This is a genomic window from Elusimicrobiota bacterium (assembly GCA_026388095.1).
Lineage (GTDB): Bacteria > Elusimicrobiota > Elusimicrobia > UBA1565 > UBA9628 > UBA9628.
Map to the genome: position 1 here is coordinate 57,672 of JAPLKL010000046.1, position 54,488 is coordinate 112,159.

Genomic DNA, 54,488 nt, shown 5'->3' on the forward strand with positions numbered 1-54,488 from the left:
ACTGCGCCGCCAGGTCGTTGAGTGAGAGGAGCGCTCGTTCCCGAAGCAGATAGAGCGCTAAGGTCTTGGTCGGGGACCGCAGGCCGCTGATCCGTCCGTTCGGTCCACTCAAATGTCGTTCGATCGCGGTGCGTATGAGTCGCGGGTCCGCTCTATCCATGAAGTCCTTGCGCGCGGGGTGTTCAGGGGTCGCGAGGACGAGGGGTTTGGCGCGTGCGCGCATCGTCTCGATGAATTCGGGACTGCCCAAGAACGCCTGCCCGTAGGCATTGGCAAAGAGATCATCCTCCCTCTTGTTTTCGAGGAACGCGGCGTATGCTGCCTGTCTTTCAGCGCAGTCTCCAGGAAAGAGCTCCAGGGTCCTTTGAGTCTCAAGCCATGAGGGAGGTTCTCTCAATCCGAGGAAGTCGCGGCAGCTGCTCCATTCGTAATCGGAGGCCTCCTGCGACAGGCCCGAGCGGACAGGATTCTGGTGGATGTAGCGATGGACAGCCAAGAAGTAGCTGTCATGGTCAATCAGGAGGGATTTGAACCGTCCTTGAAACAGATGCCCTACGCGGTCATGGCGTCGATTGAATCCCTGACTATAGAGTCCGTTGAGCCGCCGAATCCCAGCGGATAGCTCTGGCCTGAGCGTTTCGACCAACACATGGTAGTGGTTCGGCATGAGACAATAGGCGTGGATGAGCAATCCATGGCGTTGAGCACTTTCGCCGAGGATGGCGAAGAATCGTCGCCGGTCTTGATCGTCTAGGAAGATGTCCTGGCGGGCGTTGCCTCTTGCCAGGACATGGTAGTACGCGCCGGACAATTGAAGGCGGAGGGGGCGGGCCACACTATATATACGAATGAACCGCGGATTTGTTCCATCACCGGGCGCCCGTCCCAATGTCCAATGTCAAGACCTGACCCCCTAAAGGACCCGGCACCAGAGGGCTTTGAGGTATTCGCCTTCCGGGTGGTCCGCGGCCACGGGATGGTCCGGTCCGGCGCCGGTCTTGCGGAAGACCTCGACGCGCTTGCGCGCCGAGCCGGCGGCGGTGCGCAGGCAGGCCTGGAACTCGTCCCAGGAGAGCATCCCGCTGCAGGAGCAGGTCACCAGGATGCCTCCCTCGGACATCACGGAGAGCGCCAAGCGGTTGAGATCGACGTATTTCTGCCGGCCCAGCTTGTAGCCTTCCCGCGAGGCGATCATCTTGTAAGGGTCGAGGATGACCAGGTCGTAGGTCTGGGCGTTGGCGCTCATCTGGCGCAGGTAGGGGAAGGCGTCCACGCAGACCGTCTCCAGCTCGACGCCGTTGATGCGGGCGTTCTTGTCGATCAGCCGGCAGGACTCGGGGTCGAGCTCGACGCAGGTGACGGCCTGGGCGCCGCCCAGCTTGGCCGCGTAGAGCCCGAAGCCGCCCGTGTAGGAGCAGACGTCGAGGACCTTGCGGCCCCCGGCCAGCTGGGAGACGGCCAGGCGGTTGTCGCGCTGATCGCAGAAAAAGCCCGTCTTGTGCCCGCCGGAGAGGTCGACCTCGAAGATGACCCCGTGCTCCTTGACGCGGGTCACGGTGCGGCCTTGGGGGGGGAGCTGGAACCCTTCCATGCTCTGGGTATGGTCGCTGGCCCGGCGGACGAACTTCGCGCCGGGATAGTGCTCGGCCAGCAGGCGCTCCAGGCGCTCGGCCTGCCGGAACATGGCCAAGGAGTAGAGCTCCAGCACGATGTAGTCCCCGTAGCGGTCCACCACCAGGCCGGGCAGACCGTCGCCCAGGTCGTAGACGACCCGGTAGGCGTCGGTCGCCGCGTCGAGCCTGAGCAGCGCGCGGCGCAGCTCCACGGCCCGGGCCAGGCGTTTGGCGAAGAAGACCTCAGGGTCGAAGCCGGAGAGCTCCCGGGTCAGCAGGCGCAAGGTGATGAGGCTCTTGGGGTTGTAGAGGGCGACCCCGTAGGGGGCGCCGGCCTTGTCGTAGACCGCGACGAGGTCTCCGGGCCGGGCCTTGGGGTCGGCCTCCCCGATCATGCGCTTGAAGAGGTTGGCGGTGGCCGAGGCGGCGCGCAGCTTCACCCACGGCAAGGGTCCCGAGTGGGCGGCCGGAGGCTGCGCGGGCGAGTCCATGCAGGGATTCTAGCTAATCAGGGGGCCGGCCGTAAGGAAATCCGTCCGGCCGGCCCCTGCGCGGGAGTGGCCTAATCCTTATCCTTCTTCTTGGGGTGCGTCAGCGCGTAGCCGAGGAACCCGCAGAGCCCTCCCAGCACAGCCATCGCGAAGATCCCGGCCGGGCCGGCCGCGGCGCCCATGGCCAGCAGGCCGAAGATCCCGCCGGTCATGATTCCGAAGGCCGCCGAGTCACGCTTGCCCTGGTCGTCTAGGTCGATCAGCTTGAACTTCGCCTTCTTGTCCTTGTCGGCTTCCCCGCCGGTGACCAGGCTGGGCACGTTGCCGGTGTTGTCGACGCCCGCGCCCTTCTGGGGATTCCCGCCGGTCCCGAGCTGCTCCCTAGCCGCCGCCGGGGCGTTGTCCAGGTTGGGCAGGTTCGTGCAGATGTTCTTGACCTCGTCCGTGGGCGTGAAGTCCAGGCTCGATTTGGCCTGCTCGATCGGGGCGGCGCCCTCCGCCGCGTCGCCCTGCCCCGCCAGCTTCTTGGCTTGATCCATCGCCTTGGTGGAATTGAGCCACAGCTTGACGCTGGGGTTGTTGCAGAAGTACTTCGCCAACTCGGGGTCTTTGAGCCCGGTCTTCTGCAGGAACGCGGCGTGGTCCTTGGCGCCGAGCTGGGTGCCGACCTCCTTGATGACCTTCTTCTGCCAGTCCTGGAAGAAGGCCTGCCGCTCCGGGTCGGTCTCGGGCTTCTTGAGGGCCGCCTGCAGGGCCTCATCCATGGACTTCCTCTTGGCCTCGTCTTTCTCCGAGTCGATGAGGAATCGGATCACCTTGTATTCGACCGGATCCAGGCCAGCCGGGGTCGGCGTCTCCTCTGCCTTCTGGTCCTCGCCGGGCTCGCCGGGCTTCTTGGTCGGGTTCGGGTTGGGGAACAGCTCCGCGAACTTGGTCTCCGGCTTGAACGACTTCTGCGCCCAGGGCGGCAAGGTCTCATTGACCTTGGTCTTGTCCTTGGCCGCGATGTAGGCCTTCAGGTCGGCGTGCACGAGCGCGCGCAGCTTCTTGACCAGCCGATTCGGGGCGCCTTTGTCGTCCGCCTTGGCTGCGGCGTCGGCTTCCGCGGCGAGGCGCTCAAACTGCTCCCAAAGGGCGGGGTCCACGCGCTTGAGGCGCCATTGGATGTAGGTGGCCTCGAAGGGAGTGAGCCGCTCCATGGTCGCGCCCTTGGCGGCCGGCGGCGTGGTCTTGAGGTACCGCTCCATCTCCGCCTGGGCCGTCTTGCGCCATTTGGCGACGAGTTCCGGCGCCTTGGCCGCGTCTTGGTCCGCGGCCGCCCCGTCCTTCTTGAACTCGGCCAGGGGCTGCGCCGAGGTGATGACGTAGGTGAGGACCGCGTGTTCTTGGTCCGTGAACCGCTTCACGAAGGACTCGGGAGTGCTGCCATCCGCGCCCGCCTTGGGGCCGGGCTTCTCCGGCATCTTCATGCCGGCTTTGTCGTAGATGGGCTTGAGCTTGGCGGCGTCGGCGCTCAGAAGGGTCTTGAGCAGCTCGGCCACGTAGGAGAACTGCGCGCCGGGGTCGACCGCGCCGTGGGGCGGAGATGAGACGTAGCGCTGCATCTCGGAGCGCAGGACCGCGCGGGAGTCGCTGATGCGCTGCTTGAGCAGGAAGTGCTCCTCCGGGCTGCGCGGCACGGTCACCTCGATCCACTCGCGCCGGAACTGGTTGTAGTCGGCGTCCGAGGTCCACTTGAAGTAGCTGACCAGGAGGTCTGCCTCGAAGTCGCTGAGCTTCTCCGGCTCGCCCTTGCCGCCCGCGGTCGCAGACAGGTAGGAGGAGGCGATGTCCTTGAAGGCGCCCTTGCGCTGCCGGGAGGCGAAGCCTTCGGGGAGCCTGGCGTTGCCGGGCGCTTTCCGGAACTCGGCCATCGTGGCCTGGTAGTCCTTGAAGGTCGCGTCGGCTTTCTGGCGGCGGTCCGGGAAATAGCCGGTTTTGGCCTTGGCGGGGAGGCTCTTCTGGCGCATGAACTCGTCCCCGACCTCGTCGTTGTAGATGCGCATGAGCATGTCGAACATCCCGGTCTCCAGCAAAGTCATGTGGCGGTTGAAGGCCTGGGCCGGGTTGGGCTTGTCCGTCCCGTAGAGGAAGCTGTTGTCGCGCGGGCCCGACGGGGTGATCGGGGCGCCGGGCTTTTTGGACTCATCCACCATTTGCATCGCCGAGACGATGACGTCCAGGTTGCTCGGCGGCTGGCCGCCCGCGAGGTAGCCGTAGAGGTTGCTGTCGCTGTCCTCGGGAGTCCCGTCGTAGCGGGGCTTCTCCGTGCTCAGCTCCTTGAGCCGGCCCGCGATGCGCTGGATGGCCGGCGCGCCTTTCGATGTGAGGTAGCTGAAGTTCTCCTTCTGGGCCGAGTCGTCCTTCATGCGCTGCAGGACCCGGGCGCTGCGCCAGACGGACTCGTCGCCGGGCGGGAGCTTGGCCGCGACGACCAGCTTCATGACCTCGTCGGAGACTCCCGCGGGCCGGACCTGGGCCGGGACCTGCTTGCCGCCGCCGGGCGCGGACGCGTTCGGGACGAACACGTAGTATTTCCAGTCCTTCTTCAGGAGCTTGTAGCCGGCCAGCGGCTTGACGCCTTTGGCGTCCAGCAAGGTCTTGGCGCCTGCTCCATCGAGAGCGAAGAGCTCGCAATAGTCCCTTTCCACGCTCTTGGAGTCCCGGCTGGGAGCCCAGGTGGCGACGTCAGTGAAGATCCGGGAATACTTCGGGTCGCGCTGGCGCAGGAAATTCAGGAAGTACTCGGGGACGTAGTACTGCTTGCCGTCGGCCGTGACCTGCAGGTAGATGGACTGGCTGCCCTGGTCGAGCGGGGCTTTCGGCGCGGGGTAACGCGCTCCGGTCGCCCCTCCCCCTGCGGACAAGCCGGCGGGAACCGCGGACGATAATATTAGGAATGTGGCGGTGACAAACGCCATTCGGGATTTAGGGGTCATGGCATTCTCCGTACGGTCGCGGGATAGGCGACACGTCGTCAAAAATAGCAACTTAAGGATACCCCCAATACCGGTTTGCGTCAAGGGGTCTATGGGCCTAAGGGCCTAGAACTTGTTGAAGGCGGACATCTGCGCCAGGCTGCGCCGCGGCCGGGGCCCGGGAGCCTCGGCGGGGTAGCCCACGCTCAGGAGCATCTCCACCCGGTGGCCGCGCGGGACTCCCAAGAGGCGAGCCGCGGCCTTGGCGTCGAACCAGCCCAGCCAGCAGGTGCCCAGGCCCAGCTCTTCCGCCTGCAGGACGAAATGCTCGCAGGCGATGCCGATGTCTACCAGGCGGAAGACCGTGCCCTGGACCTGGTTGCCGACCCAGGCCAAGGCGCTGCCGCGCTGGGAGACCACGGCCGCCAGCACCGGGGCGGTCTCGGCGTGCTTGTTCATGGAGTAGGCGCCGGAGAACACCGCGGCGGAGAGGCGTTTCTTGAGGGCCGGGTCGTCGACGACCACGAACTTCCAGGGCTGGGCGTTGCAGGCCGAGGGCGCCAGGCGGGCGGCTTCCAGGCAGCAGTCGAGCTTCTCGCGCTCCACGGGGCGGTCCTGGAAGGCGCGGATGCTGCGCCGCGCCGAGGCGAGCTTTAGGAAGGGGGTTTCACGCATCGCAGGCATGATACATAAATCCGAAAGGCCGAAGGGCATCTGTTGGGGGCCTCGACCGACTGAGGGAAGATGAAGTGACCGCCTCCCTGGTCGCCGGCCTTACGGCTGGGTCGTTGGGGCCGTGGGCTTGGGGAGGGCAGGCGGCTCCGACTTGGCAAACAGATGGCCGAGGGCATGAAAGGGCATCGTTATTGCATCTACTATAAATGCAAAGGGCATTAAAAGTTCCGCCTCCATCGCCGAAAACTGCTGCTGGCCAGATTTGCACTGAGGAATCCCCGGATGCATCTCGCAATTATTACTGCAGCAGTCGTGCCCGTCATAAACATGATGTGTCAGAGGAAGCCAGGTATGCTTAGGATTATCCATATGGACCGTGGAGCATCCATTGCTGAGGAGTAACCAACTCAGCACGACGAGCCAATGCCTGCCGTGCGACTTCCAGACTGGACTCGGCATCAATTCGCTCGGCTATCGGTAGGCTACGGCGCGTTCTTGGCCGGGGGCATCGTCGCCGCGAGGCGCCTATGCTGCATCCGCCCCAACCCCCACCTCGGCCAATCCTCCCGGCCACGATGAGCCGGCGTAGGGCGGTTGCTGCCTAGAGGCGTTTCCAGCGTGTCGCATCGGCGTTATTCCTGGCTCCGTGTGTTGTATTATACCGATTGCCTGCCCCCTCGGGGGCAGGCAATCGGAAGGGAGGGAGGCAGGACGGCCGGGACTAGCAGGCAGAACGGATCGAAGAGGGGTTATTTCTCCTACAACTTGTCCTGTTGTTTGCGATGTAGGAAGAAACATCGCTCCCACTTTGCGAGTTGACGACTGGCGGCGTTCCCGCGCCGCCGGTCGTCAACGGCAATCCAATAGGGGACAAAGAGTCGGCTATGTCGACGGACATAAGGAGAATCCATGAAAAGCCATTTTTGTGTTGTCCTTGTCGCTTTAGTTCCGTGGGGAACCCTTTGGACCGCCGGTTACGCCGCTGATTTGTCAAACCATCCCGACGGACAAAGTGTGTCGCAGCAGTCGCAGAACCAATCAAAATGGGTTCGCCACAGTACGCCAAAGACATCCGATGAGGTCAAGGCCCTCGCGGCGACATTGCATCAATCGGACAAGGATTCCAAAGAAGAGGTGTATCAGGCTTTAGTGAGCGTCTCATCCGATGCGGCACAGCTTGGGCCTGTTTACAGGAAATTGCTCGATGACAAAGACGAAGATGTGCAGAGGGCAGCTATCCAAGTAGCCGGCAAGATGAAGATGAAGGAGGCCGCCCCAAAGATACGCACAATGTTGAGCCGGCGACCCAAGCACAGGATAATCGATGGACATGGCATTTATAAGGTGAGTCCTGGAGATTCGAATTACGCTCAGGAGGCTGTTGGTGCCCTTGTCGAATTGAATGACCTCGACAGCATAGATGAAATCGTTTCGCGAGATGAATTCATGTGCTGCATGGCTGGTGTCCGGCTGGCTCGATTCGGGGCGAAGGCGCTGCCCATGGTCCTTGCCAAGGCCAAGAAAGGCTGGGCACAGAAGCAGGGCGCCGGGAGCATGGTCCAGTTCATGCGAGACGAAGAGGCCGTCCCGACTCTGCTGGAACTTCTTGCTGGGCCTGATCCTGATTTTTCGGCAAGGGCCGCGCAGGCGATATCCGCTATCGCCAATAGCACTCAATCCGATCGAACAAAGAAGACAATAGTTGCTCAGCTTGAATCGCGAACGTCCAACCACGATTGGCGCATCAGGAAAGAGGTGTACGGAGGACTGCTTGCCGCAGACGCCAAATTGTTCGGCCCAACAGTTCTTGCCAAATTCGAGAAAGAAGACGGATTAACTCAACTCGAAGTTCTGTACGCCATATCGCGGAATCGCACGAAAGCTGCGGATGCCTTTTTGGAACAGTTTATTCGGGACGATGAAAAGCGGCATCCTGGCGACGACGACCTTCGGGCTGTAGCTGCGGGCATTCTGTATGAACTCACGGGAAGAAAGGTTCCTTACAAAGGGCTTGAAAGGGAACTGAAGAAATATAAAGACCCATATGTGGAAAGGTAATCAGGGCATACCACTCCGCGGTCTCCTTGCGTCCGCTGCAATATTTCTGACGACGCAAGTCTTGCTACCAATCCTCCCGGCCACGATGAGCCGGCGTAGGACGGTTGCTGCCTAGAGGCGTTCCCAGCGTGTCGCATTGGCGTTATTCCTGGCTCCGTGTGTTGTATTATACCGATTGCCTCCCCCCTCGGGGGCAGGCAATCGGAAGGGGGGGAGGCAGGACGGCCGGGACTAGGAGCCTGTCCGAGTAATCCTCGTCTATAAGCGGTAAAATTCTCTCTGCCCCCGAGGAGAGAATGAGCAAAACTTACCGCCCCTACGATCCTGATCAGATGTTCCTGATGCCGCCGTCCGTGAAAGACTGGCTGCCGACAGGACATCTTGCGCACTTCATCGCCGATCTCGCCGAGAGTCTAGACCTGAGCGCGATCACCTGCGTCTATGAGCGCGAAGAGCGAGGATTCCCACCATACCATCCGGTGATGATGGTGAAGGTGCTGCTCTACGCATACTGCGTGGGCCTTCCGTCGAGCCGAAAGGTTGAACGCGCGCTGGTCGAAGACGTGGCGCTGCGCTACCTGGCGGCCAACAACACACCAGACTTCCGGACGATCTCGGACTTTCGCAAACGGCACCTCGAGGCGCTGCGCGGGCTGTTCCTGCAGGTGCTGAGGCTTTGTCAAAAGGCCGGGATGATCAAGCTGGGGCACGTGGCTTTGGATGGTACGAAGATGAAGGCGAACGCCTCCAAGCACAAAGCGATGAGCTACGGGCGGATGAACAAGGAAGAGGCGCGACTTCAGGCAGAGGTCGACGAGTTGTTGCGCAGGGCCGACGAGATCGACGAGGCGGAAGACGCGGAGTATGGGCGCGACAAGCGCGGCGACGAGTTGCCTGCGGAACTGGCCCATCGCGAAGGTCGACTGAAGAAGATCAAGGAGGCGAAGGAAGCCCTGGAGCGCGAAGCCAAGGCAGAAGCTGAGGCGAAGAAGCGCGAGGCCGAGGACAAACGAGCCAAGAAAGACCCCCGTGGACGCCGACCTGGAGAGCCCGATCCCACGCCGAAGGATAAGGCGCAGAAGAACTTCACCGACCCCGACAGTCGGATCATGCCCCAACCGGGAGACCGGCTGGCATTCATGCAAGCCTACAACTGCCAGGCGGCCGTCGACGGCAAAGAGCAGGTGATCGTAGCAGCGGATGTGACCCGGCAGACCAACGATAGCCGACAGGCGGAGCCGATGCTCAAGCAAGTCGAGTCGAACGTGGGCGCTGTACCATCGAAGGCGAGCATGGACGCGGGGTATTTCAGCGAGGACAACGTCGAGGCGCTTAAGAAGATGGCCGTGGAGGCCTTCATCCCGCCCGAACGGCGCAAGCACGGGGAGGTTGCGCCGCCGGCACCGCGAGGCAGAATCCCGAAGGGGCTTTCAGCCAAAGAGCTGGCTCGACGGAAGCTGTCGACGATTCGAGGCAGAACCATCTACGCCAAGCGCAAGACGATCGTCGAACCGGTCTTCGGCCAGATCAAGCAGGCCAGAGGATTCAGGCAGTTCTTGCTTCGGGGGATCACGAAGGTCAAAGGCGAATGGTCGTTGATCTGCACGACACACAACCTGCTCAAGTTGTGGCGCAGGATGGGTGCCAAAACGGTCTTCCAAGCCGCCTGACCGCGCCAGAGGTCTGACTTCCCGTCTTCGGGATTGCCGTTGCGGCTATCAAGTCGCCGGGCGTCGGCAAAAACGAATTACTCGGACAGGCTCCTAGCAGGCCGAGCGGATCGAAGATGGGTTATTTCTCCTAGTGTGCCAGGCGAAACTTGTAGGTTCGTGCCGGTGAGAATCCGGACCGGGGAAAGATGAGCCATCACCCCGATACTGAACCCTGCATGGCGGGTGGCAACGCGCGCTGTGAAGCGTGGGGGAAGGAGATGCCGGGCCGTAACGCAAGTGAAGGGATAGAGCCCCGTAAAATAACAGTCATGGAGGCCGACCGTTTTAGGACTCGGGAAGGCAGCATGACGACGGTCGCCAAGGCCAGACCGGCGTCGCTCCATCGGGGTCGAAGACCGCGGCACGGCAGCAAAAGCGAGACTACAGGGACCTGGGAGACCCGCAGCCATTCCGGCCGACTATGACCGAAAAAGGGACCAACGACCCGGAGAGGGAAGGAAATCCTGGGCCAGCGGGTGTCGGACCAGCTCATAGTAGAGGCAAAGGCGGGGCAATGCCCGCTGAGTCCGCAAGGGCGCTCGAAGGGGCTGGCGGCAGTACGCAGAGCGAAGGGGAAACAGCGGCCGCGCGCAGAAGCGGAGAACCGCTGCTAACGGAACTGGAGCTCATAGCGAGGCGCGCGTGGCAGGAGCCGCGAAGCAGGTTCACGTCCATAACGCACCTGCTCGACGAGGCCTTCCTGGCGCAGAACTACCGGGAGCTCAAGAAGGATAAAGCTCCTGGGGTGGACGGTGTGAGCGTGGAGGAATACGGGAAGAACCAGGAGGAGAACCTCAAGGCGCTGGTGGGAAGGATGAAGGCCAAGAAGTATTGGCCGCAGCCGGTACGCCGGGTGTACATCCCCAAAGGGGAACACCAAGTCCGGCCGCTGGGAATCCCGGCGGTGGAGGACAAGGTGGTACAGAAGGCGATGGCGAAAATCCTTGAGGCCATCTATGAAGGGCGCTTCCTGGATGTGTCGTACGGGTACAGGCCCAAGCGCGGCTGTCACGAGGCGCTCAAGGCCCTCGACCGAGCCATCATGGACAGGCCGGTCAGCTTTGTGGTGGAGGTGGACATCAAAGGATTCTTTGACCACGTTGACCACAAGTGGCTGATGGAATGTCTGAGGCAGAGGATAAGTGACCCAAGCTTCTTGAGTCTGGTGTGGCGCAACCTCAAGGCTGGAGTCCTGGAGGAAGGCAAGGAGACTGAGACGGAGGCGGGCACGCCGCAGGGCGGCATCATAAGCCCGATCCTGTCGAACATCTACCTGCACTACATCCTGGACCTCTGGTTCGAGAGCAAGCTCAAGAAGGCATTGCGGGGTCATGCGCAGCTCATCCGGTATTGCGACGACTTCGTGGTATGCACGCAGTATCGGAGCGATGCGGAGCAGGTGTTGAGGGAAGTGAGGGTCCGGCTGGCCAAGTTCGGGTTGGAGCTGTCGGCGCAGAAGACTCGGATAATCGAATTCGGAAGGTTTGCCAAAGGCAACGCAGAGAAGCGCGGCGGCAGGCCGGCGACTTTCGATTTCCTGGGCTTCACGCATTACTGCGCGACTTCAATGAGGGGTCGGTTTGTGGTGGGGCGTAAGACCAGCGGCAAGAAGTATCGGGCGAAGCTGCGGGACATGAATGCATGGCTCAAGGCCGTCCGCTGCACCATGCCGTTGGCCCAATGGTGGCGAATCCTCAAGGCGAAGCTGGAAGGGCACTATAGGTACTACGGCGTCAGCGGCAACGGCAGGAGCATCAGCCGCTATCAGCACTGGGCGCGGAGAATGGTCTATAAGTGGGTCAACCGGCGCAGCCAGCGAGGGAGCTACAGTTGGGAGGCGTTCGAGCGCTACCTGGAACGGCACCCCTTGCCGAAGGCCCGTATCGTGCATCGCTTCTATCCCGCACCGGCCGCCTTGTGAGTACTGACGAAGAGCCGGATATGGGAAAACCGTATGTCCGGTTCTGTGAGGGGGTGCGAACGTGATTCAGCATTCTACTCGACCAACTCACTCCATGCCCTCCCGCAGCATCTGCAGATACGGCTCATAAGAAAACACCCGATGCCGTTGCTTCCCGGAGATCTCCTTCACGAAGCCTAGCCGCTGCAGCTTCCCCAGCGTCTTGTTCGCCGTTGGAAACGACACGCCCAACTCCCGGCTCGCGACCGGAACGGACAGGATGCACCGCTTCTGGAAAAGCTCATGCAGCCTCAACGCCGTTCCCCTCGACCTCCCCAGCCCCGCGATGGCGGCAGCGTGTTCCTTGAAGATGCCCACCAGCCTGGACGCCGTGCCGCTCGCCTCAACGGCGACCTCGGCGATCCCGTCCAGATAGAACGCCAGCCAACCCTCCCAATCCCCGTCCGTGCGCACGCGTTGCAGGGCCTCGTAATACTCCGTCCGCCGCGCCTTGAAGTACAGGCTCAGGTAAAGAAGCGGCGAGGAAAGGGCCCCCTCCGCGATCATGATGAGCGGGATCAGCAGCCGCCCCAAGCGGCCGTTCCCGTCCAAGAACGGATGGATGCTCTCGAATTGCGCGTGCGCCAGGCCCGCCTTGATCAAGGTCGGCGTCTGCGACGGCTCCCCATGGATGAATTTCTCCAGCGCGCCCAAGGCCGGCATCACCTCCTGCCATGGCGCCGGCACGAACCTGGCATTGCCCGGACGGCTGCCGCCGATCCAGTTCTGCGAACGCCTGAATTCCCCAGGCTCCTTGCTGCTGCCGCGCCCGCCCTTAAGGAGGATCTCGTGGATCTCTTTGATGAGGCGCAGGCTGACGGGAAGCTCCTTGAGCCTCGCGATCCCATGCTCAAGAGCGGCGACATAATTCGAGACCTCCCGCACATCAGCCATCGGCACGCCGGGGGTCTCCTCGTTCTCGAACAAGAGCAGGTCCGAAAGCGAAGATTGCGTGCCCTCGATCTGGGAGGAAAGCACGGCTTCCTTTCTGATGTAGGTATACAGCAGGAGGTGTGGGTTCGGCAGATGCGCTGTGATGGAATCGAGCCGGCCCAATGCGCTGCTGGCCTTCTCGGTCAGGGCCTGCAGCCCCTCGTCATACTTGATGGGCGGATTCGGCGGCAGGGGGGCTGGAATGAAGCAATAATATGGCTCTGGCCCTGGCTGTTTCTCCCAACGGCCTGATCTGGGGCTTTTTCTAGGCATATTATCTACCATAATGAAATTATAATGCGCTAAAGTTTAATTGTCAATATATTAATTAAACTTTACTATGCTAAAGTATAATTGTGAGTATATTAACTAAATTATACCGGCCGCATCGAAATGGAGCAGGGGCTAGAAGAGCTCCGGCTGCCGGCCCTTGTGCCGCTTGGGCGACGGCGCCTCGCTCTTCGGGATGCGGCGAAGCTCTTCTTCGATGTCCGCCACGAACGGCGAAGGCGGCGACTGCAAGGTCTTGCCGAAGAGGAAGCGCTTGTGCGCGTAGGACAGGAACAGCCTGTCCTTGGCCCGCGTCATGGCCACGTAGAACAGCCGGCGTTCCTCCTCGATGGAGTATCCCTCGGTGCCCTCGCGCCGGTAGGGCAGGACCCCGTCCTCGCAGCCGGTCAAGAATACCACCGGGAACTCCAGGCCCTTGGCCCGGTGCGCGGTCATCAAGGTAATGCGGTCGCCCGCCGCCGCAGCCTCGTGGTCGCGGAAATCCTCCAGGTCCTCGGCCTCCGGCACCTGCCGGCCGTCCTTCTTGGTCTTCTTGCCGTAGGTCACATAAGGGAGGCCGGCGCGCTCCAGCGCCGTCTCGAAGAGGCGGGCCTGGGCGTTGAGACGGTAGAGGATGACGATGTCGGCCAGACTATAGGTCCGTATCCCTTCATCAGTCTGGCCTGCCCAACCGGTGTCCACCGTGAAGCGGCTCGCCCCGCCCAGCAGGCCCTCGATGCGGCGCGCGGTCAGCTCCGCCTCCTGGCGGTCGCTCTGGTGCCCGGAGATGTCGATGGGCAGGCCGCGCTCCAGCCGCGCGCGCAACTGGCGGGGCAGGCGCGGCCGGTTGCGCGCGATGACCTGCTTGGCCGCGTCCAGGATCACGGCCTGCGAACGGTAGTTCTCGGTCAGGGGCAGCACCCGGCAGGCCGGGTGGTCCGCCGCGAACTGCGCGAAGGGGTCGAAGGGGCTGCCCGCGAAGCCGTAGATGGACTGGTCCGGGTCTCCGATGACGCAGAAGTTCCGGCCGGCCAGCGTGCCTGCGAAGCGGTACTGGGCCAGGCTGGTGTCCTGGAACTCGTCCATCAGGACGTAGCGGAACCGGCCGCGCCAGCGCCGCAGAACCTCCGGCCGCTGCTCGAAGAGGCGCAGGGCGAAGAGGAAAAGGTCGTCGAAGTCCAGCAGGCGCCGGCTCTCCAGGCGCTGCGCGTAGAGCCGCGCGGGCGCGCTCTGCGGCCACTCCAGGCGCTGCTTGGCCGCGCGCACCTCGTCGAGCAGGCCCGCGGCCTGGGCGCGCGGGACCACCCCTTCCAGAACGGCCGCCCGCTCCTCCTCGCCCAGGACCGAGGCCTCGGGGAAGGGATAGGCCTCCTCGCGCAGGATGCGCAGGGCCGCGGCATGGCAGGTCTCCGCCCAGAGCGCGCGCAGGTCCACGCCGGGAAGAAGGGCCTGAATGCGCTCGCGCATCTCGCCGGCCGCGCTGCGCGTGAAGGTGACGGCCAGGATCTCGCCGGGATGCACTCGTTGGTCGCGCACCAGGTGGGCGATGCGGTGCGCCAAGACCCGCGTCTTGCCCGTGCCCGGCCCGGCCGCCACCACGACCGGCCCATCCGTGGCGAGCACGGCCGCGCGCTGGCTCGGGTCGAGTTCCGCGTCGTTCAAAGCAGGGCGAGCTGGTCCTGGTGGGAGAAGTCATTCTCCGCCAGCACAGAGATGGTCCCGTATTCCCCGTCGAAGCCGGCCTGCAGCCGGACTTCCCCTCGGCGCATCCGCGCCAAGGCCAGGGCCGGCAGCGGCAGGCCTTCCGCCTCCAGTTCCGCGGCGGGCAGCTCCCGGAGTATGCGGAACTCGCTGCCGAACCGGGCCAGCAGCCTGTGGTAGAGGGCGTCCACCTTGACCGAGCCCGGCCCCACGCGCAAGGCCTGGCCGAGGACCTCCTTCAACGGGATGAGGCTCTCGAAGTCCGGGGCTCCGGCCGGCCGCTTGCCGGTCTTGCGGTCCGCCAGCTTCTCCACGCGGTGCAGGACTCCGACCGTGACCGGCTTGCCGCACTCCGGGCAGAGCCCGCCCCTCCGGATGGTCTCCTCCGGGTCCAGGCGCGCGCCGCACTTGCGGTGGCCGTCCACATGGTACTTGCCTTCCTCGGGGAAGAACTCGAGCGTCTTGAGGAAGCGCTCAGGGTCGCGGCCGCGGATGGCCGAGAAGATGCCCGGGTAGGAGAGCTCGCAGTCGAAGAGGTTGGCCTCGCGGCCCAGCTTCTCCGGGGAATGGGCGTCGGAGTCGGAGATGAGCGCGATGCGGTCCAGCGCGGAGAGCCGCCAGTTCATGGGCGGGTCCGAGGAAAGCCCGGTCTCGACGGCGAAGATCTCGGAGGCGAGGTCGCCGAAGCACTCCGGCAAGGAGTCGAAGCCGGACTCGGAGCCGAACACCGCGAAGTGCGGGGTCCAGGCGTGGGCCGGGACCAGATAGGCCTCGGGATCCGAGCCGCGCACGAGCGCCAGGAGCTCGCGGGAGTCCAGGCCCAGGATGGGCCGTCCGTCGGAGCGGATGTTGCCGATCTCGCCCAGGCGGGCGCTGAGGCGGGCCGCGGCCGCCAAGGAGGGGGCGAAGACCAGGTGGTGGACCTTGCGCACCTTGCCGTCCTTCTTGTAGATGCAGGAGATCTCGCTCTCCAAGAGGAAGCGCACCGGCGCCCGGCAGGACTGCGGGACGTCCTGATCCTGGCGGCGAGCCAGCTCGGGCCTGAGCTGGTAGAGGCCGGCCTCGGCCGGGACGAGTTTTTCCTGGAGCTGGGCGGACCAAGCGGGGTGGGTGAAGTCGCCGGTGCCCAGCACGGTGATGCCCTTGAGCTGGCACCAGCGGTAGAGCGTCTCGGGCTCCAGCGCTTTGCTGCAGGCCCGCGAGAACTTGGAATGGATGTGCAGGTCGGCGATGAAGGGCATGAATCAATGGTATCAAAAAGGGTCCAAGTGTTATAATCCGAATCATGGCACTCATCGAAGACGGCCTCGCCGACGTGGTGGAGCAGCTCTGCGGCCACATCAACAACAAGATCAGCCCGCTGCAGCGCCAGCGCGCGCACCTGCCCCTGCCCAACGGAGAGGAGGTGCGCCGCGTCGTGGAGATGCTGCGCAGCGCGCTGTTCCCGGGCTACTATGGGGCGCCGCCCATCCCGGCCAAGAACATCCGCTACCACATGGGCGCGGCCCTGGACGCCGCGGCCAGGGCCCTGGCCGAACAGGTCGAGCGCGCCTTCTGCTTCTTCTGCGAGAAGACCGGGGATGAATGCTGCGAGGGCTGCCACCAGCGCAGCTTCGCGATCATCGCCGATTTCATGAAGACCTTGCCCGCGGTGCAGCAACTGCTGATGAGCGACGTGCAGGCCGCCTACGAGGGCGACCCGGCGGCGACCTGCCCGGCCGAGACCGTGTTCTGCTACCCGGGCATGATGGCCGTCACCAACCAGCGCATCGCCCACGAGCTCTACCGTCTCAAGGTCCCGCTCATCCCGCGCATCATCACGGAGCTGGCGCACTCGGCCACGGGCATCGACATCCATCCCGGCGCCGTCATCGGCAGGAGCTTCTTCATCGACCACGGCACCGGCGTGGTCATCGGCGAGACCAGCACCATCGGCGCGGGGGTCCGGCTCTACCAGGGCGTGACCTTGGGCGCCAAGAGCTTCCCGTTGGACGAGCACGGCGACCCCATCAAGGGCATCAAGCGCCACCCCGACGTGGAAGACGAAGTGGTGATCTACGCGGGCGCCACCATCCTGGGCCCGGTGCGCATCGGCAAGGGCTCCCAGGTCGGCGGCAACGTCTGGCTCACCCACAGCCTGCCGCCCGGCAGCAAGATCACGCAAGCCGACTCCGACCGCTGAGCGTCCCCTGAGGGGGAAAGAAAAGCCCCGCCCGTATGGGCGGGGCTTTTCCTTAAACGCGTCGCGCGGTCAGACTTCGGAGAGGCGCTTCTCGAAATGCTGCAGGACCTGGGTGTTGATGTTGTCGAGGAGGCCGCCCAGCATGCAGCCGTCGCCGTTGCAGCGCTTGACGCTCATCAGGCAGGAGTTGAGCCTCATGGGGCCTTCCACGGCCTCCAGGATGTCGAGGAGGCGGATCTCGGCGAGGGGCCGGCCCAGAAGATAGCCGCCCTTGGGGCCGCGGACCGCGTGAACGATGCCCGCTTTGGCCAGCCGCTGGAACACCTTGGAGAGGTGCGCGGCGGAGACCTTGAGCTCCTCGGCCGCATCGTTGGTGGTGATGGGCTTTCCGGTGCCCTTGGAGAGCAGCAACGCCGCGTGCATCGCGATCGTCGAGCCTTCCGAGATGTTCAAAATCTTGACCATTATCAACCTCCTTGAGTTTCTGACCGTATAATCGGTCAATGCCGTACTAGTTTCCCATAATAGCCGGGAACTGGTAATCGGGGGTTGCCTTATTTGTTTCTAGGGGATTCCCCTAGGCCTATTTAGAGGCAGGCGGGGGCGCCGCGCGGCCTTCGGAAGCGACCCATTCCACGGCGGCCTGGGCCAGTTGGGGGGAGTTCTTGATGCCCAGCTTGAGCTTCATGTTCTCCCGGTGGGCCTCGATGGTCTTGACGCTGCGGTGGAGCACATCCGCGATCTCGCGGGTGGCATGCCCCTGGCCGATGAGCCGGAAGATCTGCAGCTCCTTGTCGGTGAGGAGCTCCACCGGCGAGAGGCCGGCCGGCTCGCCGCCGATCTGCCGGCGCAGGAGATCCGAGGTGACCTCCTCGCTGAAGAAGAGCCCTCCGGCGAGCACCTTGCGCACCGCGGCCAGCAGGCGCGGCGTGGGCTCTCCCTTCATGACGTAGCCCTGCGCCCCGGCCCGCATGGCTCTCTGCGCGTAGACCGACTCCTGGTGCATGGAGAGGATGAGCACGGGCAGCTGGAGCTTGCGGGCGCGCAGGTCCTTGACCAGGTCCAAGCCGTCGGCCGACTGCAGGGAGATGTCGACGATGGCCATGTCCGGGTTCTCCGCCTTGACGGCGCGCAGCGCGCTGAGGGAATCCTCGGCGAAGGAGCAGATCTCCAGGTCCGGCGTCTGGCCGAGCAGCTGCGCCAAGCCCTGGCGCACGATGGGATGGTCCTCCACGAGAAGGATGCGGGCCCGTGAGCCCGGGGTCCTGCCTGCGCTGCGCTTCTCCGGCTTCATGTTCTCCCTCCGTCGGGCGCGGCGGCGGGCGGGACCCGGCAGATCACCGCGGTCCCTCCGCCGACATGGCTCGATATGGTCAGCGTCCCGTGGATGATGCTGGCGCGGTGGCGCATGATGTCGAGGCCCATGCCCGCGCCCTTCTTGGGGGCCTCCAGCATCCCGGTCCCGTCGTCGGTAATGGTCAATTTCAGCCCGCGGTCGTCCTCGCTGAGGTCGATGGTGATCTCCCGGGGCCGGCCGTGGCGCACGGCGTTATGCACGGCTTCCTGGGCGATCCGGTAGAGGTGGTCGGCTACGCCCGGCTCGCGGACCAGGACGCGCCGGTCCGCCTCCAGGCGGCAGGACACCTTGGCGGTGGAGCGCACGTGGGCGGCCAGGCCGGCGAGGGCTTCCAGCAGGCCTTCGGGCCGGGCCGGGGCCGACTGCAGGCCCCGGGCGAGTTCGCGGACCTGGACGAGGGCGCGGTCCACGTGCCGGAGGAGCTCCGCCATGGCGCCGGCCTCGGGCGAGGACTGGTCCGAGAGCCGCTCCTGCAGGGCCCGCCCCAACAGCGCGATGCCCGTCAGCTGCTGGCCCAGGTCGTCGTGCAGGTCGTGGCCGATGTTGCGCCGCTCCCGGTCGCTGATCCGCAGGATCTTCTCCTCGAGCCGCCGGCGCTCGGTGATGTCCTGGAGCCAGGCGAAGAACCGGGCCGGGCGGCCTTGCTCGTCTTTGCTGGTCTCGCCTTCCACGTGGATGATGCGCTCGGCTCCGTCCGGCCTGCGGATCCGGTATTCCTCGGCCAGCCGTCCGCTGGTCGTGTCGTTGTCTTGCAGGGCTCTGCGCAGACGCTCGCGGTCATCCTCATGCACGTACCTGAGGAAGTTCTCCGGCTGGTCCGGCATCTCGTCCTTGCCTGCGCCGAAGATGCGGTGGACCCCTTGCGAACGGTAGACTTCGCCGGTCCGGAGATCGCGGACCACGCTGCCGATGCCGGCCAGGCGCTCGGCTTCCGCGAGCATGGCTTCGCTGCGGCGCAGAGCCTCCTGCGCCCGCCGGCGCGAGGTGATGTCGCGGCAGATGGTCATGATCAGGGGCTTCTCGCCCATCTGCACCACGGTGGCATTGATCTCGATGGGAGTGACCCTGCCTTCCCGGTCCGCGTAGTCGATCTCCAGGTTCCGGACGAAGCCGTTCTTGAAGCAGTCCGCGACAGCCGCGGCGTTGCGCTCCCGATCGGAAGGGACGGTCCACTCCATGACGCCGCGGCCGCGGATATCATCGAGGCCGCGGTGCCCGGAGAGGCGGACGTATTCGGGGTTGGCGTCGACGACCCGGCCCTCCCCGTCGACGACCACGTAGCCGGTGTTGGTGGTCTCGACCAGGGCCCGGTAAAGGCGCTCGCTCTCGATGAGATGGTCCTCGGCGAGCCGGCGCGCCGTGACGTCGCGGTAGTTGACGACGATGCCCTGGACGTCGGGGTTGGCCAGCTGGTCGTTGGCCACGATCTCGACCGTGCGCAGGGAGCCGTCCTTGTGCCGCAACTGCAGCTCGCGGCGCCCGCCCAGTTCCGGCTTGCCGACCAGCTCCCGGACAGCCTCGGGCCCGCCGCCGGACCCAGCCCCGTGGATGAAATCCCAGATGGGCTTGCCGACTACTTCCTCGGGCTTGTAGCCCAGGATCGGCTCTATGGAGGGCGTGTGATAGAGGACGAGGCCGTCCTGGCCTACGAGCATCACCGCGTCCCAGGAATTCTCGATGAGGGCCTGGAACCTCTTCATGCACTCCAATATTAGCAAGAATCCCGCCGGCGCCGCCGCACTTGATTATCTCTTGACCGCGCCGGGCTATCCTATCGACAGAAGGAGTGTTTCCGGAAAGGAGAGGGAGCCATGTCTAAGAACGCGGTCGTGGAAAAGGCGGCGCAGAAGATCGAGATCAAGAGCTTCGAAGCTCCCGACGAGCGGCGGGCCTTCCCGAAAGGGCGGCTGGAGCTCGTCAAGGTGGGAGGCGCGACGCTGGGCAAGGCGGTCCTGGAGCCGGGCTGGCGCTGGTCCGAGTCCGTGAAGCCCATCGCCAAGACCAAGAGCTGCGAGGCGCCCCATCTGCAGTATCATCTGGCCGGGACCCTGTGCATCCGGATGGACGACGGGACGGTGCGGGAATGCCGGGCCGGGGACGTGTCCGCGGTGCCCACGGGCCATGACGCCTGGGTGGTGGGCGACGAGCCGGTGGTGGTCGTAGATTTTCAGGGCATGGCCGAATACGCGGCTGGCCCCAGCCAGCGCAAGTAGCTGGGCCGGAGACGCGCTTTCATGGCCCTGCAGGAGGCAGCGCTATGGGTGAAACCAAGAGAGTGACGTTGGATTGCAGGCAGCATCCCAAGTCCGGCTGCACGCTGGCCTTGTCCGGCACGGAAGAGGAGGTCCTGGACATCGGGGAGTATCACGCGGTCACGAAGCACGGCTTCGAGAAGTCGCCGGCGCTGCGCGAACAGCTGAAGCAGTTCATCAAGACGGAGGCTTTCAGCGGTTGAGCGCGAAAGGGGTCGGACCTGTAGGGCGGCATCTTCGGATGCCGCCCCGCTTATTGTGGTATCATGGACTCCGCGACCATGAGACAGCCTTGGTCTTTCCTGCTGCTGGCCGGCTTGGCGGGCTTGGCCGCGTGCCGGCAGCCCGAGCCCGGCGGCCCTGACCGCCGCATCGTGCTCTGGGAGATGGAGGACGCCGCGGTCGCGCCCTACATCGACTCGGTCCTGGAGGCCTTCCGCAAGCTTCCCGGCAACGCGGACATCAAGATCGTCCGCACTCACTACCATCCGGAAGACCTGCGCCAGCAATTCCAGACCGCCTCCATCGCGGGCAACCCGCCGGACCTCCTCATCACGCAGTCGGACCCGGCCGGGATCTACTCGGTCTCCGGCTTCATCCTGCCCGTGGACGGCCTCTTCGACATGCGCCGCTACAACAAGACCGCGGTCGAGGCCATCTCCCAGGACGGCAAGGCCTGGGGCGTGCCCATCTCCAACGGCAACCATCTGATGCTGATGTACAACAAGAGCCTCGCCCCCCAGCCGCCGCGGACCACGGCCGAGCTCTTCGACTTCTGCGACCGGCGCGCACCCGGGCTGAAGCTGGACCGCTGCATGGCGTTCTTCTTGGGCGAACCGTATTGGCTGGTGCCCTGGATGGGCGCCTTTGGCGGCTGGCCCATGGACGGGCGCAGACCCACGCTGGATACTCCGGCCACGCGGCGGGCCCTGGAGTTCGTCCTGGAGCTCAAGGGCCGGGGCTATGTGCCGCAGGAATGCGATTACAACTGCGCCGACGCCCTGTTCACCGAGAAGAAGGTGGCCTTCGTCATCGGCGGCGACTGGGCCATATCCCGCTATGAAGCCCAGCTCAAGTCCGATCTGGGCATAGCCCGGATCCCGAAGCTCTCCCAGACCGGCCGCTGGCCCACGCCCATGGTGAGCGGCGCCTACTTCATGCTCAGCTCCAAGCTCCAGGGGGCCAAGCTCGAGCTGGCCAAGCGCCTGGTCGATTTCTATACCGACGAAGAGAACCAGATCGGACAGGCCAAGACCCTGATGCGCCTGCCGGCGCTCTCCCAGGCCAACCGGGCCAAGGTCATCATGGACGACCCCAATATGCGGGCCTCCATGGAGCAGCTTTTGGTCGGCCGGCCCATGCCCATGGCGACCGAGATGCGCGCGGTCTGGGACGCCATGCGGCCGCTCTACGGACGGGTGCTGTCCGGGAAGATGACGGTGGATGAGGCGGTCCCCATGATGCAGCGGGATGCCGAGAGCAAGATCCGGGAGATGAACGAGTGAAGAGGGGCGGGTCTCTTAAAGGAAGTTCCGCGCCGAAGGCGCGGAACTCCGGACCGACGCCCGCCAGGGCGCCGGTCCGCGCCGTAGACCACGGGCAGCCAACGTCGGCGCAGACGCCTGAGGGCGTCTGCGCGATTGCCGGCGCTTCGCGCCGGCAATTCAGGGGGGAGGCGAGCTGATATGATCTCATCCCTCTTGCAGGTGTTGGAATTCGTCGCCCTCCTGGCCGCCGCCGTCGCCGTCCTGGAGCTCTACCTCCATCTCCATTTCACCTATTATGACCGCCCTTGGTTCATCCCCGCGACCGTTTCCGCCGCGCCGGTTGTGGCGGCTGTGTCCGGACACAGTCTCGCAGCTGGACACCTTTTCTCTCTGGCTCTGGCCGCAGCCGGGGTGCAACTGGTCTCAGCCTTGGTCTTCAGGTATGTGGTGCGCGGCAAGCACTCCCTGCCCATCATGCTGCTGGCTCCGGGCTTCATCGGGCTGGGCCTGCTCATCGCCTATCCTCTGTTCTTCGAGGTCTATCTCGCCTTCCACGACCTCAAGCTCACCACCATCATGGCCTGGAGCCGGACCGGGCACATCCCTTTCGTGGGCTTGCGGCATTTCGGCAAGGTCTTCACCTCCTCGCCGCTCTCCTCGGTCACCTTCTGGCAGCTCTTCGGCCGCACGATCTGGTGGACCTTCATCAACGTCTTCTGCCATGTCACGGGCGGCTTCATCCTGGCCTTGCTGCTCAACAGCTGCGGCCGCTTCCGGGGGCTTTACCGGACCTTCCTGGTCATCCCCTGGGCCATGCCCCAGGTGGTGGCCATACTCGCCCTGCGCGGGGAGTTCCAGTCCCAGTACGGGTTCATCAACGTCATGCTGGGCCGCTTCGGCCTGGGGCCGGTGCAATGGCTGACCCAGCATCCCCTGCTGACCTGCACTTTGATCAACGTGTGGCTGGGCATCCCCTTCATGATGGTGATCATCCTGGGCGGGCTGCAGTCCATCTCCAAGCATTACTACGACGCGGCGGCCATAGACGGGGCCTCGGCCTGGCAGCAGCTCCGCCACATCACGGTGCCCCTGCTGCGTCCGGTCCTGGGCCCGGCCATCACCTTGGGCACGGTGTGGACCTTCAACAACATCAACGTCATCTACCTGGTGACGGGCCAGGCCGGGGGCACCGAGGACGCGGATATCCTCGTTTCGGCGCTTTACAAGGCCGCTTTCACTTTTTACCGTTATTCGTATTCCGCCGCTTTGGCCATCGTGATCTTCTTGATTTTGTTCTTCTTTTCTGTGTTGTGGCTGAAGTTCTCCAAGGGCTCGGAGTCGGTCTATGGCTGAGACCCGGGAGGACGTGGCGCGGGCTCTGGCCGCGCACCGCCGCAAGCAGACGGTTCAGGCCGTGCTCATCCACGCCGCTTTGATCGCGGCCTGCCTGATCTGCGTCTATCCTCTGCTGCGCATGGTCTCGGTCTCCCTGCGGCCCGGCGACCGCCTCATCTCCACCGACCTCTCGCTGCTCCCCGCCGGCGCGACCGCCGCTTCCTATCTCAGCGTCTTCAAGCAGACCAATTTCCTGCTCTGGCTCTGGAACTCCTTGGTCATCACCTGCGTGACCTCCTTCATCGGCGTGAGCCTGGCGGCCACCGGCGGCTACGCCTTCTCGCGCTTCAAGTTCCCGGGCGACAAGCTGGGCCTGACGCTCCTGCTGGGGACGCAGATGATACCGGCCGGCATGCTGCTTCTGCCGCTTTTTTTGATGATCATGCGCCTGGGGCTCATCAACACCTACCTGGGGATGATCGTCGCCTATTCCGTGACGTCCTTGCCCTTCAGCATCTGGATCCTCAAGGGCTACTACGACACCATCCCGCGCTCGCTCGAAGAAGCGGCTTTGGTCGACGGCACCAGCCGCTTCGGCGCCTTCTACCGCATCGTGCTGCCCCTCTCCACCCCGGCCCTGTCCATCGCCTTCCTCTTCAATTTCACGCAGGCCTGGAACGAGTACCTGGTGGCGCGGGTGGTGCTCTGCGATGCGCAGCGCTACACCTGGACCTTGGGGCTCTTCGAGCTGCAGGGCCAGTACCTGACGCAGTGGGGGATGTTCGCGGCCGGCTCATTCATGGTGACGGTGCCCGTCCTGCTCATCTTCCTCTATTCGTCGAAGTGGCTCATCTCGGGCCTGACCTTGGGCGGAGTGAAAGGATAAACATGGCATCAGTGACCTTGAGGCGCATCAGCAAGAGATACCAAGAGGCGACGGTCCTGCGCGAGATCAGCCTGGAGATCGCGGACCGCGAGTTCATGATCCTGGTCGGGCCCTCGGGCTGCGGCAAGTCCACGCTGCTGCGCATGGTCGCGGGCCTCGAGGACATCACGGAAGGCGAGATCCTCATCGACGGCAGGATCGTCAACCACCTGGCCCCGCGCGACCGGGAGATCGCCATGGTCTTCCAGGACTACGCCCTCTATCCGCACATGACGGTCGAGGAGAACATGAGCTTCGGCCTGCGCCTGCGCGCCGTGGCCAAGGCCGAGATCGACCGGCGGGTACAGGAGGCGGCGGGCATCCTGCAGATCCAGAGCCTCTTGAAGCGCACGCCGCGCGCCCTCTCCGGGGGGCAGCGCCAGCGCGTGGCCATCGGCCGCGCCATCGTGCGCAAGCCCAAGGCCTTCCTGTTCGACGAGCCGCTGAGCAACCTCGACGCCAAGCTGCGCGAGGAGATGCGCGTGGAGATCGCCAAGCTGCACCAGCGCCTGGGCGCGACCATCATCTACGTCACCCACGACCAGGTGGAGGCCATGACCTTGGGCTCGCGCATGGCCGTGATGAACGGCGGCATCATCCAGCAGGTGGGCACCCCGGCCGAGGCCTTCGCCCGCCCCGCCAACCATTTCGTGGCCGGCTTCATCGGCAGCCCGACCATGAACTTCCTTTCGGGAACGCTGGAGGGGGGGACCTTCAAGAGCCCGGACCTGGGCTTCAAGCTCCCCGGGGCGCGTGCCGCGGGCCCGGTGATCCTGGGAGTGCGGCCCGAGGGCATCTGCGTCGACCGCGCCGACGGCTCTGCGTCGAGCGAGCCCGTGCCGGCCGTCATCGAGGTGGTGGAGCTCTTGGGCTACAAGCGCAACCTGTACCTCAAGGCGGGCGAGAAGCGGCTATTGGCCACGGTGGACGCGTCCTTCGACGGCAAGCCCGGCGACACCGTCTCCATGAGCTTCCAGCTCGCCGGCATACACCTGTTCGACAAAGAGAGCAAGTCCCGCATCGCCTGAAGGCAAGTCCAAAGGGACGTCATAGTTCCTTCGAGTGCGATCCTGAATTACATGCACCTCTCTGTGGAATTCCGCTGACGGTACCATCCCTTTTCCATCCTTACCTCGATTATCGCGGCAAATAGCGAAAAATCATTATTTCGTAATCGTTTTTTTCCCGGGACTGCACGTCTTGCGGAACTTTTTGGCGTCCAACTCGTATATAGTATGTGGACCCAGAGAATTGGTTCGCCTACTGCGCCAAGAGAACCAACGCGGAACTCATAGCAGGCCTTAAGCGCCTCGACGGCAGGGAGTCGCGCTCTCTGGCGGCCATACTCGCGCATCTCTCCGAGCTCGATGACCGCATGGCCGTGCAGGAACTGGCCTTCCCTTCGCTGTTCAACTACTGCACCAGAGAGCTCGGCTACTCGGAAGCCGAAGCCCTGCTTCGCATCCGCACCGCGCGCGCCGCACGGCGCTACCCCAGCATCCTGACCATGATCGCTCAGCGGCGCATCCACGTGACGGCCGTGGCCAAGCTCTACCCGCATCTGACTTCCGCCAACTATCGCAGCTTGCTGGCCAAGGCCAGCCGGCGCTCCCTGGAGGAACTCGACCGTCTGCTCGCCGAGCTTGCGCCCCTCCCGGAAAAGCGGCCGGTGATCCGCATGCTCTCAGTCGGCGATCCCGCTCCGGCCTTGGAGAACGGCGGCCCGCCGAAGGATCCCTGTGGGGGCGCCGCAGCAGAAGACCTGTTCTCAGCGGCAGCCAGCGGCGAGCCGGCTGCGACCCTATCGCAGACGGAAGCGCCAGAGCAACGCGAAGGCCGCGTGCTCTTCAACTTCGTGGCCGGCGAGGAATTGCTGGCCAAATACAAACGGGCCAAGGGCCTGCTCTGGCACAAGTACCCGGCCGGCCGGCCGGAGCACATCTTCGACGATGCGCTCGAAGCCTTGCTGGACCGCAAGGACCCTGACCGGCGCATAGAACGGAAGCGGCGCCGGGCTGCGGCGCGGGAGGCCGTCCGGGCGCGGGCGCCCTGCCGGCGACTTTCTTCGCCGGGCCGGGCTCTTTCTGGCTCGCCTATCGGTTCGGCCACATGATGCTGGTGGAGTCCTACCGGGGTTCTATGCCTTCGTCTACGTCCGGAAAGGCCGCTGAGCCGGAAGACCCGAGCGCCTATGGCTGAGCTTTCGGGGGGGATGCGACTTTTTGACAATCATCCAGCCAACCGGTCAATTCCTTCTTTAGCTCTCTAGCGACCTCGGGTTCCCGCTCGACCAAATTGATCGACTCTTTAGGATCGCTTTTAACGTCATACAACTCGTAACCATATGTATCGGCTTTAGGATCACGAGTTGAAATGAACTTCCATCTAGCGGTCCTGATTGCTATGTCTCCCCTTTGCATAGCGGACGGTGGATGTCTTTTGGTTTCAGAATAAGCGTTCAGATTAAGATCGACATCATGATTCACCAAGGGCATCAGACTTATCCCTTGGATGGTGATTCCCGGATGGATATCCAGGATATCCAAGATGGTAGGCATGATATCGATAGAGCGTACCACCTTATCGATCAATTTATTCTTCGGGATGATTCCAGGTAACCTGACAATAAAAGGGACATGCATTGTTTCATCGTAAAGGTGATTGCCGTGAAACAGCTCGCCGTGCTCTAAGAATTCATCCGCATGGTCGGAAGTCACGATGATCAAAGTATCATCGAGCAAGCGCAGGCCTTTCATTTCATCGAGCAGGACGCCGATCTGATCATCCACGTATTTGATCTCGCCGTCATATTGAGAGATCACATATTCTAAAGCCCTGGGATGCTTCTTAAGGTAAGAGGGAAGGCGAGAGACCGCTTCGTCTACGATTTCTCTGGGGAAATCGTCATGAAAGTAGAACAAGATGTTGCCCGGAAGTTTCTTGAAACGCTCATCGACCCCGCCTCGGGAAAACAGCTTGTCATAAGGACGAGGGGGAGTGTAGGGGTTGTGAGCATCCGTGTAATTCAGATAGAGAAAAAATCGTTTCTTGGAGTTCGTCCTCAGCCAAGCGATGGCCTTCTCATTGATATATGGGGCTGCAAATCCCGCGCCGACCCCCGGTGAATCCGTGTCAAAATCCTGCCCGATCAGCGGCCCCGTAGGGCCTCCAAAGAGTGCGGTCACATAAGCTTCTTTTTTCAATATCTTCGGGAGAGTCGCGAATCTCTTGGGAGACCCGCCGTTGGATTGAAAAACAGGCGGATACAGGGAGGTGAATATCGAATACATGGATAGGGGACCGGCCGGCACTGGGCTGAAAGCCTGAGTGAACAGCGTCCCCTCTTTCGCCAATGCATCGATATGAGGGCTGGTGTCCCGGTGATAGCCGTAGCAGCCAAGATGATCGGCTCTCAAGATGTCGACGACGATCATGACGACATTGAAATCCTTTGCTCTCTTGTTATGGTTGGAAATCAAAAAATAAGAAAGCCAAGGGATCGCCAATATCGCGACAAAGAATAAGAATCTCCTGTTCCTCACCCGATCGATCCCTGGAATCGCTATCCGAATATGAATCTCCCCAGGACCTTCCTGAAGGGGGAAACGAGTCTCAGCAGGAAGTCTCCCCACGGGGATTCATAGATGAAGAACGCTATGGCTTTCTTCAGGGATGTCTCCCTGTAGACGTTGTAGCCGAACCACTGGTTCCGCTGCCTGATGAGCCGGTCCGGGAAATCGGGCATGGCCAGAAGAGGCGAGCGGAAAGTGACATATGAGCGGGGCAGCTCCAGATGCGGCGGAAGATAGCCCATCTTCACGGCCCGGTCATGCAGCGCCGTGCCGGGAAGGGGGAAGTAGATGGTCAGGGTGTACATGTCGGGCTGGATCTTCCTGATGAGGTCCTCCGTGTCATCGAACATCCGCGGGGTCTCTCCAGGCAAGCCGATGATGGTGAAGGCTTCCGTCATGAATCCCAGGGACTTGACGTAGGCGAAGGTCTCCACCGCTTCCTCATTCGAGAAATGCTTGTTGATGACGGTCCTGCGGAACTCCTCATTGCCGGTCTCGATGCCGAAGCCTATCCTGCGCCCGCCCGCATCCTTCAGCCTCGCGAGGAGCCCCTTGTTCTTCATGGGGATATGCCCATAGAAGTCGAAGGGCAGGCGCACCTCGCGGCGGTAGATCCCGCAGAATTCCTCCACGAGAGCCTCATTGGCCATGAATGTGTCATCCATGAAGTTGATTTCCCGCAAGTCGTATCGTTTCCGGCACGCCAGGATCTCGGCGACCACCCTCTGAGCGGAACGGTAGCGGACGTATCTCCCCGCCTGTTTGGAAGAGAGCGCTTTGTTGGAGCAGAACGCGCACCCGAAAGGACAGCCCCGGGTGAGCCTGAAACCGTTCTCGCCGGAGATGGATTTGAAACCGAAACGGCGGGAGGTCGCCCCTTCGGCGAACAGCTCTCGATCGACCGGGGGGAGGGCGTCGAGGTCCGAGAGGAAAGGCCCCGGCTCGCTCCTGACGATGCGGTCGCCATGCTTGACATGAAGCCCCGCCACCCCTTCAGGACGCTCGCCTCTTTCGAGGGACCGCACCACCTCCAGCAGGACCCTCTCTCCTTCCCCGACACAGAGAGCATCGAGCCTCTCGCACTCGAGCAGACAGTCCGGATTCAGCGTGGGATGGGGGCCGCCGCAGATCGTGAAGACCTCCCGGTCTTTCACCAGGGCCAGAAGATCCTTGACGAATCGATACTGATCCCAGCTCACGTAGAAGGCGATCACATGAGGCTTGAAATCCTCCAACTGCCTCTGAAACTGCCGCCCATCGTAATGCGGCGACATGTAGCACAGCCTTATGTCCCGATAGCCATGCTCCTTCAGGTACGCGGACAGGGAAGCCAGGCCGTACTGGAAGCCGTAGCTCCCCAGCTTGACGTTGATCATGGTGTAAACGAAGAGTATTCTCATGCGCATCTCCCGGAGCGCGTCATGCTCATGAGCCTGAAGAAGCCTCTGAGGTAGCTTTTCAGCACGGCCATGTTCCGTATGGATCTCAACGCTCGGATGAGGTATGAGGGCCGCAGGTAGAAGCCCCGCGCCGCCCGCGAGTAAGCAGCCTTCAGGTACTCGGGCGTCAGCCCCTCCTGAAAGAACCAGACCTCGGTCCCACTATATGAAGGATTGTCCCAGACTTCCTGGTTGAGACGGTAGCCGCGGATGATCTTCTCCCGCAACCGGGAGCCGAGCGGGATGGCCAGGTTGAACCCCGCGAAACTCAGATCGAGCGACTGCGCGAAGGAGATGGTCTTCTCAACGGTCTCCACGGTCTCTCCGGGATAGTTCAGGATGAACATCCCGTTGGCGGCTATCCCGGCCTCGTTCGTCCACCTCACGGCATCCCTGGCCTGCCTGGTGGTCGTGCCCTTGTCCATCTTTTTCAAGATCTCATCGTCGCCGGACTCGATCCCGTAGCTGATGCTGCGGCAGCCCGCTCTCTTCATGAGCCCCAGGAGTTCCCGGTCCACCTCATCCACCCTGGCCGAGCATCTCCAGATGATGTCGAGTCTCTTCTCGATGAGCAGGCGGCACAGCCGGACCGCGCGCTCCTTCGAGACGGTCAGAGTGTCATCGTAGAACTTGATCTCTCTCACCCGGTACTTCCGGATCATCTCCTCGATCTCTGCCACGATCCTCTCGGGAGCGCGCAGCCGCACACGGCCCAGCCAGACGGCCTTGTCGTCGCAGAATTCGCAGTGATAGGGGCAGCCGCGGGATGAGAGGATCGGCAGTTGGGGCAGCCTGAGGAACTGCCCGGGGGCCAGGTCCCTGTAGGCGGCGAGGTCGAAGAGATGCCTGGCCGGCGAGGGTATGGAGTCGATATCGTCGATGAGAGGACGCCGGGGCGTCTCCAGGATCTCGTCGCCGCGCCGGAAAGCGACGGACCGGACGCGCTCGAGATCGCCTCCTCTGGCCAGGCAGTCGAGGACCTCGACGACGGTCTGCTCCCCTTCGCCGATGACGGCCAGGGAAAAAGCTGCGCATCTGAGCAGGACATCCTTGCCCCCATAGACCGAGGGGTAGGCGCCTCCGACCATGAGGCAGACTGAGCGGTCCAGACGCCGCGCGGCCTGCGCGAGGTCGCAGGCGCTCCGTATCGAAGCGATGGTCGTGCTGAAGCCGATGACGTCGAGACCGCCCCGCCTTACGCGCTCAAGGAGCTTTTCCCCGGGATTCCTCAGGACCTGGCAATCCATGATCTCGACGTGGTGTCGATCCCTTTCCAGGGCGGCGGCCACATACGCCAAGCCTATGGGGAAGGAGGCGTCGCCGCTGTAGATGAAGCCGGGAACAGGCTTATCGTCGAGGGGCGGCTGCACGAGCAGAACGTTCATCGGCCATCTCGCCTGAGGACCAGATGCCTCATGAAATTCGCTACAGCCTCGGGATTCAGAGAAAGGATCATGGATTCCTCTACCCCGAAATTGCAGTAATGCCTGGCGCAGGGATTCCTGCGGAGTTTGTCAAAGGCGGCCCTGAAGCCCAGCTCGACGCCGTTGGGCAGAGCGGCATCGCCCAGCTGCAGGCCGCAAGCCCCGATATTGCCGCGGCAATCGACCGCGCAGTAGAGATCCCCCGCCTTGCAGTCGAAGGGCCGCTTCTGGAAATCCCCGCTCGCCATGTAGCGCAGGAAAGTCCAGGAGCTCAAGACCGGATAGCCTCCCTTCTTCCTCTCGATCAGCGATTGGAATGCCTTCCGGCAGTCCTCTTCTCCCGGGACCATCTTCTCGAAGTCGGCCCGGGAGATGGAGCGGGGATGGTGGAAGAGCAAAGTGAACAACGAGGAGAAGCCCGTGGCGCGGGCCAGCTCCAGGATGAAGCCGATGTCCTGAAGGTTGAGCCTGGTCAGGACCGTGCTGGTTATGACGGGCTTGCCCAGCTTTCTCATCGCGGCGATGCCTTCCACCGCCCTCCTGAAGGAGCCGGGCATCCGCATCGAATCGTGAACGCCCTCGGAGCCGTCCAGGCTCACGATGACCAGATCGAGTCCTTTCAATCTTGGAGCCATCCCGGCCAGGAGATATCCATTGGTCGCAAGATTGACGATCAAGCCCTTGGCCTTGCCGTAGGCGATGATGTCCTCTATGTCGTCCCTCAGAAGGGGCTCACCCCCGGTCAGCCCGATCCTGCGCGTGCCGAGTCCGTAAAAGTCGTCCATCAGCGAGAACACCTGGGCCGTCGTCATCTCCGGCATGCCGTCCTTGGTCTGGTCGCAGTATCGGCACTTGAAATTGCACCTGTCGGTCAGTTCGACGGAGACGGAAAGGGGGATCCTCCGGCCGAGGATGCAGGCCTTGAACGCGGAATCGAGGAATGAAAGGCACTGCGATAGTCTCATGTTCAGGAAGCCTTTCCTGGAGCCTCAGCGCATTGCGCGCAGAGCCCGCGGGCTGAGGTGTCGGGGTCCGGGGCTCTTGCAGGCCTTCAGTCTGCTGGCGATCTGGGGAAGAGCGATGAGCTTGGCATGGAGGAGTCCCGCGACGTAGGCCCCGCCCTCGGCCGTATAGTGCGCCGTGAACGGAAGGCGGTCCGGGATGAACAGCCCGCGGAGCCTGTAGAGGGGCAGCTTCCACATCTCGGCATCGAGGTCCAGGAATACGATGCCCCGGGAAGGGAGCTGACGAGCCAGGAACCGCCGTAAAGGCTCGTCCTCTTGCGGGTGGGCTACGCGCGGGCTGTTCGGGAGGAGCACCACGACCAGCACGCTGCCTTTGGCCCGGCCGGTCTGCGCGAGCTCTTCCAATATCCGGATCAGACGGGCCTGCGTGGAGGCGCGCTGAGCCTCCGTCCGCGCTTCCGGCCGCGCCTGCGGCCGCGCCTCCGGCCGCGACGTCAGGGCGCTGGCGTTGCTGCGGAACAGCTTGACGATGTGGAGCTCCTGAAAGGGGGCGAGGAAGGACTGCAGTTTGTACCGATACCAGGGATTGTGCACAGGCCGGTTGGCCACTTCGAGGCGGCCCTCGTGGAGGTCCAGCCGGGGCCTGTCGAGGAATCCATCCTTCAGTTGGTCGAGACGGGACACGTCCAACGGGATCAGCGCCACGATATGGACCGCGTGTTCGAGGGGAGCGCCGGCGCGCATATACCAGAGGTACATCTGGTCGATCCCGTAACGGCTCTGCCCCATGTTCACCGTCTCGATGCGAGGGTCGATGGCCGCAAGCTGGTCCGGCCAAGTCTCGCCGTTGCTGACCCCGAGGCCGAAAGTCATGGAGTCCCCCGAGCAGAGGATCCGCAGCCGCCCCTGGGGGGCCGCAGCCGGGAAATCCACGTCGTTGCGGAATCCTTGGGAATTCGTCTGGACCCGGTCGTCGGGGGCGTGGGCGTACCTGACCAGGAGGTTCGGCTGAAGGGTGTGCCCGATGACGGGGTCCTCCCGGCCCATGATGGGGTCTTCCCGGGCCGAGGCGGGCTCTCCCCGGGAGTTTATCCATTTCGGACGGCTCTTCGCGCCGCGGATGACCAGGATGGGGCCACAGAGCCCTTCGATAAGAGCGAGGAAGAGAAGGGCGCACAGCATCCCTGCCCCGGCCAGGGCGAGTTTGTGGGACAGCCGCAAAGACGGGTTCCTTGGTCCGGGGCTCTTTTGCACGCGCGGTCCCTTGACGATGACTTGGCCTATTCTCGGAGCTATAGTAACAAATCGCGAGTCAGTAGCGGAGCTTTCTTGGGGGGGTGAAGACTTTGAGCCTCTGGGAAAACATCCTCGGGGCGTCGAAGGCTTTGACCTTTTCGGAGAACTCCCTGGAACCCTTTGGCGGAAGGCCCGCCTTTTGACGCAACCAGCCAAGGGCAACAGCGGCCAGTTCGTCGCATTTCCCGCCGGGGCAGCGCTGCGAGATCATTTCCAGCCCCGGGATGGCGGTCAGGAACCAGCCTTTGGCCAAGTACATCATGAACACAGGCGTTCCCGTGTTTTTTACGGCCTTATAGTAATCCTTCACGTCATCATAAACCGGGGGCTTCGGTTCCCGAGGCTCCGTCCCATCCCAATAGCCCTTGATGCGCTCGAACCATGATCTGGCCAGGAAACAATAGCCCTCGGGCGACAGATGGATCTCATCGGCGAAATACCTATCCGCCACGACCCGGTGCGGCGATGCCTTTTCAAGCGCAGCATGAAAATCGATGAAATCCGCGCCATTGCGCTCAGCGGCGCTCTGCCATGGTTTCGCCCTTGCATCAACCTCCCGCATGTGTCGGACCATCGGCAGATCTCCATCGGATCTGCCGCCCGGCTTGCCTGTCGCCATAGCCTTGAAAAGGGCGATGAAATCACAAGTGTCCGTCAATCGACACGCAAGCAGTCTCCGATAATCATCCGTCATGGGGATGGATTTCTCCCCGGCATCGATGAGCGAATGGATAGGAGGCTCTATCTGCGAGACGGCGCTTCGGACCGGCGTCGTCACGATCACTTTAGCCCCCGTCTCCGCGGCGATCGTCACGAGCAGGTCGGCCCATCTCGGGAAAGGGTCCAAGGCCCCCGGACCCTGCGCTGGATCCCGAACCTGCGCTGGATTCCGATTCGGGCGCTTTGGGGGCCGGAGGGACCACAAGAACGGGGGGACAAAAACCCTCGCGCACCAGAACAACTGGGACTTTCCCATGAGCCCTCGCCACAATCTGTGGAATCCAGGCCGGCTCACAGGCCAACGCTGCTCGCCGGGCATATTCCCATCATTCATCCCCATATAGAATATGAGGAAATCAGGATCATAGCGGCGCGCATAGAGCAGATAGTAATAGGCGCTGGCGCATATCGAGGCCGTACGCCCCATGTTTATCACCTTGATGGCGCGGTCGGGATAGGCCTTGACCAGCATATCGTATAGCATGGTGGGCGCCGATGCGTTGGCATCCAGCGGGGCGCCCTCGACGCTTGATTCTCCAAAAACGAATATCCGCACCTCTCCGGACGGCTTTCTTTCCGGCAGGCGCAGGCCGCGGGGAAATCTCCGCATGGGCTGTGGGACGACGCCCGTCACAAGAGGCAGAGGATTGAGGTAGATCCCATCCCTCAGCCAGACCGGTCCTTGAGAAGAAACAAAGAGTCTTGCCGCAGACTCAAGAACGGACAAGACGAGCACAAGGCTCGTCAAAAACAACAATGCTCTTTGACCCACTGAAAGCTCCTGGTCTACTTGACGGCCTGGTCTGACAACCGCCGGCTTTTGTCCCGCATCAACCTCCGGGCCAGAGGCGCCAGCGCCTCCGCGATCCAGCGGTGGCCTGCGGCGTTGGGATGTGAGGCATCGGCGTAATAGCTGTCGGGGGCAGGGATGTCCCGCAGCAACTCCCCCAGATCCAAGAAAAGAGCGCCAGTCCGGACCGCGACCCGGCGCATCGCCTCCCGGTATTGCGGCTCGAGCAGCTTCATATGCATGTAAAGCCTACGGAAGGCGGCATCATCCCTTATGCGGCGGGGGTCATGGGGCAGGCAGCTCTCTTCCGTGCAGATCGGCATCGGCGCCAGGAGCACCACATCCGCCTTCTGCAGCTGGGCCATCCGGACCATGTCCGTCAGATTGTCTTCATAGTCCGGCCGGACCGGGACCCGCACCCCATTGTGAGGGCCGTATTCGGGGAAGCGATGGGAGGGCCAGAAGCCGCCGCGCAGATACCGATAGAGGGCGCTGTGGGACAGGAGTCCACGGACTGTCCGCGAGCGGGCACCCGTGACCAGGTCCTTGTCCGGCCGACCAGCGGGGAACCAATCCGCTCCCATGATGGAGATGATGACCAGATCGAACCGATAATCCTTGAGAAGCCTGCGCTCCAACTCCCGCGCCTGGAAAGTGGAATAGCCAGGGACCCCGGCATTGAGAGCTTCCACTGATATCCGCCGCGTTCTGGCCGAGAGGATGTCTTCCAGAACGGAAGGGAAAGTCTCCTCGCCGTTGACCTGCTCTCCCCATACGGGAGAATTCCCCAACGCCAGTATCCAGTAGTGAGCCTTGGTCCTGCGCAGGGGGAACTCATGGCTCCTCAGGCCGAGGGAGTTGGTGCGTACGGTCGTGATCTCCCCTGTCGTCGGTAGCCTCTGTTCAGCGCGGGCATCCGGCTTCGGTTTCCAAAAAAGGAGCGGATCATAGACGTAAAGGCCGTCCTTGCCGCCGCGTCCGCCCCCATACGGCCCTCCCGGAGGATAAGGCTCTCGGGGGAGACTCACCGCTGCCCTGACCAGGAGCTCGGCCGCGGGCAGCACGGCGGCCAGGAGCAGGATCCCCAGGAGCGAAGCTTTCAGCCGCTCATCGCGAGGGATCATCGCTCAGCCATTCTCGATGAGATCTTGGATCTTGAACAAGCGGACCCCATCAGGATACTCTTGAGAAGGCCTCCTCAGCGTCTTTCTCAATTCTCGAAGTATGGCGTCACCGCGTGGATAACCGGCGGCATAACGAGGCTGGACCACGATGAACTCGAAGCCCAGAGCGCGCAACTGCTGCAGTCCGATGCGCATCCGTATCTTGGTGAGCGTGGGAGGCGGCGAAGCGCTCCGCAGGAGCTGGCCGAAAGAGCATAGGGCGTCGGCATAAGCGAGGAAGGGATTGCCATGCAGGAGGCGGAGCTGCGCTTCCGGCCAAAGGATGTCCTTGAAGCCGTACCCCGGGGCATGGAAGATCCTCTTCTCGTGGACGGTCTGGTTGGCCATGAAGTCACATGCCTTATCGAAGGGCAGCTCCACTATCGCGCACTCCTTCTGCCTGCTGAGATAGCGATAGGCCGCCTGCTCCTGGAATGGCGGAATGACATCCATATAGAGGGAATTCGCGCCGTGTTCAGCGCGGGCGTAAGGAAACAGCAAGAGCGTGCAGAGCGCGGCCATGAGGACGGGCCTGCCCCGGGCGGGTATCCTGGCGAATAGATAGTGCGTCAGCGAGGAAAGCAGGACCGCCGCGGAGAGCAAGACCATCGCGAAGCAGTTGATCGGCCACCACAAGCGCGAGAAGAACGGGAGATGGTGGTGGAGGAGGATGAATGGCAGCGGGATGGCGTGCCCATGGATCAGGAGATAGGGCCCCAAAGAAAGAATCATGAAGCATGCCGCGCATAGCGCAAAGAAGAGATTGTCCTTGGAGAAGACCGCCGGCAGCATCGCTGCTGAAGCCAGGATCAGGCATCGCCAGAGAAAGCTGGCGGGCAGGAGGTGGAGGGAGCTGAACCGTGTCATATTGAGAAAGTCCGCCGGCGTCCCGTATCCGACGGGACGGCCCCCCTTTATCAAGACCGGATAGGCGAACAGGAGGAGCATGAGGACCCCATAGAGCAGCAGGACTCGGGCGGAGTCCCATGCCCAAGGGCCGTTCCTCTTCTCCGAGATGAGGCCGTACAGCAGGAACATGGCGAAAAAGATGAGCAGGAATGTGCTGTAGTACCAATAGAGGAGCGAATTCAGGAACAGGGCCAGGGCGGCGAGGATGATATCCCTTCCGCTGCCTGAACCCTTCACCTTGAACAAGCAATAGACGCACAGGGGGATGCCAAAAAGACATGCGGTCTGGATCCTCCCGGACTTGAGGTGGTAAAAGACAAAAGGATTGATCGAGAAGAACAGCCCGCCCAAGAATGATGAAAAGGCGTCCTTGGTCAGATACTCCATGAGCGCGAAGGCGGAAAGGGCGTTGAGAAGGAATATGATGGCCAGAAGGATGTTGTGGCGAGCCGGCAGTTCGAAGAATATCTGCAGGGGGACGGAACAGATCTCCACAAGAGGGAATCCGAGGTCCAGCACCACGTTTTTTCCCGTGGGATAGGCGAGGAGCGTGGAGATGGGGAATGAATGATAGTCAAGAGCCGAGACACACTTCTTGACGGCCCATTGATACCATAAGAATCCATTGAGATCGATAGACCAGCCTCCGGCTAGCAGAGCGCTGTTATTGACACAGGGAAGGAATAGCCAGACGATGACCAGAAGATAGCCGGCTGCGGCGCTCGCGAAAATGGTCCATCCTCTTGGATTCATGGGAGGACGCGCATAAGAGACGGCGCATTATAAACAATATTTCGCAAAAGACGCCACCCGTTCCTTGAGAACAGTTTGCCTAAGATGAATCCCGGGCGCAGATAAAAATCCCTGTACGCCTGCCCTCGGATGCCGCATAACGCTTCGGCCGTGTACTCGGCGGTGGTGAAAAAGGGAGCTGGAGCATCGGTCCTCCCCAAGACGTAATCTCTCCAGTAGTCGCCGGCCAGATCGCCGCACAGAGCGGTGCCGGGGTTGGGGATCGTTATGGTGAAGCTGGCCCAGTCCAGGTCCAACTCCCTGGATAGAGCCAACGTCTGCCGTATGGTCTCCAGAGTCTCTCCCGGGTAGGCGAGCATGAAATATCCCCTGGTCTCGAATCCCAGCCTGCGCGCGGCTTGGAACGCTTTCTTCACCTGCGCGAGAGTGATCCCCTTTCGCATGGCGTCCAGGATCTCCTGGGCGCCGGACTCGACTCCCATGTGCAGTCCGCGGCAGCCGGCCTGGCGCAATGCCGCCAGCATATCCTCATCCACGGTGTCGACCCGCGTCCGGATGTTCCAGCGGAAGCGCAGCCCGCGGGAGCCGATCTCGCGGCAGATGTCCAGCACCCGCTGGCGGTCGACGGTGAACGTCTCATCGAAAACGATGATCTCTCGGGCGGCGTAGCGGCGGACATAGAGCTCCATCTCATCGACCACGTTGCCCGCGCTGCGCATCCGGAAGGGCTGGTCGGAATGGATCTGCGCGCAGAACTTGCAGGCGAACGGACAGCCGCGGCTGGTGACCATGGAGAAGAAGGGATGGTCCACATTCAAGGCCCGGTAGGCGCGGCGCGGCAGAAGGTCGACCGCTGGGAAGGGCGCGGCGTCAAGATCCTGGATCGCGGCCGCGGGGCGCGTGACGATCTTGCCGTCCTTCCTGAAGACCGCGCCCTCGACGCTGCCGAGGTCCTGCTGGGAAGCGATGGCCTGCAGGGCCTGGACCACGGCCGTCTCGCCTTCCCCGCGTATGCCGAAATCGATGTCATCGCAAGCCAGCGATTCTTCCGGATAGGCGCCCAGTTGCGGGCCGCCTGCGCCGACCAGGCATGAAGGATGCGCGGCCTTCACCAGCCGCGCCGCTTTCACGATGTTCGGCCAGACCAAAGTGGCGGCCGTGAACAGGACGACATCGGCCGGGTTGGAGAGCACGAAGGCGTGGAACTGCTCCCAGGACAGCCCGAGGGCGTGGGCATCCAGGACGCGGATATCGCGGAAGCCGGCCTGCCGGAGAGCCGCCGCGATATAGGCCAAGCCCAGCGGGGGATAGATCCCGGTGCTGTTCGTCTCCCGCGCGGGCAGCCCTAGGCGCTCATTGCATCGTATGAGCAGGATGTTCAGCATGCGGCGGCTCCTTGGTCCGTGCGGTCATGGGAACGGTGTAGACGATGATGGCGTCAGCCTGGTAATCGACTGGCTTGCCGCATAGTCGCTCAAGCCATTCCTTATCCCTGAGAAAAGCGCTGTCCCCTCTTGGCGACTGCTCGGGCCCGTAGCGACGGGGGCCGCCCTGCCGGGGCGGCCCGCCGCCGGGGGGGCCAGGCCGAGCCGCCAGCCCCATCGGCCCGACCAGATCCCGGTGGATGATGATGTAGCGGACATCCCACTCGGCCAATCGCGCGATGAAGTCGCGCTTCATGCTCATGCTCTCCGCCGCCGCGGGGAAAGGGACGGCGATATCGCCGCCGCCGTGCGGATTCATCATCTTGCGGCCGCTGATCGTGCTGTAGAAGGAATAGAGTTGGCCGGGCGGCTTCTCCAACGGCAGGTTCAGCAGCGCGCCGCCCGGGGTCTTGCGCAGGTCCGTGAAGAAATGCGGGATGCGCGGCTCACAGACCCTTAATGGGAACAGGCCGGGGAACCGGATGTGCAGCTCCGTCAGGTAGACCGCCAGGAAGCAAAGGATCAGCGCCGCGCGCTTGGCCCTTCCGCGATCCTTGGTCAGTTCGGCGAGGGCTGTCCCCCCGAGTAAAGCCAGGCAGAGCGCGGCGATGGGAAGGGCTCGTACAGGGCCCAGCAATCCTTCTCCATAGGTGGCGGGGGTCAATTCGTACAGGAAATAGTGCGGCAGGATGACCCTGCGGCCCAGGATGTGCACGATGCCAAGGTCGTTGAAAAGATAAGGACCGGAAGCCAGGACGATGAACAAGACCGCGCAGACGAAGAAAAAACGGGTCAACCCCTTGCCCCTCATCGCGGCGAAGGCCGCGGCGATGCAGAGGCTGATGGATAAGCCCATGCTCAGATCGGTCGGCGGGGGGAGATGGAAGCCGAAGGGATGGAGCAGGTCGAATGTCACCGTGCGGATGAGATGCGGCGGAAGGCCGTGGAAGAATCGATAGTCTCCCTGTGGCCCGCTCAATCCCAACATATGGTCGATGCCGATGCTGCATGCCAAAAAGGACCCTATGAGCAATGCCCCCTGACCGGGGAAGGTCCAGGCCGGCTTTTTCTGGACCAGGTCATAGATCATGAGCGCGACGGTGAAGAGCAGGGCGTAATAGGCATAGACCGGATAGTTCAGCATCATCAACTGCAGGAAAAGCAGAGCGAGGAGGAAATCGCCGCGCCCAGCGCCGCGCCTCAGCCGAAGCAGGAAGACGACGTAGAGGGGGAGCCAGAACTGCGTGACCTTCTGCAGGGAGCCGATGGTCGCTTTGACGAGGGTGTAGGAGTTCAGCATGAACAGGATGCCGGAAGCGAACGAGACGGCCCGGGATGCGAAGAACTCCCGAGCCAGGAGATACATCGCGAAGCCGTTGAGCGCCAGGAAGATCATCATCGCGAGGTTGTGCGTCCCGAACGGCGGCGGGGCGAAGCGGAGCAGGGAAGCGAGATAGAGATGCAGGGAGTGGCGTTCGCGGGAGTTGAAGGTCTGGCCGAAAGGGAAACTGGTCCGATCCGTGGTGAACCAGCGGATATAATGGCCGTCGCGCATGCTGGCGGAGATGGTCTCGATGAAGAAGATGTCGGCCTGCAGGTTGGGATGGGCCGGGATCCCGATCGCGCGGTCGCCCAGGTGACGGATCGCCGGGAATGTGATGGCGCACGAAACGAGGAGGAACCCCAGGAGGGGGACGAACGCGCGCGCCCAACCGGCCCGCGGAATCACGCGCGGACCTCGTGTGCCCGCGCGACCCTGGGGACGGTGTAAACGACGATCCGGTCATCCCCATAGTCGACCGGCGGCCCGCAGAATCTCTCGAGCCAGCCTGCGTCTCTCAGAAAAGCGCTGTCCCCCTGCTGGTTGAGGACGTCGCGGTGGATGATGATGTAGCGGACATCCCACTGCGCCAATCTCGCGATGAACCTCCGCTTCAGGCTCAAGCTGTCCGCCGCCGCCGGGAACGGGACGGCGATACGGTCGCTGCGGTAGGCGTTCATCATCTTGTGCCCGCTGACCGCGCTGTAGAACATGTAGAGGTGCCCGGGCTTGATGAGCGGCAGGTTCAACAGCGCGCCGCCGGGCGTTTTGCGCAGGTCCATGAAGAAATGCGGGATGCGCGGCTCGTTGACCCGCAATGGGAACAGGTGGGGGAACCGGACGTGGAGTTCCGCCAGGTAGACCGCCAGGAAGCACAGGACCAGCGCCGTCCGCTTGGCCCTGCCGCAACCCTTGGTCAGCTCGGCGAGGGCGGTCCCCCCGAGCAGGGCCAGGCAGACCGCGGCGATGGGAAGGGCTCGCAGCGGGGCAAGCAGTCCTTCTCCATAGGTGAAGGGGGTCAGCCGGTACAGGACATAGTACGGCAGGATGACCCTGCGGCCCAGGATGCGCACGCAGTCCAGGCCGCGGAAGACGTACGGGCCGGAAGCCACGACGACGAACAGGACCGCGCAGGCGAAGAAGAAACGGGTCAACCCCTTCCCCCTCGCCGCGGCCCAGACCGCGGCGGCGCAGAGGCTGATGGATAAGCCCATGCTCAGATCGGTCGGCGGGGCGAGATGGAAGCCGAAGGGGTGGAGCAGGTCGAACGTCGCCGCGAGATTGAGAAGCGGAGGATTGCCGTGGAAGAACCGGAAGCCGGACCGCGGTCCGCCCAATCCCAGCAGGCGGTCGACGCATAAGCTGCAGGCGAAGAAGAGCCCCATGAGCAACGCCCCCCGGCCGGCGAAGGCCGAGAAGGCCCGCTTCTCGATGAGGTCGTAGGCCATGAGCGCGACGGTGAAGAGCAGGGCGTAATACGCGTAGAGCGGGTAGCTCAGCATCATCAGCTGCAGGAGCAGCAGCGCGCAAAGGAGATCGCCGCGCTGACCGCCGCGCCTCAAGCGGAGCAGGAAGACGGCGTACAGGGGGAGCCAGAACAGCAAGATCTTCTGCAGGGAGCCGATGGTGGCTTTGACGAGAGCGTAAGAGTCCAGCATGAACAGGATGCCGGAAGCGAACGAGACGGCCCGGGATGCGAAGAGCTCCCGGGCCAGGAGGTACATCGCGAAGCCGTTGAGCGCAAGGAAGACCATCTTCGCCAGGTTGTAGGTCCCGAACGGCCCCGGAGCGAATCGGAGCAGGGCGGCGAGATAGAGATGCAGGGAGTGTCGTTCGCGGGGGCCGAATGTCTGGCCGAAGGGGAAATTGGACCGGTCCGTGACGAACCAGCGGAGGTAATGGCCGTCGCGCATGCTGGCCGACATGAGCTCGGTCCAGAAGACCTCTCCCTGCACGTTGGAATGGGCCGGAAGTCCGATCACCCGATCGCCCAGGTGCCGGATCGCCGGGAATGTGACCGCGCACGAAACGAGGAGGAAGCCCAGGAGGGGGAGCAGCGCGCGTGAAAGGCCGGCCCAAGAGCGGCCCAGCGCAGTGTCCCGCATCATCGTTTGGAGGATGTCGAGATGAAGCTGGCGATGCCGCCCAGACGCGGGATGAGCATGGGGACTTGGCGACGGTATTCCAGGTACTCGGCTCCGAACCGCTCGACGCAGCCCGCTTCCTGGATGTATCGGTTGTAGAACACGGACCAGGTCAGGAGCAGGGGGATGACCAAGAAGGTGAATGTGCACGAGCCCGAGAGGCAGCCGAGGCCGACGATCCCCGACAGCTTCCCGATCACCGAAGGGTGCCGCACCAGCGAGTAGGGCCCGGTCTTGACCAGCCTCTTGGGCCCCCCGTACTGGGGGCAGGGGCTGCCTTCGCCCACGAAGACCAGGTAGGTGTAGGCGTTCCAGATGAGGGCCCCGCCGGCCAGTGTCAATACGATGAAGAGCAGGATGCTCCAAGGGGGGGAGACGAAGGGTGCCCAGCCGAGCAGGCGGTCGGCCTTGCGGGCCAGGACCAGGACGCCCAGCACCGCGGGCACGCAGACGCAGAAGAACACCGCCATGTCGACGGTGAACTCCTTCCTGGGCAGGACCCGCAGCATGTCGCGGAACGTCACGCCGCCCATCAGATCCTCCCCGCCGGGTCGCGCATGAATTCGATCTGCAGGAGCGCCAAGCCCCCGGCGATCGTCCGCTTGAGCTCGGCGAGGCTGTGGAAGCCGAAAAGATTCTTGATGATCTTGCCGGGCCTGAAGTAGAACCTCCGATGCGCGCGCTGCAGCAGCGCGGCCAGCTCCTTCTTTGAAAGATGCTCTTCCCAGCAGGTGGGGAGCCGGCGCTCCGGCGAAGGCCGGCGGATGAACTCCTCCCAGGCGCCCTTGGGCAGCACGCCCGAACGCACCCCGTCCTCGTAGGCCGCGGTGTCCGGATACGGCGAGAAGATCGCGAAGACGGCATAGTCGGCCGCCAGCCTGCGGGCGAACTCGATGGTCCGCTCCACCTCAGCCCGGGTCTTCTCGTGAGGGCAGCCGAGCATGAAGAACCCGATGGTGCGTATGCCGAACCTCTTGGTCTGGGCGAAGGTGGCTTCGATCTGCTCGACGGTCAGCTTCTTGTTCAGCCGCCGCAGGCCTTCGTCGGTCCCGGTCTCGACGCCGTAGTGGATCTTGGTGCAGCCCGCGCTCTTGACCGTCGCCAGCAGCTCCTCCGTGATCTGGTCGCACCGGGCCTTGAAGCCCCATTTGACCCGCAGGCCCCTCCTCAGGATCTCCTGCGCGATGTCCAGCACGCGCCGCGCGGTGACGTTGAAGGTGTCGTCGAGGAAGAAGATCTCCTCGATGCCCATGGACGCGCACTCCGCGATCTCGTCGACGATGTTCCTCGTCGAACGCGGCCGGTAATGCGCGTAGGTGTCGCAGAACGTGCACCTCTGGGGGCAGCCGCGGGCGGTGATCATGGTCGTCATGGACGAGCCTTCCGTCGCCGGGGTGAAATAGCGGCTGGGGTCGTTGCTCCTCCGGTCCGGGAACGGCAGGCTGTCGAGGTCCGCCGTCTCCGGCCGCTCCGCCGTCGCTGCGACCTCGCCCTTCTCATCCTTGGCCAGGATCCCCTTCACCGCGCGGACCTCGCCTCGTCCCTCCAACGCGTCGAGCAGTTCGCCGAGGGCCGCCTCCCCGTCCCCGGGAACGGCGAAGTCCACGCCGGGCAGGGCGATGGCTTCGGCGGGGTAGGAATGCACGTGCGGCCCGCCGAGGCAGACCCGGATGCGCGGGTCGAGCTCCTTGACCAGCCGCGCGGTCTGCGCCACGTCGACCAGGTTGTGGGTCAAGGCCGTGATGCCGACCAGCCCCGGGGCGGACGCTTGGATCCTCTCCCGCAGCCGCCCGTCATCCAGGTCCTCGGCGAGCGCGTCGACGATCTCAGCGCGGTGGGATGTGTGCCGATGCAGATACGCCTGGAGGTACATGAGCCCGAGAGGGGGGAAGAGGAAGATCTTTCGGCTGCACAATTCCGGGATGCCGGCCCAGACCTTGCTCCGGATCGAAGGATTGATCAGCAAGACTTTCATCCGTCCCCATGATAGCAAAAGGCCGCTGGACGGCGGCGCGGAGGGGTGCACCCACTGAAAGTAGGTGGGCTGGCGAAATGCCGTACAGGTCGTGGCGGCGCAGAGCGCCGCCAGGCGCGCGCCGGCGGTATCGGAAGTTCCGCCGGCACCGGCCGGACGGATTTCCTTACGGCCGGCGCCCCCGCTATTCCTCTGGGGCGCGCAACCTCATGGAAGAGTGTCCCGGAATCGTACCTGCCTGTCCGTGCTGGCTGGCCGCAAGCAGAATACCGATATGGCGCGGTTCGCTTACGTACCATCCTCCGGATGGGGTCACAGCCCTCTATTGAGGTTGCGCGCGTGAGAGGAAAGGACGCGCGCGGGTTCCGGCGCTGGGCGCCGGAACCTCCATTGTGATGGGCCTCCTTGAAGACTGCAAAAGACGGCGCCTGCGGTATCGGAGGTTCCGCCGGTGCCGGCGGGACGGATTTCCTTACCGCCGGCGCAGGTGCCTGCCGGACGAACATCCTTACGGCCGGCGACTTCGCGAGATAAAAGTGTTTATGCCACCGCCGCTTTTTTATATTTTACCGCCAGCGCTGGAGGTAATGTGACGAAAAATACATGCGCTGTCAGCACTTTCTTGTTCAGAAGTCGCCACGCTTGGCGCGACTCAACGGTCGGTGCAAATCACTTACTTATTTTTGGTGCACCCGCGCGGAGGCTCGTCATGCGGTATGGTATCATAATCCAGATGAGCCAGTTCCCGCCCGTAGCCGAGAGCATCAGGCGGATCACGAACGCCAAAGGCGCCTCGGGCTACGTCTTCGATTGGGTGATCTCTGTCGCGTGCAATTATCGCTGTCCGTACTGCTACTACGAGGGGCACTGGGACGACCTGAAGAAGCACAACCTTGCCCCGCCGTTGGAGACCGCGCTCGCGACTTGGAAGGGCATCTACGAGAAATACGGCGAGTGCTATATCCTCATCAACGGCGGCGAGCCCACCGTGTATCCCCGCTTCATGGAGCTGATGGCGGCCCTGACCCGGTGGCACCGCTGGAACTTCAATACGAACCTCACCTGGCGGCTGGACCGTTGGCGGGCGTTCGCGGAGCAGATCGAGCCCTCGCGGGGCAATATCCAGTTCAGCTTCCACCCATCCGAGGAGAAGGACATCGATGCCTTCATCGAGCGGGCGTTGGCGGTCCGCCGGCTGGGTTTCGACAATTGCGACGTCACGATCATCGCCTATCCGCCGCACCTCCGCGACCTCAAGCGGTTCTGCGGGAAGTTCAAGGCGGCCGGGATCAAGGTGAGTTCGCAGCCTTTCGTCGGGACCTGGCACGGGAAGAACTACCCCCATGACTACACCGAGGAAGAAAGCGCCTTGATCCGCATCCTGAGCGAGGAGAACGATTCCTCGCTGCGCTCCGAGCTGGACCACGCGATCGGGTCTGCGAGCCCTCTGGGAAAGCTGTGCCGGTCCGGACAATATTCCTGCCACATCAACCAGATGGGCGAGGTGTATCGTTGTACCCAGATCGACCAGTCGCCGGGTTCCCGCGAGAGGCTCGGGCATTTTTATCGCGGCTTCGAGCTGCGCCCGGGACCGACCCCCTGCCCTAAGGCCTTCTGTCAGTGCGGCGAATCGCGCTGGCTGGTGGAGCGATGCGGCTGAGCTCATGCCCATGAGCCGAACGCCGGACCGACGCGCCGTCTGGGCCTCGCGGTTGGACGCGGTCTTCCTCGCCCTCGTCGTCGCCGGGGCCGGGTTCTGGGCGTATCGGCTTTCCCGGTATAAGAGCGCGGTGCGCGCGGCGCGCGCGGGCATGCCTTTTGGCGTGGGCAGCCGGCCCGAGCCCGCGGGCCTTTCCCAAGGGCAGCTGCTCCAGCTGGGATGGATGCACGCCGGCCTCCACATCCCGGACGGCTCCTATGTGCGCCGCGACATCCGCAAGCGGCCGGGTACCCGGCGGATCGGGCTGTTCGGGTGCTCGTTCGTCGAGGGGCTCGAGTCCGGCCCTGGTTACGATCTCGGCAGTCTCCTGGAGAAGCGCTTGCGGCGGGCCGGGATGCGGGACGTCGAAGTGGTCAATTTCGGCACCTACGCATACGGCATGCATCAATCCTACCTGCTCTGGACCTATCTCGGCCGCCGCTTCGGCCTGGACCAGGCCGTGTTCTTCCCGGAGGATTTCGACCTCTGGCGGGACGACAGCTTCGTCTACGAGGACAAATACGCGGCGCTGCATGCGCGCTACGCGCTGTCCGGAGCGGGCCTCTTGCTGGTGCCTCTGCTCGGAGGCGACCCGGCCGAAGCCATGAGCCGGTATCACCGGCTGTTGACTCCTTGGAGATACGCGCGCTACGACAATCGGCCGACCCTCGCCCTGCGGGTCCTATTGCCGCCGGGCCGCAGGCGGGGGCTCAATCCCTTCTACTACTGGCCGAGGCTGCTGTGGCGCGAAGAGCTGCCGGAGACGTATGCCCGCATCTTCGCGGCGGTCGCGGCGCAGGGCGGCCGGCCCATCGTCTGGACCCATTCCGGAGAGCTCGCGGGCTTTCTCGGCGGCCGTCTGCGTTCCCTCGGCATCCCCAGCGAACTCGACGGCGCGTGGCGGGCGATGGAACGCTGCCCGGAGCTCTATCGCGCGCCCGGCGGCCATCTCGGTCCGCTGGGCAACGACCTGCAGGCGGGGCTGCTCTATGCCTTCATGGCCGGGGACGCGGGGGCGGCAGCGACCCGGATCGGACTCTCCGTGCTCGATCACCACGCCCGCGGCGGGACCTCCGGACGCCCGCTCGACCAGTTCGAGGCCCTCGCGATCGGGGTGGGGCCGCATCGTTTGGCCGGGCTGGCGGCTGCCGCCGGGAGCCAGTCGAACAGCCCGCCGCTCAAGCTCCTCTCCGGGCTCCAGGACCTGAAGGCCGCCGCCCTGGTCACGACGCCGCCCCCCGATCCGGCTCTCCTGCCCAGGCCGGCCCTGCTGGATGACGCGGCCCCGGTGGTCGCGGTGCTGGAATCGGCCGGCGGCACCGTCCGGATCCCCATGGGGCGCCTGCGCGCTCCTACGCGGGTCGTCGGCACGGTCGTGCTGGCAGCGGGCCGTTGGGACGGAAGCTGGAGCGGAGGCGGAAGCTGGTCCCTCCGCATCAGCGACGGCGACTGGTTCCGGGGCCTCAGCGTGTCCGCAGACCGGAGGGTGAGCCGCGTCCGCATCGAAGTCGCCGGAGACCCGCTTCTGGAGAGCGGCGCGCCGGGCGCCGCGCCGGCCGTGTTCCGGCCGCTCTTCGCCGAGCTGCTCAAGATCCGCGCGGCCCCCGAGGGCTACGCGGACATCGGGCAGCTGCCCCCGCGGGGGACCGTGGACCTGCTCGCCCGGCGCGAGGGCGAGTGGAGCGAGCGCTTCCCCATGTTCTCCTATGCCCTCGAGCGCCGGCGGCTGGCCCCATTCGCCACGCCGCGCGCGATCCGGTCGTCCATGGGTCAGGTCGGTACGGCGAGCTCCCGCTGATGCCCAGCGGACCGAAGCCGCCCGTGCGCAAGGCCGGCCTGGCGCTGGCTCTCGCGCTGCTCGCGGGGCTTGCGCCCGCGGCGCGGCTCGCCGCCGCCGGGAGTCTGGCCTCGTCGCGTCCCGACGACCTCTGGCCGCAGGCGGGGCCGTTCCCGGATGCCGCGAAGATCCGGACCGTCTGGCAAGGCAACGGCCAGACGGAAGTCGCCGGGCGGGCGGGCGCCGTGCCGGGTCGGTTCCCGGTGCTGGTCGTGAGCGCGAACTCGGGCGCCGCCGCGATCACCTCGTCCGGCGCGGACGGAAGCTTCGCCGCCCGATTGGTCGCCTTGCCGGGTTCTTGGGTCATCGTCAAGTACGATCCGACGGCCGCGTCGTCCACCCAGGCCCATTGGCTCCCGGCGCCGTCGGCGAACCAGGTCCTGGGCGATGCGATGTTCAAGGGGAACACCGCCCCCGGGACCTGGCTGCGCGTCGCCCCGGAGGCGCCGGCCCCGGGCCAGGGCGTGCCGTTCGACGTGAGCGGGACCGCGGGACCCGGCGGGGTCGACTTTTCCTTGACCGGCGCGATGACCGGGACATTCGAGCCGGGCGGTTCGGTGCGCGTCGAAGGCACGGCCTCGCTGTTCCCCGCCGCCGCGTCCGCGGCCGCGCTGACCGGGACGCGGCTGCGGTTCGACGCCGATCTGGGCCTGCTCTTCGACCAGCGCGGCCGCGCCCGCGTGGGGACCGGCTACTATTTCTCGAATATCCTGACGCCGACCGGCCTGCCGGTCCAGACCAAGGGGCGCGGGACCTTTTCGGCGCCGGACCTGAGCAGCGAGCCCTTGGCCGAGGGCCCGGGCGGCCGCCTGAGCGCCGCGGTCCGGTGGACGCTGCCCCTGCCGGCCGGGCTCCCGCCCGGCACCTACGCTCTTTGGATCCGAGCGCGCGCCGTGGATGGCCGCGCCGCTCCTCTCGGAGGGGATCGCCCGGGCCGCCAACTGGTCCTCACCCGGGATCTGTCCTGCCTGCCGCCGTTCGCGGTCGGCCAGCCGGCGCCGCCGCGGCTGACCTGGACCCTGCTGACCGATGTGCCGGGAGCCGACGGCAGCCGCGGCACGGTGGCGGAGGAGGACCGCGGCGACTTCGAGCTGGCGAGCAACGTCGTCACCCAGTCCCACGCGTACATCGTCCCTCGCGTCTCCAAGCGCAACGGCCAACCCCTGACCTATCGGCTCGAGCCGTACCTGCCGATGGTCGCGCAAGGCGACCGCCTGGTCCCGAATCCGCCGCCGATCCCGTTCCGGTTCCCGTCGGGCCGCCTCACGGTGCGCGTCCGCCGGCCCGACGGGAGGACCGAGACCCTGGGTCCGGCGCCTTTCACGGCCGCCCGCAGCCGGGCGCCCGCCACGTCCCGCGGCATCCCGCTCAACGGCAACGGCGGAGCCCCCGTCGACGTCTTCCAATTGACGACCGCATCGGACGTGTTCGATTACCGCTTCCCCCTCTACGGCCGCTATGAGATCGAGGTGGCCGGCGAGGTCCAGGATGCCAACGGGAATCCCTACCGGGGGGGCGGCCGCTATATCGTATTCGTGGCGGAACGGCTCGATCTGGAGCCGGCGATCCTGCCCATGACGCCGCTGCAGACCGGCGACGCGCTGAACCCCGGCCTCACCCTGCTTCCCGGCGTGCCGGCTGACGTCGAAGTCTCGGTCGCGCTGTTCCGGGACTCCGATCCGCGGCGGATCGAGCGCTGGTCCTGCAGCGGGCGGGCGAACCGGTTCGGGGTCTTCACCGCGAAGGCCGGGAGCCGGCTCCCGGTCATGACGGGGCCGGGCGAATTCGTCGTGGAATCGACAGCCCGGTACGTGGACGCGCGGGGCGTCTTATGGATGGGGGCGTCCCGCTGGGGCCAGGTCGTGGAGACCCCAGGCTCCCCGATGCTGGCGCGCGGCCGCCGCGGCAGGATCCGCATGGCGGATCCACCGGCCAGCCTCTGGTTCTTCTCCTCCCGCGCCCGGGACGGCGGCCATCTGCGCTTCCCCTACGCGTCCGGAGACGTCGCCTGGCAGGACGGCGACGACTCCATGATACCCGCCGTCACCGTGCAGGACCGCGAGGGTCTGGTCACCAAGACGCTGCGCCGGGTCTTCGCGGGCGACGTGGACGCCCGCGTCACGCTCCAGCGCGAAGGCGACTTCGAAGACCGGATCCGCGCGGACGAGCTCCCGCTTCCGCTCGTCTCCAGCGGCGTCCTGGCTGCGACGGCCGACCCGCGCGGCATCCGCGTGCACGGCTACTTCTACGCCGGGGCGCAGCGGCCCGGCGAGCGCGTCCGCGAGATCGTGTCCGACGATCAGGGCGTCCAGCAGCACGGGTATTGGTTCTTCAAGGAGCCGTATGCGATGCAGGCCGGGATAGGAGAGCAAGGCGACCTGGCCGACGACTTCAAGTTCCTGTTCGGCGGAGCGGTCTTGCGCGACGACGACGCCGGATACGGCCGCTACGGCATCTACGGCGCCCTCTGGGTCCGCCTCCCCGACGGCGACCCCCGCGGGGGCCGGGTCTTTCCGCCGTTCCAGGGCGCGCACGGCGGACCGGACGGCGGTCCCCTCATGACCCTCGGCGGCGAAGAGATCGACGGCTTCGTGGTGCCGCTGGCCGCGCGGCCGGGCACGATCCTCGAGGCGGGCGATACCTTCTCCTTCAGCGCGAGCGCGGCGCCTCCGCTCCCGGCCCAGCTCGAGGTCGTCGTGACGGGGCCGGGCGGGTTCCGGCGGCGGATCTCCGGCCGCGCCAACGCCGTGGGCTATTTCTACCGTCCGGACCAGGACTTCAGGGTCCCCAGGCCCGGCCTCTATCGCGTCTCCGTCACGGCCTCCTTCGATATGGAGACCTCGGCGGGTCCCCCGGCGCCGCCATTCCCGACGGGCACGGTCCTGGGCGCCGAAGGAGGGAGCTTCGAGGTCTATGTCGTCGAACGCGGCTCGCCCGCTCTGCGCGCGAGCCTTCCGCCTTGGAGCGCGGTCCGGGGCTCCGGTCCGGTGGCGCTGCCCGTCGAGCTCCCCGGGGGCGGGCGCGGCACCCTGCATTACACGATCGGCATGCCCGGCTTCCTCCTGAAGGCGGGCTCGCTGCCGCTGGAGGGCGGGGGCGCGACCGTGAGTTACGCGCCGCGGCTCTTGCACGGGCGCTTCCCGAACATCGATATCGGCGCGCCGGGCGACGACGGCGACGATGCCGGGAGTCTGGCGGACACCGTCTGGGTGACGATGATGGCGGAAGGAGAGGACGGGCGACGCTACGCGCGGCAGTTCACCCTGCAAGGTCCGGACCTTTATGCGCCTTAGCCTTCTCGCCGCGACGCTCCTCGCCCTCGGCGCCTGGGGCCAGGAGGCTTCCCGGTCCCTCTCGCGGACCCGCGCGCCGCAGGACCGCCCCGTCTCCTCGTCGGCGGTGGCCGTATCCCCCGACGGCAAGTGGATCGCCGCCGTGAACCCCGACAGCGGTTCGATCACGATCTTGCAGGCCCGGCCGCTCCGGGTCCTCGCCGAAGTCCCGGTGGGCCGGGATCCCCGGTCGTTGTGCTTCAGCCCGGACGCGCGCACCATCGCCGTAGCCAATCACGGCTCCTCGGATGTCTCTCTCGTCGCGCTGGGCGAGCGCAAGGAATCGCGCCGTATCCGGACGGGAGCCATGCCCTACGGCGTGGTGACGGACGGCCGGCGCCTGTTCGTCAGCGAATTCGCGATGGGGTCGGTCGCCGTCCTGGATGCCGCGTCCGGGCGGGTGACCGGGCGCGTGAAGACCGGCCCTTATCCCGCGGGTCTGGCGTTGAGCGCGGACCGGAGGAGCCTTTTCGTCACGCACTTCTTCTCGGGGCGGCTGAGCCGCGTCGAGGCGGCGACCCTCGCGGTGCAGGCCGTCGCGGAGACCGGGGACCGGGCGAACCTGTCGCAGTCCGTCGCGCTCTCTGCGGACGGCCGGCGGGCTTATCTGCCGCAGACCCTTTCCAACGCCGGCAACGCCGCGCCGACCTTCGACAACATGATCATCCCCGTCGTGAACGTCGTCGAGCTGCCCGCGATGGCGCGGCTCGGGCGCGAGCTCGTGTACCTCGCGTCGCTGCACCGCGCCGCCAACGTGCCCTCCGACGCGGTCGTGGCTCCGGACGGGAAGCATCTCTACGTCGCCAACGCGGGGAGCAACGACGTCTTCGTGATGGACCTGGCGAGCGGGAAGCTGCTCGCCGCCGTCGAGGTGGGCGCCAACCCCCGGGGGCTGGCGCCGTCTCCGGACGGGGCCCGGCTCTACGTGGACAACGGGCTGGACGGCACGCTCTCGGTCATCCGCGCCGGGAGCTACGCGGGCAGCCGCACCGCGCCGGACGAGGTCTCGCTCCACAAGCCGGTCGCGGTCGATCTGCAGCGTCCGACGACGTGCCGGTCCTGCCACGCCGAGTCCTCGGAATCCTCGACGCTCGGTCCGGATGTGCTGGTCGAGCTCGGCCATGGCAGGCTCCAGGTGGTCAATCGCACCTGGACGGTCGAGGCGACCGTGCCCCTCACCCGCATCCCGCTGCCGCCCCTCCTCCTGCAGGGCAAGAAGCTGTTCCATGCCTCGGACCGGCCGGAGCTCAGCACCGGCCGATGGATCTCGTGCGCGTCCTGCCACCCGGACGGCGCCATGGACGGGCGCACCTGGCTCCTGCCGGCCGGGCCGCGCAACACCCCGGCGCTCTTCGGGGTCGGCGAGACGCTCCCCATCCATTGGTCGGGAGACTTCGCTGACCTCTATGAGATGGAGCGGGGGATCCGCCGCTTCCTGTTCGGCCGCGGCTTCACGCTGGACCCGGAGCAGAGGCCCCTGGCGGGCCGGTCGGCCGATCTCGACGCCCTGGTCGCCTATCTGCGGTCCCTGCGGCCGCTGCCGTCGCCCTTCCCCTTGGAGCGGGAGGCGGTCGCGCGCGGCGTCGCCGCCTTCCGGGCCGCGGGCTGCGCCAAGTGCCATGCGCCGCCGACCTTCACCGACGGCAAGCTGCACGACGTCGGCACGGGCGACCCGTCGCGCGAGAAGCACGCCCGCGGCACGAGCTTCGACACGCCCACGCTGCGGGGGCTTTGGCTCACGGCGCCGTATTTCCATGACGGGAGCGCGCCGACGCTCGAAGGCGTGCTGCGGACGGGACGGGAGCACGACGTGTCGGGGCTCCTCAGCGCGGAGGAGCGCCGCGCGCTCGTGGGTTATCTGCGTACGCTGTGACGGCGGATTTCCTATAATCTCTCTTCTCGTCCCATGATCACCCTCCGCGGCGTCTCGAAGTCCTTCGGCCAACAGCTCCTCTTCCAGGACGCCTCCTTGCAGATCAACCAGGGCGACCGCTACGTGCTGGTCGGGCCCAACGGCTCCGGCAAGTCCACCCTCTTCAAGATCCTGCTGGGCGCGGAGGAGGCCGATTCCGGACAGTTCACCATCAAGCGCGGCTCGAAGGTCGGCTACCTGCCCCAGGAGAACGCCCCGGTGAGCGAGGAGACGGTGCTCGACACCGCGCTCGAGCATCACGAGGACCCGGACGGCCGCCTGACCGCCAAGGCCAAGGCCATCCTCATGGGCCTGGGCTTCCGAGTCGCCGATTTCGACAAGAAGCTCAACACCCTCAGCGGCGGCTGGGCCATGCGCGCGGCCATGGCGCGCCTGCTGATGCAGGAGCCGGACCTCATCCTCCTCGACGAACCCACCAACCATCTCGACATCGACGCCCTGTTCTGGCTGCAGAACTACCTCCAGGACTATCCGGGCGCCGTTTTCCTCATCTCCCACGACCGCGCCTTCATCAACTCGGTCTGCCGCGCCATCGTCAGCCTCCAGGACCACACCCTCAAGGTCTACCACGGGGACTATGAGTTCTACCTCAAGGAGCGCGAGGCGGAAGGCGAGCGCCTGCTCTCGGCCTGGAAGCAGCAGCAGGACGAGATCGCCAAGATGCAGGACTTCATCGACCGCAACCGCGCCCGGGTCTCCACCGCCAACCGCGCCCAGAGCATGATCAAGCGCCTGGAGAAGCTCGAGCGCATCGTGCTCCCCGTGGACGTCAAGACCGTGAGGATCCGCTTCCCCCAGCCCACCAGGACCGGCGTCCGGGTGCTGGCGCTCCAGGGCGTGCACAAGTCCTACGGCGAGGTGAAGGTCTACGACGGCCTGGATTTCGAGCTGGAGCGCGGCTGGAAGGTCGCCTTCGTCGGGCACAATGGCGCCGGCAAGTCCACCTTGCTCAAGATGCTGGCCGGGGCCATCCCCTTCGATTCCGGGGAGATGACGTCCGCCGACGGCGTGCGGGTGGGCTATTTCTCCCAGCACCGGGAGGGCCAATTCGGCGCGGGGCGCACCGTGCTGCAGGAGGCGCAGGCCTCAGGCCGCATGAACCCGGACCTCTTCGTGCGCACGGTCCTGGGGACCTTCCTGTTCCCGGGCGACACGGTCTTCAAGCCGGTGGAGGTCTTGAGCGGCGGGGAGAAGAGCCGCCTGGGACTGGTCAAGCTGCTCCTGGACCCGCCCAACGTCCTGCTCCTCGACGAGCCCACCACGCACCTCGACATGGCCAGCGTGGACGCCTTGGTCGAGGCTCTGCGCGAATTCGAGGGCACGCTCTGCTGCATCAGCCACGACCTCTACTTCCTCAACGCCATCGCGGACCACGTGGTGCACATCGACCAAGGCCGGATCACCTGGTATCCGGGCAACTACGAGTACTTCAAGCACCGCCAGGCCCGGTGGCACGAGGAGAACCCCCAGGCCGTGGCGGTCCCCAAGCTCGACAAGAGGCCGGCGGCCAAGCCCAAGCCTCCGGTCCGCGACGACAAAGCGCGCGCCAAGCACAAGACCAAGCTGGAGAACGAGGTCCTCAAGCTGCACGAGGAGCTCGAGTCTTTGGCGGCCAGGCTCTCGGACCCGGAGCTGTACTCGGATTTCGCCCAGGTCAAGGCCATCGGGGAAAGGATGGAGACGGTCCAGGCCGACATCCAGGCCAAGGAAGCCGAGTTGGATTCGCTCTAGCAGGCTGCTGATAAACCCTCCTGCGGAAAGGACTGTGTCCGGACACAGTGCACCCCGCCGCAACTCGCAGGACCCATCGGGGTTGTCAACGGCCACAGCCGGTATCGCCGGCGCGGGCCAACGCCGGGATGATGTCTCGGGACAGGCTGTAAA

The 54,488-nt window shown here is 64.5% G+C and carries 39 protein-coding genes (1 of these 39 only partly in view); 16 read left to right on the forward strand and 23 right to left on the reverse strand.

Going from position 1 to position 54,488, the window contains the following annotated elements; all coding sequences use genetic code 11:
* The 4 genes from NTY77_12310 to NTY77_12325 all read right to left on the reverse strand — a co-directional run.
* Nucleotides 1-835, reverse strand: partial view of a transposase gene (locus tag NTY77_12310; protein ID MCX5796269.1) — the 5' portion only. The gene continues 242 nt to the left of window position 1, outside the view; only the first 835 of its 1,077 coding nucleotides appear in the window; it begins with the start codon at nt 833-835; the stop codon falls past the left edge of the window.
* Between the two features lie 78 nt (nt 836-913).
* Nucleotides 914-2,104 (reverse strand): class I SAM-dependent rRNA methyltransferase, encoded by a 1,191-nt coding sequence (locus NTY77_12315; protein ID MCX5796270.1) that lies wholly within the window; start codon nt 2,102-2,104, stop codon nt 914-916.
* Nucleotides 2,105-2,175: 71 nt separating this feature from the next.
* Nucleotides 2,176-5,010, reverse strand: a complete 2,835-nt coding sequence (locus NTY77_12320) for a hypothetical protein (GenBank protein MCX5796271.1) — start codon at nt 5,008-5,010, stop codon at nt 2,176-2,178.
* Between the two features lie 177 nt (nt 5,011-5,187).
* Nucleotides 5,188-5,736, reverse strand: coding sequence for a nitroreductase family protein (locus tag NTY77_12325; GenBank protein MCX5796272.1), 549 nt, complete (start codon nt 5,734-5,736; stop codon nt 5,188-5,190).
* Nucleotides 5,737-6,645: 909 nt separating this feature from the next.
* On the opposite strand from NTY77_12325, the gene NTY77_12330 reads away from it, so the two are divergent.
* The 3 genes from NTY77_12330 (at nt 6,646) to ltrA (ending at nt 11,427) form a co-directional block, all read left to right on the forward strand.
* Nucleotides 6,646-7,794, forward strand: a complete 1,149-nt coding sequence (locus tag NTY77_12330; protein MCX5796273.1) for a hypothetical protein — start codon at nt 6,646-6,648, stop codon at nt 7,792-7,794.
* Between the two features lie 296 nt (nt 7,795-8,090).
* On the forward strand, nt 8,091-9,464 hold the full coding sequence (locus NTY77_12335) for an IS1182 family transposase (protein MCX5796274.1): 1,374 nt from the start codon (nt 8,091-8,093) through the stop codon (nt 9,462-9,464).
* A 649-nt stretch (nt 9,465-10,113) separates the two neighbouring features.
* A complete protein-coding gene (gene ltrA / locus NTY77_12340; protein ID MCX5796275.1) occupies nt 10,114-11,427 on the forward strand; it encodes a group II intron reverse transcriptase/maturase in 1,314 nt (437 codons plus the stop codon).
* An 87-nt stretch (nt 11,428-11,514) separates the two neighbouring features.
* Here ltrA and NTY77_12345 read toward each other — a convergent pair whose 3' ends face one another.
* From NTY77_12345 to NTY77_12355, 3 genes are all read right to left on the reverse strand, one after another.
* Nucleotides 11,515-12,684, reverse strand: a complete 1,170-nt coding sequence (locus tag NTY77_12345) for a Fic family protein (protein ID MCX5796276.1) — start codon at nt 12,682-12,684, stop codon at nt 11,515-11,517.
* 120 nt (nt 12,685-12,804) lie between these two features.
* On the reverse strand, nt 12,805-14,331 hold the full coding sequence (locus tag NTY77_12350; GenBank protein MCX5796277.1) for a UvrD-helicase domain-containing protein: 1,527 nt from the start codon (nt 14,329-14,331) through the stop codon (nt 12,805-12,807).
* Nucleotides 14,328-15,611, reverse strand: a complete 1,284-nt coding sequence (locus NTY77_12355; GenBank protein ID MCX5796278.1) for an endonuclease Q family protein — start codon at nt 15,609-15,611, stop codon at nt 14,328-14,330. Before NTY77_12355 ends, NTY77_12350 begins: the two co-directional genes overlap by 4 nt.
* 44 nt (nt 15,612-15,655) lie before the next feature.
* On the opposite strand from NTY77_12355, the gene NTY77_12360 reads away from it, so the two are divergent.
* Nucleotides 15,656-16,552: a serine acetyltransferase gene (locus NTY77_12360; GenBank protein MCX5796279.1), complete on the forward strand. Its 897-nt coding sequence runs from the start codon at nt 15,656-15,658 to the stop codon at nt 16,550-16,552.
* Nucleotides 16,553-16,621: 69 nt separating this feature from the next.
* Here the strand turns inward: NTY77_12360 and NTY77_12365 are convergent, their stop codons facing one another.
* The 3 genes from NTY77_12365 to NTY77_12375 form a co-directional block, all read right to left on the reverse strand.
* Complete coding sequence (locus tag NTY77_12365; GenBank protein MCX5796280.1) at nt 16,622-17,017, reverse strand: Rrf2 family transcriptional regulator; 396 nt, start codon at nt 17,015-17,017, stop codon at nt 16,622-16,624.
* A 118-nt stretch (nt 17,018-17,135) separates the two neighbouring features.
* A complete protein-coding gene (locus NTY77_12370; protein MCX5796281.1) occupies nt 17,136-17,846 on the reverse strand; it encodes a response regulator transcription factor in 711 nt (236 codons plus the stop codon).
* Nucleotides 17,843-19,609 (reverse strand): PAS domain S-box protein, encoded by a 1,767-nt coding sequence (locus NTY77_12375; GenBank protein ID MCX5796282.1) that lies wholly within the window; start codon nt 19,607-19,609, stop codon nt 17,843-17,845. The genes NTY77_12370 and NTY77_12375 overlap by 4 nt, the downstream gene beginning before the upstream one ends.
* 111 nt (nt 19,610-19,720) lie before the next feature.
* On the opposite strand from NTY77_12375, the gene NTY77_12380 reads away from it, so the two are divergent.
* The 7 genes from NTY77_12380 (at nt 19,721) to NTY77_12410 (ending at nt 26,021) form a co-directional block, all read left to right on the forward strand.
* A complete protein-coding gene (locus NTY77_12380) occupies nt 19,721-20,122 on the forward strand; it encodes a cupin domain-containing protein (protein ID MCX5796283.1) in 402 nt (133 codons plus the stop codon).
* 44 nt (nt 20,123-20,166) lie between these two features.
* On the forward strand, nt 20,167-20,364 hold the full coding sequence (locus NTY77_12385) for a DUF1059 domain-containing protein (GenBank protein MCX5796284.1): 198 nt from the start codon (nt 20,167-20,169) through the stop codon (nt 20,362-20,364).
* Between the two features lie 78 nt (nt 20,365-20,442).
* Nucleotides 20,443-21,666 (forward strand): extracellular solute-binding protein, encoded by a 1,224-nt coding sequence (locus NTY77_12390; protein ID MCX5796285.1) that lies wholly within the window; start codon nt 20,443-20,445, stop codon nt 21,664-21,666.
* A 180-nt stretch (nt 21,667-21,846) separates the two neighbouring features.
* The gene (locus NTY77_12395; protein ID MCX5796286.1) at nt 21,847-23,001 is read left to right on the forward strand and encodes a sugar ABC transporter permease; all 1,155 of its coding nucleotides are present in this window, start codon (nt 21,847-21,849) and stop codon (nt 22,999-23,001) included.
* Nucleotides 22,994-23,869 carry a carbohydrate ABC transporter permease gene (locus NTY77_12400; GenBank protein ID MCX5796287.1) on the forward strand — a complete coding sequence of 292 codons (876 nt, stop codon included), beginning with the start codon at nt 22,994-22,996 and terminating at the stop codon, nt 23,867-23,869. Before NTY77_12395 ends, NTY77_12400 begins: the two co-directional genes overlap by 8 nt.
* Nucleotides 23,870-23,871: 2 nt before the next feature.
* Nucleotides 23,872-24,936, forward strand: a complete 1,065-nt coding sequence (gene ugpC / locus NTY77_12405; GenBank protein MCX5796288.1) for a sn-glycerol-3-phosphate ABC transporter ATP-binding protein UgpC — start codon at nt 23,872-23,874, stop codon at nt 24,934-24,936.
* Nucleotides 24,937-25,145: 209 nt separating this feature from the next.
* The gene (locus NTY77_12410) at nt 25,146-26,021 is read left to right on the forward strand and encodes a hypothetical protein (protein MCX5796289.1); all 876 of its coding nucleotides are present in this window, start codon (nt 25,146-25,148) and stop codon (nt 26,019-26,021) included.
* 76 nt (nt 26,022-26,097) lie between these two features.
* Here NTY77_12410 and NTY77_12415 read toward each other — a convergent pair whose 3' ends face one another.
* From NTY77_12415 to NTY77_12475, 13 genes are all read right to left on the reverse strand, one after another.
* Nucleotides 26,098-27,342, reverse strand: a complete 1,245-nt coding sequence (locus tag NTY77_12415; protein MCX5796290.1) for a sulfatase — start codon at nt 27,340-27,342, stop codon at nt 26,098-26,100.
* A 128-nt stretch (nt 27,343-27,470) separates the two neighbouring features.
* The gene (locus tag NTY77_12420) at nt 27,471-28,880 is read right to left on the reverse strand and encodes a radical SAM protein (protein ID MCX5796291.1); all 1,410 of its coding nucleotides are present in this window, start codon (nt 28,878-28,880) and stop codon (nt 27,471-27,473) included.
* A complete protein-coding gene (locus tag NTY77_12425) occupies nt 28,877-30,304 on the reverse strand; it encodes a radical SAM protein (protein ID MCX5796292.1) in 1,428 nt (475 codons plus the stop codon). Before NTY77_12425 ends, NTY77_12420 begins: the two co-directional genes overlap by 4 nt.
* Nucleotides 30,301-31,308, reverse strand: a complete 1,008-nt coding sequence (locus NTY77_12430; GenBank protein ID MCX5796293.1) for a radical SAM protein — start codon at nt 31,306-31,308, stop codon at nt 30,301-30,303. The genes NTY77_12425 and NTY77_12430 overlap by 4 nt, the downstream gene beginning before the upstream one ends.
* A 24-nt stretch (nt 31,309-31,332) precedes the next feature.
* Nucleotides 31,333-32,562 carry a hypothetical protein gene (locus NTY77_12435; protein MCX5796294.1) on the reverse strand — a complete coding sequence of 410 codons (1,230 nt, stop codon included), beginning with the start codon at nt 32,560-32,562 and terminating at the stop codon, nt 31,333-31,335.
* Nucleotides 32,563-32,620: 58 nt separating this feature from the next.
* Nucleotides 32,621-34,096 carry an SGNH/GDSL hydrolase family protein gene (locus NTY77_12440; GenBank protein MCX5796295.1) on the reverse strand — a complete coding sequence of 492 codons (1,476 nt, stop codon included), beginning with the start codon at nt 34,094-34,096 and terminating at the stop codon, nt 32,621-32,623.
* Between the two features lie 14 nt (nt 34,097-34,110).
* Nucleotides 34,111-35,238 (reverse strand): GDSL-type esterase/lipase family protein, encoded by a 1,128-nt coding sequence (locus NTY77_12445; GenBank protein MCX5796296.1) that lies wholly within the window; start codon nt 35,236-35,238, stop codon nt 34,111-34,113.
* Between the two features lie 3 nt (nt 35,239-35,241).
* The gene (locus NTY77_12450) at nt 35,242-36,681 is read right to left on the reverse strand and encodes a hypothetical protein (protein MCX5796297.1); all 1,440 of its coding nucleotides are present in this window, start codon (nt 36,679-36,681) and stop codon (nt 35,242-35,244) included.
* A gap of 254 nt (nt 36,682-36,935) precedes the next feature.
* Nucleotides 36,936-38,324, reverse strand: coding sequence for a radical SAM protein (locus NTY77_12455; GenBank protein ID MCX5796298.1), 1,389 nt, complete (start codon nt 38,322-38,324; stop codon nt 36,936-36,938).
* Nucleotides 38,293-40,092 carry a hypothetical protein gene (locus tag NTY77_12460; GenBank protein MCX5796299.1) on the reverse strand — a complete coding sequence of 600 codons (1,800 nt, stop codon included), beginning with the start codon at nt 40,090-40,092 and terminating at the stop codon, nt 38,293-38,295. The genes NTY77_12455 and NTY77_12460 overlap by 32 nt, the downstream gene beginning before the upstream one ends.
* On the reverse strand, nt 40,089-41,792 hold the full coding sequence (locus NTY77_12465; GenBank protein ID MCX5796300.1) for a hypothetical protein: 1,704 nt from the start codon (nt 41,790-41,792) through the stop codon (nt 40,089-40,091). Before NTY77_12465 ends, NTY77_12460 begins: the two co-directional genes overlap by 4 nt.
* Entirely contained in the window at nt 41,789-42,361 is a 573-nt protein-coding gene (locus NTY77_12470; protein MCX5796301.1) for an isoprenylcysteine carboxylmethyltransferase family protein, read from the reverse strand. Before NTY77_12470 ends, NTY77_12465 begins: the two co-directional genes overlap by 4 nt.
* Nucleotides 42,361-43,803, reverse strand: coding sequence for a radical SAM protein (locus NTY77_12475; GenBank protein ID MCX5796302.1), 1,443 nt, complete (start codon nt 43,801-43,803; stop codon nt 42,361-42,363). The genes NTY77_12470 and NTY77_12475 overlap by 1 nt, the downstream gene beginning before the upstream one ends.
* 733 nt (nt 43,804-44,536) lie before the next feature.
* On the opposite strand from NTY77_12475, the gene NTY77_12480 reads away from it, so the two are divergent.
* The 5 genes from NTY77_12480 to NTY77_12500 are packed head-to-tail and all read left to right on the forward strand — an operon-like array spanning nt 44,537 to nt 54,335.
* Nucleotides 44,537-45,463 (forward strand): radical SAM protein, encoded by a 927-nt coding sequence (locus tag NTY77_12480; protein MCX5796303.1) that lies wholly within the window; start codon nt 44,537-44,539, stop codon nt 45,461-45,463.
* A gap of 10 nt (nt 45,464-45,473) precedes the next feature.
* A complete protein-coding gene (locus NTY77_12485) occupies nt 45,474-47,300 on the forward strand; it encodes a hypothetical protein (protein MCX5796304.1) in 1,827 nt (608 codons plus the stop codon).
* Nucleotides 47,300-50,632: a hypothetical protein gene (locus tag NTY77_12490; protein ID MCX5796305.1), complete on the forward strand. Its 3,333-nt coding sequence runs from the start codon at nt 47,300-47,302 to the stop codon at nt 50,630-50,632. The genes NTY77_12485 and NTY77_12490 overlap by 1 nt, the downstream gene beginning before the upstream one ends.
* On the forward strand, nt 50,622-52,544 hold the full coding sequence (locus NTY77_12495) for a beta-propeller fold lactonase family protein (GenBank protein MCX5796306.1): 1,923 nt from the start codon (nt 50,622-50,624) through the stop codon (nt 52,542-52,544). The genes NTY77_12490 and NTY77_12495 overlap by 11 nt, the downstream gene beginning before the upstream one ends.
* A 33-nt stretch (nt 52,545-52,577) precedes the next feature.
* Nucleotides 52,578-54,335, forward strand: a complete 1,758-nt coding sequence (locus NTY77_12500; GenBank protein MCX5796307.1) for an ABC-F family ATP-binding cassette domain-containing protein — start codon at nt 52,578-52,580, stop codon at nt 54,333-54,335.
* The last annotated feature ends 153 nt before the right edge of the window (nt 54,336-54,488 follow it).

Coding starts and splice junctions, on each gene's coding strand:
- NTY77_12315 (MCX5796270.1), bottom strand. CDS start 2,104: ATGGACTCGCCCGCGCAGCCTCCGGCCGCCCACTCGGGACCCTTGCCG.
- NTY77_12325 (MCX5796272.1), bottom strand. CDS start 5,736: ATGCGTGAAACCCCCTTCCTAAAGCTCGCCTCGGCGCGGCGCAGCATC.
- NTY77_12330 (MCX5796273.1), top strand. CDS start 6,646: ATGAAAAGCCATTTTTGTGTTGTCCTTGTCGCTTTAGTTCCGTGGGGA.
- NTY77_12335 (MCX5796274.1), top strand. CDS start 8,091: ATGAGCAAAACTTACCGCCCCTACGATCCTGATCAGATGTTCCTGATG.
- NTY77_12345 (MCX5796276.1), bottom strand. CDS start 12,684: ATGGTAGATAATATGCCTAGAAAAAGCCCCAGATCAGGCCGTTGGGAG.
- NTY77_12355 (MCX5796278.1), bottom strand. CDS start 15,611: ATGCCCTTCATCGCCGACCTGCACATCCATTCCAAGTTCTCGCGGGCC.
- NTY77_12360 (MCX5796279.1), top strand. CDS start 15,656: ATGGCACTCATCGAAGACGGCCTCGCCGACGTGGTGGAGCAGCTCTGC.
- NTY77_12365 (MCX5796280.1), bottom strand. CDS start 17,017: ATGGTCAAGATTTTGAACATCTCGGAAGGCTCGACGATCGCGATGCAC.
- NTY77_12370 (MCX5796281.1), bottom strand. CDS start 17,846: ATGAAGCCGGAGAAGCGCAGCGCAGGCAGGACCCCGGGCTCACGGGCC.
- NTY77_12375 (MCX5796282.1), bottom strand. CDS start 19,609: ATGAAGAGGTTCCAGGCCCTCATCGAGAATTCCTGGGACGCGGTGATG.
- NTY77_12380 (MCX5796283.1), top strand. CDS start 19,721: ATGTCTAAGAACGCGGTCGTGGAAAAGGCGGCGCAGAAGATCGAGATC.
- NTY77_12385 (MCX5796284.1), top strand. CDS start 20,167: ATGGGTGAAACCAAGAGAGTGACGTTGGATTGCAGGCAGCATCCCAAG.
- NTY77_12390 (MCX5796285.1), top strand. CDS start 20,443: ATGAGACAGCCTTGGTCTTTCCTGCTGCTGGCCGGCTTGGCGGGCTTG.
- NTY77_12395 (MCX5796286.1), top strand. CDS start 21,847: ATGATCTCATCCCTCTTGCAGGTGTTGGAATTCGTCGCCCTCCTGGCC.
- NTY77_12400 (MCX5796287.1), top strand. CDS start 22,994: ATGGCTGAGACCCGGGAGGACGTGGCGCGGGCTCTGGCCGCGCACCGC.
- ugpC (MCX5796288.1), top strand. CDS start 23,872: ATGGCATCAGTGACCTTGAGGCGCATCAGCAAGAGATACCAAGAGGCG.
- NTY77_12415 (MCX5796290.1), bottom strand. CDS start 27,342: ATGATCGTCGTCGACATCTTGAGAGCCGATCATCTTGGCTGCTACGGC.
- NTY77_12420 (MCX5796291.1), bottom strand. CDS start 28,880: ATGAGAATACTCTTCGTTTACACCATGATCAACGTCAAGCTGGGGAGC.
- NTY77_12425 (MCX5796292.1), bottom strand. CDS start 30,304: ATGAACGTTCTGCTCGTGCAGCCGCCCCTCGACGATAAGCCTGTTCCC.
- NTY77_12430 (MCX5796293.1), bottom strand. CDS start 31,308: ATGAGACTATCGCAGTGCCTTTCATTCCTCGATTCCGCGTTCAAGGCC.
- NTY77_12445 (MCX5796296.1), bottom strand. CDS start 35,238: ATGATCCCTCGCGATGAGCGGCTGAAAGCTTCGCTCCTGGGGATCCTG.
- NTY77_12455 (MCX5796298.1), bottom strand. CDS start 38,324: ATGCTGAACATCCTGCTCATACGATGCAATGAGCGCCTAGGGCTGCCC.
- NTY77_12465 (MCX5796300.1), bottom strand. CDS start 41,792: ATGATGCGGGACACTGCGCTGGGCCGCTCTTGGGCCGGCCTTTCACGC.
- NTY77_12470 (MCX5796301.1), bottom strand. CDS start 42,361: ATGGGCGGCGTGACGTTCCGCGACATGCTGCGGGTCCTGCCCAGGAAG.
- NTY77_12475 (MCX5796302.1), bottom strand. CDS start 43,803: ATGAAAGTCTTGCTGATCAATCCTTCGATCCGGAGCAAGGTCTGGGCC.
- NTY77_12480 (MCX5796303.1), top strand. CDS start 44,537: ATGAGCCAGTTCCCGCCCGTAGCCGAGAGCATCAGGCGGATCACGAAC.
- NTY77_12485 (MCX5796304.1), top strand. CDS start 45,474: ATGAGCCGAACGCCGGACCGACGCGCCGTCTGGGCCTCGCGGTTGGAC.
- NTY77_12490 (MCX5796305.1), top strand. CDS start 47,300: ATGCCCAGCGGACCGAAGCCGCCCGTGCGCAAGGCCGGCCTGGCGCTG.
- NTY77_12495 (MCX5796306.1), top strand. CDS start 50,622: ATGCGCCTTAGCCTTCTCGCCGCGACGCTCCTCGCCCTCGGCGCCTGG.
- NTY77_12500 (MCX5796307.1), top strand. CDS start 52,578: ATGATCACCCTCCGCGGCGTCTCGAAGTCCTTCGGCCAACAGCTCCTC.